Annotated in this window: 47 protein-coding genes and 1 tRNA gene; 28 read left to right on the top strand and 20 right to left on the bottom strand. The window is 71.7% G+C overall.

Features of this window, described 5'->3' with window-relative positions:
- The 15 genes from VGO20_RS01980 to VGO20_RS02050 all read left to right on the top strand — a co-directional run.
- A partial coding sequence (locus tag VGO20_RS01980; RefSeq protein ID WP_327500604.1) for a hypothetical protein occupies positions 1–641 on the top strand: 641 nt, incomplete at its 5' end.
- Positions 642–1,004: 363 nt separating this feature from the next.
- Entirely contained in the window at positions 1,005–1,640 is a 636-nt protein-coding gene (locus VGO20_RS01985) for an HAD family hydrolase (RefSeq protein WP_327500605.1), read from the top strand.
- Positions 1,641–1,795: 155 nt separating this feature from the next.
- Complete coding sequence (locus VGO20_RS01990; RefSeq protein ID WP_327500662.1) at positions 1,796–3,034, top strand: glutamate-5-semialdehyde dehydrogenase; 1,239 nt, start codon at positions 1,796–1,798, stop codon at positions 3,032–3,034.
- Between the two features lie 10 nt (positions 3,035–3,044).
- Entirely contained in the window at positions 3,045–3,692 is a 648-nt protein-coding gene (locus VGO20_RS01995; RefSeq protein WP_327500606.1) for a nicotinate-nucleotide adenylyltransferase, read from the top strand.
- Positions 3,693–3,790: 98 nt separating this feature from the next.
- Positions 3,791–4,123 carry a ribosome silencing factor gene (rsfS, locus tag VGO20_RS02000; RefSeq protein ID WP_327500607.1) on the top strand — a complete coding sequence of 111 codons (333 nt, stop codon included), beginning with the start codon at positions 3,791–3,793 and terminating at the stop codon, positions 4,121–4,123.
- Positions 4,124–4,168: 45 nt separating this feature from the next.
- Complete coding sequence (gene rlmH / locus VGO20_RS02005) at positions 4,169–4,627, top strand: 23S rRNA (pseudouridine(1915)-N(3))-methyltransferase RlmH (protein WP_327500608.1); 459 nt, start codon at positions 4,169–4,171, stop codon at positions 4,625–4,627.
- Positions 4,628–4,711: 84 nt separating this feature from the next.
- Positions 4,712–6,274 carry a 2,3-bisphosphoglycerate-independent phosphoglycerate mutase gene (gene gpmI / locus VGO20_RS02010; protein WP_327500663.1) on the top strand — a complete coding sequence of 521 codons (1,563 nt, stop codon included), beginning with the start codon at positions 4,712–4,714 and terminating at the stop codon, positions 6,272–6,274.
- A gap of 2 nt (positions 6,275–6,276) precedes the next feature.
- The gene (locus tag VGO20_RS02015) at positions 6,277–7,569 is read left to right on the top strand and encodes a murein hydrolase activator EnvC family protein (RefSeq protein ID WP_327500609.1); all 1,293 of its coding nucleotides are present in this window, start codon (positions 6,277–6,279) and stop codon (positions 7,567–7,569) included.
- Entirely contained in the window at positions 7,570–8,943 is a 1,374-nt protein-coding gene (locus VGO20_RS02020; protein ID WP_473964851.1) for a S41 family peptidase, read from the top strand.
- 126 nt (positions 8,944–9,069) lie between these two features.
- On the top strand, positions 9,070–10,215 hold the full coding sequence (locus VGO20_RS02025; protein ID WP_327500610.1) for a divergent polysaccharide deacetylase family protein: 1,146 nt from the start codon (positions 9,070–9,072) through the stop codon (positions 10,213–10,215).
- 10 nt (positions 10,216–10,225) lie between these two features.
- Positions 10,226–10,717: an RNA pyrophosphohydrolase gene (locus tag VGO20_RS02030; RefSeq protein ID WP_327500611.1), complete on the top strand. Its 492-nt coding sequence runs from the start codon at positions 10,226–10,228 to the stop codon at positions 10,715–10,717.
- Between the two features lie 262 nt (positions 10,718–10,979).
- A complete protein-coding gene (locus VGO20_RS02035; RefSeq protein ID WP_327500612.1) occupies positions 10,980–11,189 on the top strand; it encodes a cold-shock protein in 210 nt (69 codons plus the stop codon).
- Positions 11,190–11,326: 137 nt separating this feature from the next.
- Positions 11,327–11,599, top strand: a complete 273-nt coding sequence (gene infA, locus VGO20_RS02040) for a translation initiation factor IF-1 (protein WP_414639765.1) — start codon at positions 11,327–11,329, stop codon at positions 11,597–11,599.
- Positions 11,600–11,709: 110 nt separating this feature from the next.
- Complete coding sequence (locus VGO20_RS02045) at positions 11,710–13,296, top strand: DEAD/DEAH box helicase (protein ID WP_414639766.1); 1,587 nt, start codon at positions 11,710–11,712, stop codon at positions 13,294–13,296.
- A 24-nt stretch (positions 13,297–13,320) separates the two neighbouring features.
- The gene (locus VGO20_RS02050; protein ID WP_327500613.1) at positions 13,321–13,548 is read left to right on the top strand and encodes a hypothetical protein; all 228 of its coding nucleotides are present in this window, start codon (positions 13,321–13,323) and stop codon (positions 13,546–13,548) included.
- Between the two features lie 46 nt (positions 13,549–13,594).
- On the opposite strand, the gene mnmC1 is transcribed toward VGO20_RS02050, so the two are convergent.
- Positions 13,595–15,409: an FAD-dependent 5-carboxymethylaminomethyl-2-thiouridine(34) oxidoreductase MnmC1 gene (gene mnmC1, locus VGO20_RS02055; protein ID WP_327500614.1), complete on the bottom strand. Its 1,815-nt coding sequence runs from the start codon at positions 15,407–15,409 to the stop codon at positions 13,595–13,597.
- Positions 15,410–15,501: 92 nt separating this feature from the next.
- On the opposite strand from mnmC1, the gene VGO20_RS28590 reads away from it, so the two are divergent.
- The gene (locus VGO20_RS28590) at positions 15,502–15,900 is read left to right on the top strand and encodes a DUF2267 domain-containing protein (RefSeq protein ID WP_414639767.1); all 399 of its coding nucleotides are present in this window, start codon (positions 15,502–15,504) and stop codon (positions 15,898–15,900) included.
- On the opposite strand, the gene VGO20_RS02060 is transcribed toward VGO20_RS28590, so the two are convergent.
- A complete protein-coding gene (locus tag VGO20_RS02060; RefSeq protein WP_327500615.1) occupies positions 15,806–17,512 on the bottom strand; it encodes a methyl-accepting chemotaxis protein in 1,707 nt (568 codons plus the stop codon). The two genes, VGO20_RS28590 and VGO20_RS02060, sit on opposite strands and share 95 nt — an antisense overlap.
- Before the next feature lie 134 nt (positions 17,513–17,646).
- Positions 17,647–18,165, bottom strand: a complete 519-nt coding sequence (cobU, locus tag VGO20_RS02065) for a bifunctional adenosylcobinamide kinase/adenosylcobinamide-phosphate guanylyltransferase (RefSeq protein ID WP_327500616.1) — start codon at positions 18,163–18,165, stop codon at positions 17,647–17,649.
- A 162-nt stretch (positions 18,166–18,327) separates the two neighbouring features.
- Between cobU and VGO20_RS02070 the strand changes: the two genes are divergently transcribed.
- Positions 18,328–20,016 (top strand): methyl-accepting chemotaxis protein, encoded by a 1,689-nt coding sequence (locus tag VGO20_RS02070; protein ID WP_327500617.1) that lies wholly within the window; start codon positions 18,328–18,330, stop codon positions 20,014–20,016.
- A 9-nt stretch (positions 20,017–20,025) separates the two neighbouring features.
- Here VGO20_RS02070 and VGO20_RS02075 read toward each other — a convergent pair whose 3' ends face one another.
- Positions 20,026–20,208 carry a hypothetical protein gene (locus VGO20_RS02075; RefSeq protein WP_327500618.1) on the bottom strand — a complete coding sequence of 61 codons (183 nt, stop codon included), beginning with the start codon at positions 20,206–20,208 and terminating at the stop codon, positions 20,026–20,028.
- A gap of 170 nt (positions 20,209–20,378) precedes the next feature.
- Here VGO20_RS02075 and VGO20_RS02080 point away from each other — a divergent pair, with 170 nt between their 5' ends.
- From VGO20_RS02080 to VGO20_RS02090, 3 genes are all read left to right on the top strand, one after another.
- Entirely contained in the window at positions 20,379–21,485 is a 1,107-nt protein-coding gene (locus VGO20_RS02080; RefSeq protein ID WP_327500619.1) for an AI-2E family transporter, read from the top strand.
- 156 nt (positions 21,486–21,641) lie between these two features.
- Complete coding sequence (locus VGO20_RS02085; protein ID WP_327500620.1) at positions 21,642–24,389, top strand: PAS domain S-box protein; 2,748 nt, start codon at positions 21,642–21,644, stop codon at positions 24,387–24,389.
- A complete protein-coding gene (locus VGO20_RS02090) occupies positions 24,379–24,828 on the top strand; it encodes a response regulator (RefSeq protein ID WP_327500621.1) in 450 nt (149 codons plus the stop codon). Before VGO20_RS02085 ends, VGO20_RS02090 begins: the two co-directional genes overlap by 11 nt.
- A gap of 25 nt (positions 24,829–24,853) precedes the next feature.
- Here VGO20_RS02090 and VGO20_RS02095 read toward each other — a convergent pair whose 3' ends face one another.
- Together VGO20_RS02095 and egtB are read right to left on the bottom strand one after the other, a co-directional pair.
- Positions 24,854–25,249, bottom strand: coding sequence for a nuclear transport factor 2 family protein (locus VGO20_RS02095; protein ID WP_327500622.1), 396 nt, complete (start codon positions 25,247–25,249; stop codon positions 24,854–24,856).
- A gap of 93 nt (positions 25,250–25,342) precedes the next feature.
- Positions 25,343–26,641: an ergothioneine biosynthesis protein EgtB gene (gene egtB, locus VGO20_RS02100; RefSeq protein ID WP_327500623.1), complete on the bottom strand. Its 1,299-nt coding sequence runs from the start codon at positions 26,639–26,641 to the stop codon at positions 25,343–25,345.
- Between the two features lie 123 nt (positions 26,642–26,764).
- Between egtB and VGO20_RS02105 the strand changes: the two genes are divergently transcribed.
- On the top strand, positions 26,765–27,181 hold the full coding sequence (locus VGO20_RS02105; protein WP_327500624.1) for an HIT family protein: 417 nt from the start codon (positions 26,765–26,767) through the stop codon (positions 27,179–27,181).
- Between the two features lie 16 nt (positions 27,182–27,197).
- Here the strand turns inward: VGO20_RS02105 and VGO20_RS02110 are convergent, their stop codons facing one another.
- From VGO20_RS02110 to typA, 3 genes are all read right to left on the bottom strand, one after another.
- Positions 27,198–28,535 (bottom strand): NAD(P)/FAD-dependent oxidoreductase, encoded by a 1,338-nt coding sequence (locus VGO20_RS02110; RefSeq protein WP_327500625.1) that lies wholly within the window; start codon positions 28,533–28,535, stop codon positions 27,198–27,200.
- A gap of 89 nt (positions 28,536–28,624) precedes the next feature.
- Positions 28,625–30,070, bottom strand: a complete 1,446-nt coding sequence (locus VGO20_RS02115) for a M20/M25/M40 family metallo-hydrolase (protein WP_327500626.1) — start codon at positions 30,068–30,070, stop codon at positions 28,625–28,627.
- Between the two features lie 46 nt (positions 30,071–30,116).
- Positions 30,117–31,943, bottom strand: coding sequence for a translational GTPase TypA (typA, locus tag VGO20_RS02120; protein WP_327500627.1), 1,827 nt, complete (start codon positions 31,941–31,943; stop codon positions 30,117–30,119).
- A gap of 374 nt (positions 31,944–32,317) precedes the next feature.
- Here typA and VGO20_RS02125 point away from each other — a divergent pair, with 374 nt between their 5' ends.
- Positions 32,318–34,039, top strand: a complete 1,722-nt coding sequence (locus tag VGO20_RS02125) for an autotransporter assembly complex protein TamA (protein WP_327500628.1) — start codon at positions 32,318–32,320, stop codon at positions 34,037–34,039.
- Positions 34,040–34,142: 103 nt separating this feature from the next.
- Entirely contained in the window at positions 34,143–38,618 is a 4,476-nt protein-coding gene (locus VGO20_RS02130) for a translocation/assembly module TamB domain-containing protein (RefSeq protein WP_327500629.1), read from the top strand.
- Positions 38,619–38,630: 12 nt separating this feature from the next.
- Here the strand turns inward: VGO20_RS02130 and VGO20_RS02135 are convergent, their stop codons facing one another.
- Both VGO20_RS02135 and VGO20_RS02140 read right to left on the bottom strand, forming a co-directional pair.
- On the bottom strand, positions 38,631–39,686 hold the full coding sequence (locus tag VGO20_RS02135; RefSeq protein WP_327500630.1) for a hypothetical protein: 1,056 nt from the start codon (positions 39,684–39,686) through the stop codon (positions 38,631–38,633).
- A 412-nt stretch (positions 39,687–40,098) separates the two neighbouring features.
- Entirely contained in the window at positions 40,099–40,779 is a 681-nt protein-coding gene (locus VGO20_RS02140) for a hypothetical protein (protein WP_327500631.1), read from the bottom strand.
- Positions 40,780–40,912: 133 nt separating this feature from the next.
- Here VGO20_RS02140 and VGO20_RS02145 point away from each other — a divergent pair, with 133 nt between their 5' ends.
- Entirely contained in the window at positions 40,913–42,172 is a 1,260-nt protein-coding gene (locus tag VGO20_RS02145; protein ID WP_327500632.1) for an NAD(P)/FAD-dependent oxidoreductase, read from the top strand.
- Here VGO20_RS02145 and VGO20_RS02150 read toward each other — a convergent pair.
- The 3 genes from VGO20_RS02150 to VGO20_RS02160 all read right to left on the bottom strand — a co-directional run bounded on the left by VGO20_RS02150 (position 42,156) and on the right by VGO20_RS02160 (position 46,945).
- Positions 42,156–42,389: a hypothetical protein gene (locus VGO20_RS02150; RefSeq protein WP_327500633.1), complete on the bottom strand. Its 234-nt coding sequence runs from the start codon at positions 42,387–42,389 to the stop codon at positions 42,156–42,158. The two genes, VGO20_RS02145 and VGO20_RS02150, sit on opposite strands and share 17 nt — an antisense overlap.
- Positions 42,390–42,561: 172 nt before the next feature.
- The gene (locus VGO20_RS02155) at positions 42,562–42,975 is read right to left on the bottom strand and encodes a septal ring lytic transglycosylase RlpA family protein (protein WP_327500634.1); all 414 of its coding nucleotides are present in this window, start codon (positions 42,973–42,975) and stop codon (positions 42,562–42,564) included.
- A gap of 13 nt (positions 42,976–42,988) precedes the next feature.
- A complete protein-coding gene (locus VGO20_RS02160) occupies positions 42,989–46,945 on the bottom strand; it encodes a PAS domain S-box protein (RefSeq protein ID WP_327500635.1) in 3,957 nt (1,318 codons plus the stop codon).
- A 144-nt stretch (positions 46,946–47,089) separates the two neighbouring features.
- Between VGO20_RS02160 and VGO20_RS02165 the strand changes: the two genes are divergently transcribed.
- On the top strand, positions 47,090–47,521 hold the full coding sequence (locus VGO20_RS02165; RefSeq protein ID WP_327500636.1) for an OsmC family peroxiredoxin: 432 nt from the start codon (positions 47,090–47,092) through the stop codon (positions 47,519–47,521).
- A gap of 178 nt (positions 47,522–47,699) precedes the next feature.
- Here VGO20_RS02165 and VGO20_RS02170 read toward each other — a convergent pair whose 3' ends face one another.
- From VGO20_RS02170 to VGO20_RS02190, 5 genes are all read right to left on the bottom strand, one after another.
- The gene (locus VGO20_RS02170; RefSeq protein ID WP_327500637.1) at positions 47,700–48,488 is read right to left on the bottom strand and encodes an ABC transporter ATP-binding protein; all 789 of its coding nucleotides are present in this window, start codon (positions 48,486–48,488) and stop codon (positions 47,700–47,702) included.
- Complete coding sequence (locus tag VGO20_RS02175; protein WP_327500638.1) at positions 48,485–49,273, bottom strand: ABC transporter permease; 789 nt, start codon at positions 49,271–49,273, stop codon at positions 48,485–48,487. The genes VGO20_RS02170 and VGO20_RS02175 overlap by 4 nt, the downstream gene beginning before the upstream one ends.
- Positions 49,274–49,303: 30 nt before the next feature.
- Positions 49,304–50,692, bottom strand: a complete 1,389-nt coding sequence (locus VGO20_RS02180; RefSeq protein WP_327500639.1) for a dihydroorotase — start codon at positions 50,690–50,692, stop codon at positions 49,304–49,306.
- Positions 50,693–50,704: 12 nt separating this feature from the next.
- The gene (locus tag VGO20_RS02185; protein WP_327500640.1) at positions 50,705–51,781 is read right to left on the bottom strand and encodes a CobW family GTP-binding protein; all 1,077 of its coding nucleotides are present in this window, start codon (positions 51,779–51,781) and stop codon (positions 50,705–50,707) included.
- Between the two features lie 91 nt (positions 51,782–51,872).
- Entirely contained in the window at positions 51,873–52,862 is a 990-nt protein-coding gene (locus tag VGO20_RS02190) for an ABC transporter substrate-binding protein (RefSeq protein ID WP_327500641.1), read from the bottom strand.
- A 228-nt stretch (positions 52,863–53,090) separates the two neighbouring features.
- On the opposite strand from VGO20_RS02190, the gene VGO20_RS02195 reads away from it, so the two are divergent.
- Positions 53,091–53,864: an IclR family transcriptional regulator gene (locus VGO20_RS02195; protein WP_327500642.1), complete on the top strand. Its 774-nt coding sequence runs from the start codon at positions 53,091–53,093 to the stop codon at positions 53,862–53,864.
- A gap of 22 nt (positions 53,865–53,886) precedes the next feature.
- On the opposite strand, the gene polA is transcribed toward VGO20_RS02195, so the two are convergent.
- Complete coding sequence (gene polA / locus VGO20_RS02200) at positions 53,887–56,799, bottom strand: DNA polymerase I (RefSeq protein WP_327500643.1); 2,913 nt, start codon at positions 56,797–56,799, stop codon at positions 53,887–53,889.
- Positions 56,800–56,980: 181 nt separating this feature from the next.
- Here polA and VGO20_RS02205 point away from each other — a divergent pair.
- Both VGO20_RS02205 and VGO20_RS02210 read left to right on the top strand, forming a co-directional pair.
- Positions 56,981–57,067, top strand: a tRNA-Leu gene (locus VGO20_RS02205).
- Between the two features lie 139 nt (positions 57,068–57,206).
- Positions 57,207–57,671 carry a GFA family protein gene (locus VGO20_RS02210; protein ID WP_327500644.1) on the top strand — a complete coding sequence of 155 codons (465 nt, stop codon included), beginning with the start codon at positions 57,207–57,209 and terminating at the stop codon, positions 57,669–57,671.

The following is a 57,671-nucleotide window of genomic DNA, read 5'->3' on the forward strand; positions in this document are numbered from 1 at the left end:
TGTTCTGCCGCATCGCCGCGCGGGGCGCGCCCCTGGCCGAGGCCGCGCGCCGTGCCGGCTGCGCCCCCGGCTCGGCGCCGTGGTCGCGCGCGGACGTCCGGGCCCGCCTCGTCGAACTGTCCGCCCAGGAGGAGAACCGGCGCGAGGCTCTCGTCGAGCAGATGCGCCGGCAGCACGACGAGCTGTACGGCAAGCTGGTCGAGCAGGGGCACTTCCCCGCTGCCGCCCGTCTGCTGGCCCACCAGTGGCGCTTCGAGAAGGATGTCGGCGCCGTCCGAGCCGTGACCCGGGCCGAGCGCGAGCGCCTGCGCGAGGACCTGCACGAGGAGGTCCGGGGCGAACTGCGCGAGGAACTGCGCGGCAAGATCCAGGCGGAACTGGTTGAGGAGCTGCGCAAGGAGTTGGCCGGACTGCGCAAGGAAATGCGTGACGAGCTGCGCGCGGAAATGCGCGCCGGGCCGAAGACGAAAACCGGGACCGTGACGAAACATGACATTCCCGCACGTTTCGACGCCCCGGTGCCCTCCGGCCCGCTGGCCGGCCCGCTGGTGGCCGCTCCGCAGAGCGCCGGCAGCCTGAAGGCCCGCCTGCGGGACCAGCCCCTGCCGGTCCCCACCGGCAATCTCGCCCGGACCGCCTGAATATCCCCTCTCCCGTGCAACGGGAGAGGAAATACTCAACCGAATAGCGTCCGCAGAGGAATGCGGGGCGAGGTCCGGGCGGAACTGAGGGAGGAGCTGCGCCGCGAGCTGCGCACCGGGACCGTGACGAAACATGACATTCCCCCACGTTTCGACGCCCCGCTGCCCTCCGGTCCGCTGGCCGGCCCGCAGGCCGCCGCCGCTCCGCAAGGCGTCGGCGAACTGCGAAGTGTGCATTCCCGGCGCGGAGCTGGAAGCGCCGTCAACCCGAGTCCGGAGCCCTGACCGGCGAGTGGACGCCCCGGGGCCGGACATGCTATCGGCGAGCACCCTCGGGGATCCGGGGGAAGGCGGAGGAAAGACATGATCCGGGCCGTGCTCTGGGACATCGACGGCACGCTGCTGGACAGCGAACCCCATCATTTCGCCGCGATGGCGGCCGTCTGCGCACGTCACGGCCATGTCCTGTCGCAGGCCGACTACGACCGGCTGCTCGGCCGCTCCATGCCCGAGGTCTACGCCCTGCTGGACGCGGTCGAACCGATGCCCTTCGACGTCGCGGACTTCGCCCGCGCCTGTACCGGGCGCTACGTGGAGACGGTCGCCTCGGTGCGGCCGCGTCCCGGCGCGCTGGAGAGGGTCGACTGGCTGGCGGCCCGCGGCGTGCCGCAGGCCTGCGTTTCCAACAGCGGGCGCGCCGTCGTCGATGCGAACATGGGGCGCATGGCGCGCGCTTCGCTCGCCTTCGCGATCAGCCGCGACGACGTCGTGCACGGCAAGCCGCATCCCGAGCCCTACCTGGCCGCGGCGGCGCGCCTGGGGCTCGCCCCGTCGGCCTGCCTCGTCGTCGAGGACAGCCCGGTCGGTGCCCGCTCGGCGCGGGCGGCCGGCATGAGGACCGTTGCCTGGCCGCAGGTCCCGGGCCTGGACTTCGACGGCGCGGAGGTCGTGGGCGACCTGGGCACGCTCGACTGGGCGGGCCTGCTGGAGCTGGCGTAGGTTCCCGCCACCCGCTTCCCCGCCACGCAACGATCGGTTACGATCCGTTCCCCTTCGGCCCCCGGCAGGGGTTGAAGGGGAGCGGACGACGGAGACGACAGATGACTGCGCTTGCCCACGGCTCAGCGACGGGAGCGGACGCGCTCGATACCGGGATGGACGCGATCGGCCGCGCCGCGCGCGCGGCCTCGGCGATGCTGGCGGCCGTGCCGGCGGAGGCCAAGGCGCAGGCGCTGCGGGCTGCGGCGGCGCGCCTGCGGCAGGACTGCGGCCGGGTCCTCGCCGCCAACGCCGAGGACGTGGCGCAGGCCCGCGCCCGCGGGCTGACGGGCTCTCTGGTCGACCGGCTCGTCCTCGACCCGGCCCGCGTCGAGGCGATGGCGCGCGGGCTCGAGGACATCGCGGATCTGCCCGATCCCGTCGGCGGCATCATCGCCGAGTGGGAGCGGCCCAACGGGCTGCGGATCCGCCGCGTGCGCGTGCCGCTCGGGGTGATCGGCATCATCTATGAGAGCCGGCCGAACGTGACGGCCGATGCCGGCGGGCTGTGCCTGAAGTCCGGCAACGCCTGCATCCTGCGCGGCGGCTCGGAAAGCTTCGCGTCCTCCCGCGCGATCGCCGACGCGATGCGGGCCGGCATCGCGTCCGCCGGGCTGCCCGCCGACGCGATCCAGCTCGTCCCCACCACCGACCGCGCCGCCGTCGGCCGGATGCTGGCCATGGCCGAGCATATCGACGTGATCGTCCCGCGCGGCGGCCGCTCCCTGATCGAGCGCGTCGCCGCCGAGAGCCGCATCCCCGTCATCAAGCACCTGGACGGCATCTGCCACGTCTATGTCGACGCGGCGGCGGACGAGGCGAAGGCGCGTGCCGTGGTCATGAACTCCAAGATGCGCCGGACCTCGGTCTGCGGCGCGGCCGAGACGCTGCTGGTCGACCGGGCGGCGGCGGCGCGCCTGCTGGCGCCGCTGGTCCGCGACCTGCTGGAGGCCGGCTGCGAGGTCCGCGGCGACGAGGCGGTGCGCGCGGTCGACCCGCGCGTCCGCCCCGCCGCACCCGAGGACTGGGACACCGAATACCTGGACGCCGTGATCTCGGCCCGTGTCGTCGACGGAGTGGACGAGGCGGTCGCGCACGTCAACCGCCACGGCTCGCACCACACCGACGCCATCGTGACCGAGGATCGGGCCGCGGCCGCGCGCTTCACCGGCCGGGTCGACAGCGCGATCGTGCTCGTCAACGCCTCGACCCAGTTCGCGGACGGCGCCGAGTTCGGCATGGGCGCCGAGATCGGCATCTCGACCGGCAAGCTGCACGCCCGCGGCCCGGTCGGGGCCGAGCAGCTCACCAGCTACAAATACGTCGTCCTCGGCGACGGCCAGACCCGGCCGTGAGAGCCTTGCCTTGAACCATCCCAGGCCCGTCACGAGGTGGTCGGGCCCGCTCTGGGCGGGGTTGCGCATCGGGTTGCTGGGCGGCTCGTTCAACCCCGCGCACGAAGGGCACCGCCACATCAGCATGGTGGCGCTGGCGACGCTCCGGCTCGACGCGGTGTGGTGGCTGGTCAGCCCGCAGAACCCGCTGAAGCCCCGCGCCGGGATGGAGGCGCTGGCAGGGCGGCTGGCCGAGGCGCGCAGGGTGGCGGCACACCCCCGGATCGTGCCGACCGCGATCGAGCGCGAGCTCGGCACCGTCTATACGGCCGAGACGCTGGACCGGCTGCATCGCCGCTTCCCGGGCACCCGTTTCGTGTGGCTGATGGGGGCGGACAACCTCGCCCAGATCCCGCGCTGGCGCGATTGGCGGAAAATCTTCGAGCGTACCCCCGTTGCAGTGTTCAATCGGCCCCCATATTCTCTTAAGGCACTGGGCGGCAAGGCCGCGCGCCGCTTCCGCGACCGCCGGGTCGGCGCGGAGCGCGCAGGCGGCCTCGCCGCGCTCGATCCGCCGGCATGGGTGTATCTGGATAGTCCGATGCACCCGGCCTCCGCGACCGAGATCCGCCGCCGGCGCGCCGCCCCGGCGCGGCGCGCGGACCGGGGCCTGTCGTGACGGGGCCGTCAACCGGACACAGAGGTGGACCCATAGCTACGCTCAAAGAACGGGCTCCCGGACACGGGACGCAACCGAAGGATCTCAGCGACCTCGCCGTGAAGTCGCTGGACGACGACAAGGCCGAGGACATCTCCGTCATCGAGCTGGCCGGCAAGACCACGATCGCCGACTACATGATCATCGCGACCGGCCGCTCGACCCGCCAGGTCGGCGCCATGGCCGAGCATCTGCGCGAGAAGTTCAAGGACGCGGGGGTCGGCGGCGTGCAGATCGAAGGCATGCCCCAGGCGGACTGGGTGCTGATCGATGCCGGCGACGTCATCGTGCACCTGTTCCGGCCGGAAGTCCGCAGCTTCTACAATCTCGAGAAGATGTGGGGCATCGAGCCGCCGGCCTCGGCGGAGCGGGCGTTGACCCGCTACGCCTGAACGGACGCGCCGCACGCGGGCCCCGCTGCGGCGCGGGAGGATGGAATGAAGGTGTGGCTGGCCGCCGTCGGGCGGGCGCGGGCGGGCCCCGTGCGCGACTTGTTCGACGACTACGCCGGGCGCCTCGTCTGGCCTTTCGCGCTGCGTGAGGTCGAGCTGCGCCGGCGCGTCCCGCCGGAGGAACAGAAGCGCAGGGAGGCCGAGCTGCTGCTCGCAGCCATCCCGGCGGGGGCGGCGGTCGTCGCGCTTGACGAGCGGGGCCGGAACCTGACCAGCGAGTCCTTCGCCGGCCGCATCGGCGCCTGGCGCGACGGCGGCACCGGCGACCTCGCCTTCCTGATCGGCGGCGCGGACGGGCACGGAGAGGCGGCGGTCGGGCGCGCGGACCTGGTCCTGGCACTCGGCAGCATGACGTGGCCGCACATGATGGTGCGCGCGATGCTGATGGAGCAGATCTACAGGGCTCAGCAGATCCTCGCCGGTCACCCCTATCACCGGTCGTGACGTCTCCGGCAGCATGTCGCCGGGCGGCACCGCCGGCGCCGCATCAACCACAATTTAACCACGATGGGCACTAACATGGCCGCCATGACCGAGACGAACCGCCCCCGCCCCGTCGTTCTCTGCGTCCTCGACGGCTGGGGCTGGCGCGAGGAGCGCGAGGACAACGCCGCAGCGCTCGCCGATACGCCGAACTTCGACCGGCTGTGGTCGTCCTGTCCCCATGCCTTCCTGAACGCCAGCGCGCAGGACGTCGGGCTGCCCGACGGGCAGATCGGCAACTCCGAGGTGGGGCACATGAACCTCGGCGCCGGCCGCGTCGTGCTCCAGGACCTGGTGATGATCGACGCGGCGATCGGACAGGGCGAGCTCGACCGCAACCCGGCGCTCGGCGGCCTCGTCGATGCCCTGCGGCAGAGCAAGGGCACCTGCCACCTGATGGGCCTGCTGTCTCCCGGCGGCGTGCACAGCCACCAGGACCACATGCTGGCGCTTGCGCGCACGGTCGCCGCGGCAGGCGTGCCGGTCGTGGTCCATGCCTTCACCGACGGCCGCGACGTGCCCCCGCAGAGTGCCCGCGAGCAGGTCGGCAGGTTCGTTGCCGCGATCGACGGCGTGCCCGGCATCCGTTTCGGCACCGTGATCGGCCGCTACTACGCGATGGACCGCGACAAGCGCTGGGAGCGCGTCGAGAAGGCGTACGGCGCGATGACGGCGGCCAAGGGGCTGGAGGCTGCCGACCCGCTGTCCGCGATCGATGCGGCGTACGCCGCCGGGACGAGCGACGAATTCATCCTGCCGACCGTGATCGGCGGCTACACCGGCATGACCGACGGCGACGGCGTGCTGATGGCCAATTTCCGCGCCGACCGGGCGCGGGAGATCCTGGCGGCGCTGCTCGAGCCCTCGTTCAAGGGCTTTGACCGCAACAAGCCCCTGCGCTTCGCCGCCGCCGTCGGCCTGGTCGAGTACTCGGACGAGCTGAACCAGTACATGCAGGCGATCTTCCCGCCGAAGGAACTGACGCACACGCTGGGGGAGGTGGTGGCCGCGGCGGGGCTGAAGCAGCTCCGCATCGCCGAGACCGAGAAGTACCCCCACGTCACCTTCTTCTTCAACGGCGGCGAGGAGAAGCAGTACCCGGGCGAGGCCCGCATCATGGTGCCGTCCCCGAAGGTCGCGACCTACGACCTGCAGCCGGAAATGTCGGCCCCCGAGATGACGGACAAGCTGGTCGACGCGGTCGGGAGCGGCGAGTTCGACCTCGTGGTCGTCAACTACGCCAATCCCGACATGGTCGGGCATTCCGGGATCCTCGATGCCGCGATCCGGGCGGTCGAGGCGGTGGACCTTGGACTTGGCCGGCTCGAAGAGGCGGTCCGCCGCCGCGGCGGGGTGATGCTCGTGACCGCCGACCACGGCAACTGCGAGATGATGAAGGACCCGGAGACCGGCGGCCCCCACACCGCCCACACGCTGAACAGGGTGCCGGTGATCCTGGTCGGCGCGCCCTCGGGAGTGGCCCTGCGCGACGGCCGCCTCAGCGACGTCGCCCCGACGTTGCTGGAACTGATCGGCCTCGGCCAGCCGCACGAGATGACCGGCCGCTCCCTGATCGAGCGGGATTCGGCCCGCGCGGCGGCGGATTGAGCATGGCGGGCGCGCATTCCGACCTCGGCAGTGGCGGGGGGCGCGCCCCGGTTCCGGTCCTCCTGGCGTTATGCGCCGTGCTCGCGGCGGGAACGGCGTCGGCCGCCGACAACCCTGCGGGCACGCTCCAGCGGGTCGAGCGGGAGCTGACCGCCAGCGGCAAGCGCGAGGCGGAGCTGAAGCGCGAGGCCGGACGCATCGCCGCCGAGCTGGGCGACCTGCGCCGACGCCTCGTCGAGGGGGCCGCGCAGTCGCGCGCGGTCGAGCACGACCTCGCCGGCCTCGAGGAGAAGCTGCGCATCCTGCAGGAGCAGGAGGTGATACAGACCGCCCGGCTGGAGGTCGAGCGCGCGCGCGTCTCCTCCCTGCTCGGCGCGCTCCAGCGCCTGTCCCGCGTCCCGACGGAGGCGCTCGCCGTGCGTCCGGAAGCCCCGGTCGACACACTGCGCGGCGCGCTGCTGCTGCGCTCGGCCGTGCCCGAGCTGGACCGCCGGGCCGAGGCGCTGGCCGGTGCGATCCGGGAGTTGGGCGAGCTGCGCGCCGGCATCGCCGAGCGTCGCGCGCAGGCGGAGGGGGTGCGCGCCGATCTTGCCCGCCGCGCGACCGAGATCGAGGATCTGGTCCGCCGCCGCGAGCAGCTCGCCGCCCGCACCGACGAGGAGCGCCGCGAGATGGAGCGCCGTTCGGCCCGTCTCGCCGCCGAAGCGAAGGACCTGCGCTCGCTGCTCCAGCGGATCGAGGCCGAGCGTGTCGCGAAGGCCGAGGAAGCGCGGCGCCAAGCCGAGGCGGAGGCCCGGGTCGCCGCCATCATTCCTCCCCGTCCGCCGGAACAGGGCGGTTCGGAACGCCACGCGACCCTGGTCGTGCCGCCCGCGCCGCCGGCGCGCGAGCCCGGGCGGGACGATGGCGCCCTCCTGCCGGCGGCCGGGCGCATCACCGTGCGCTACGGCGAGCCGGACCGGTTCGGCAACACCAGCCGCGGTCTCACCATCTCGGCCCGCCCGGGAACCCAGGTCGTCGCGCCCTTCGACGGGTCGATCATGTTCGCCGGCCCCTTCAAGGGGTACGGGCAAATCTTGATCGTGGAACATGCCGGCGGATATCATAGTCTGATCGCGGGACTGGGACGCATCGACACACGAGTTGGCCAGCAGGTGCTGGCCGGTGAGCCCGTCGGCATCATGGCCGCGCCTGAAGACGGTAACCCCGACCTTTACTTCGAGCTGCGACGAAACGGTCAGCCCATCAATCCGCAGCGCGGCATGGCCGCACTTGGTGGGAAAGGACAAGGCTAGATGATGAAGACGATCAGCGCTTCCGCCCTTGCGGCGATCATGCTCCTGGTGCCGGCCGTCACGGCCTCGGCGGAGACGAACAGCTCCGAGACGTACCGGCAGCTGAACCTCTTCGGCGACGTGTTCGAGCGCGTGCGCTCCGAATACGTCGAGGAGGTGACCGACGAGCAGCTGATCGAAGCTGCGATCAACGGCATGCTGACCTCGCTCGACCCGCATTCGAGCTATCTCGACCAGAAGAACTTCCAGGACATGCAGGTGCAGACCCGCGGGGAGTTCGGCGGGCTCGGCATCGAGGTCACGATGGAGGAGGGGGTCATCAAGGTGGTCTCGCCCATCGACGAGACGCCGGCGTTCCGCGCCGGCCTGCAGCCGGGCGACCTCATCACCCATCTCGACGGCGAGGCGATCTCGGGCCTGACGCTGTCGCAGGCGGTCGAGCGGATGCGCGGGCCGGTGGGCAGCGACATCCAGGTCACGGTCCGCCGCGGCCTCACCGGCGAGCCGTTCGACGTGACGCTCACCCGCGACGTGATCCGCATCCAGTCGGTCCGCTACCGTCCCGAAGGCAATGTCGGCTACATCCGCGTCACCACCTTCAACGAGCAGACCCAGGCCGGCGTGGAGCGGGCCGTCGCCAGCCTGGGGGACGAGCTCGGCGACGACCTGATCGGCTACGTCGTCGACCTGCGCAACAATCCCGGCGGCCTGCTCGATCAGGCGATCTCGGTGTCCGACAGCTTCCTCGACAAGGGCGAGATCGTGTCGACCCGCAGCCGCCGCACCGAGGACGGCCAGCGCTACAACGCGAAGCCCGGCGACCTCGCCGGAGGCAAGCCGATCGTGGTGCTGATCAACGGCGGTTCCGCCTCGGCCTCGGAGATCGTCGCCGGCGCGCTCCAGGACCACCGGCGCGCGATCGTGCTCGGCACCCAGTCCTTCGGCAAGGGCTCGGTCCAGACCATCGTCCCGCTGCCCGGCCACGGCGCGATGCGGCTGACGACGGCGCGCTACTACACGCCGGCCGGCCGCTCTATCCAGCAGCTCGGCATCACCCCGGACATCGAGGTGCAGCCGGCCAAGGTCGAGGAACTGGCGGAGGCGCAACGCCGGAGCGAAGCCGACCTGCGCGGCGCCCTGACCAACGACACCAGCCGCCCGCCGGCCGAGGAGGCTCCCGCCGCGACGCCGGCGCCGGCCGAGCCCGAAGAGGACGCGGTCCCCGGCCCTGGCGCCGAGGCCGAGCCCCCGGTCGACGGCACCGCACCCGCGACGGCCGGCGCCGAGGTGCCCGAGGTCGACTATCAGCTCGCCCGCGCGATCGACCTGCTGAGGGGCGTCTCGCTCTTCAATACGCGCGCCGCTGTGAACTGACGGGCGGGCGGGGCGGTGGGCGATCCCGGTTCCGCATCCGGTCGGCTCGGCGGCCTCGGCCGCCGGCTGGCCTTTCCGCGCCTGGCTCTTGCGCGGTTGCCACTTCTCCGGTCGGGGTGGCCGGCGGTGCTGAGGCGCCTCGGCGCGCCGGTTCCCGGACTTCGCGGTGCGGCGGCCGGGGCGGCAGGCGAGCCGGAGGTCGATCTCGACGACGCGTCGGGCGAGGCCGCGGCCTCGCACTGGCGGCTGGCGATCCCGGCGGTTCCCCTCCTGCTGCTGGGCGGGCTCGTCCTGTGGCTCTCGCTCTCGGCCGAGCAGACGATGCGCGAGCGTCTGGCGCGCATTCCCAGCATCGTCGTCCCCGTGATCGACATGGCCGGCGGAGACGGCGTGTTGCCTGCGCCCACGGATGCCGCGTCCGCCGGCTCCGGGACATCCGATCCCAATCCGGTCGACTTCGCGGTCGAAATGGCTCCGGCTCCCGATCCGGCCCTGGTCGAGCAGACGCCGGACGGAGCGTTGCCGCGGGTCGGCGAGGACGGCCGCACGCCATGGCAGACCTATGCCCGGCCTTTCGTCCATGGCGACGTCCGGCCCCGCGTCGCGGTCGTCATGGCCGAACTCGGCATGTCCTCCGCGGCGACGCGCGACGCGCTCGCGCGCTTGCCGGGGGCGGTGACGCTTGCCTTCCCGTCGCATGCCCCGGACCTGCCGGCCTGGATCGAGGCGGCCCGGCGCGACGGCCACGAGGTGCTGCTGGACCTGCCGGCCGAGCCTGACGCCTACCCGAAGGACGATCCCGGACCGGGCGCCTTGATGACGATGCTGCCCTCCGACGAGAACCTGCGCCGCCTGCGGCTGCTGCTGGCGCGCGGAACGGGATATGTCGGTGTGACCACCCTGTCCGGTTCCGGATTCTCGGCCGCGCCGGAAGCGGTCGGCCCGGTAGCGCAGGAACTCGCCCGACGCGGGCTGGCGCTCCTGGACGCACGTGCTTCCAGCCGCAGCGCCCTGGCAGGCTCGGCGACCGCCGCCGCCGCCCCGCGCGCCATCGCGGACATCCGCGTCGACCGGTCGCCCTCGCCGGCAGCCATCGATGCGGAACTCGCGGCGCTGCTGGAGATCGCCCGGCGGGACGGGACGGCCGTCGGCGTCGTGTCGCCCTATCCCGTCACCCTGGAGAGACTCGGCCTGTGGCTGCCGAAGCTCGCCGCCGAAGGGGTGGCGCTCGCCCCCTTGACGGCGGTGGTGAACCGCCAGCCCGACCGCTGAACCGGACGCCATGACCGACCCGACGGAGCTGCCCTACCGCCCCTGCGTCGGCGTGACGCTGTTCAACCCCGACGGCCTGGTCTTCGTCGGCCGTCGCCGCGACACTCCCGACGCCTGGCAGATGCCGCAGGGCGGCATCGATCCCGGCGAGACCCCGGAACGGGCAGGCCTGCGCGAGTTGGAGGAGGAGATCGGCACCGCGCGCGCCGAGCTGGTAGCCCAGTCCTCGGGATGGCTGCGCTACGACCTGCCGCCGGCGCTGCTCGGCAAGGTCTGGGGCGGCCGTTTCCGTGGGCAGGAGCAGAAATGGCTGCTGTGCCGCTTCACCGGTACGGACGCCGACATCCGCCTCGACACCGCCCATCCCGAGTTCGACGCCTGGCGCTGGGTCCGCCCCGAGGAGGTCGCCGGTCTGATCGTTCCGTTCAAGCGCGCGATCTACGAGGCGGTCATGGCGGAGTTCGTTCCCGCGATCGGCCGCCTCGTGCGCCGGGGCCGCTAGATTGGCGGAGCAATCGGGCCCTTTACCTGTTTGCGTTTCAGCAGATATCGTGGGCTTCGCGAGCGTCTGCAGGGGAGGACCGTATGGCCGCAGGCACGCGCAGCCGCTTGCAAATGCGGGCGCGGTACCCATTTATGCCTGATCGAATGCACTATGGGTCACGGTCTTCGTGCAGACTGCTGCCTAACGGTCGTCCCCGACGTGATTTGATGCCCCGCCGCGATGTTGTGGTCGGGTGACGCCGATCGAGGGAGAAGATCAGATGGCGATAGGTACGGTGAAGTGGTTCAATGGCACCAAGGGTTACGGCTTCATCGAGCCGGAGCAGGGCGGTGCCGACGTCTTCGTCCACATTTCGGCGGTCGAGCGCTCGGGGCTGTCCGACCTCCGGGAAGGGCAGAAGGTGTCCTACGATCTCGAGAACGACCCCAGGAAGGGCAAGGTCTCCGCGACCAACCTGAAGGCGCTTTGAGGGACGGGCGGCGTTAGCCGCCCCCCAGCGGAACGGGCGGCTAGCGCCGCCCTTTGGCAAGGGACTGGGCGGCTTGTGCCGCCCTTTTCCGGTTGGTAAGGTAGTGCCCCGACCGTCGGTCCGGGCTAGGAGGGTGAATGGCCAAGGAAGACCTGGTCGAGATGGAAGGGGTCGTCACCGAAGCCCTGCCGGACGCACGGTTTCGCGTGCAGTTGGACGGCGGGCACGAGGTGATGGCCTATTCGTCCGGCCGCATGAAGAAGAACCGTATCCGCATCCTGGCGGGCGATCGCGTCACCGTCGAGATGACGCCCTACGACCTGACCAAGGCGCGCATCAACTACCGCCACAAGGCCGAAGGCGCCGGACCGGCCGCCGGCCCCAGGCGCCCGCCGCCGCGGCGGCGGTGAAGCCGGGACCGGCGGCTTCGGTCGCCGGCCGGACTTGACCGACCTCTCGTGCAGCATCATACCGGGTATACGGAAAGTTTCCGGCCCGGCCCGCGCGCCGGCTTCGCCACGTGTCGCGATTCGCGGGACCAATCCTCGAAACGACCACGATCGGCCTGGCCGGCATCCGCCCGGCGAGCATCCCGACGACGCGCGCCGGACCGTGGCGGGTGCGCACGACCCTCAAGGACCACATGATCACATTCTCCGCTCTTCCCCTGCGCGCCGAGATCCAGGCCGCGCTGGGCCGCCAGGGCTACGACCGGCCGACCCCGATCCAGCAGCAGGCGATCCCGCCGGCGCTCGACGGGCGTGACATCCTGGGCATCGCCCAGACCGGCACCGGCAAGACCGCCGCGTTCACCGTCCCGATCCTGCAGCGCCTGTCGGCCGTTCCCGGAGCGGCCCCGCGTCCCGGACGGACCCGGGCGCTGATCCTGACGCCCACCCGCGAACTCGCGATCCAGATCGGCGAGAGCATCGCGGCCTACGGCGCCGGTTTGCGGCTCACCCATTCCGTGATCTTCGGCGGCGTCGGGCAGCAGCCGCAGGTCGATGCGCTGAACCGCGGCCGCGACCTCATCGTCGCGACGCCGGGCCGCCTGCTCGACCTCTGCGGGCAGGGGCACCTCAAGCTGGACGGGCTGGAGGTCTTCGTGCTCGACGAGGCGGACCGCATGCTCGACATGGGGTTCATCCGCGACGTCCGGAAGGTCGTCGCGATGCTTCCGCGCAAGCGCCAGAGCCTGTTCTTCTCGGCGACCATGCCGGACGAGGTCGCGGATCTCGCCGCACGCCTGCTCACCGACCCGGTGCGCGTCGAGGTGACCCCGGTCGCCTCCACCGCCGAGCGGATCGACCAGCAGGTGATCTTCGTCCCGGCCGCGGCCAAGCGCCAGCTCCTGGTCGATCTCCTGCGCTCCGACCCGTCCATGGACCGCACCATCGTCTTCACGCGCACCAAGCACGGCGCGAACAAGGTGGCGCAGTTCCTGGAGAAGGCGGCGATCGGGGCGGCGGCGATCCATGGCAACAAGTCCCAGAGCGCGCGCCAAGCGGCCCTGGAGGGCTTCCGCACCGGGGCGGTGCGTGTCCTGGTCGCGACCGACATCGCGGCGCGCGGCATCGACATCGACGCGATCTCCCATGTCGTCAATTTCGACCTGCCGAACGTGCCCGAGAGCTATGTCCACCGCATCGGCCGCACAGCCCGCGCCGGCGCGTCGGGAATGGCGATCGCGTTCTGCGACGAGGGCGAGGAGCGGGTCTTTCTCCGCGACATCGAGAAGCTGATCGGAACCCGGATTCCGGTCGTGCCCGGCCCGGCCATCCGCACGCCGGTCGATCCGGCCGACGACGCGGACGCGCGCGACGCGGCACCCCGCCGGCCCGGCAACCGCAACGGGCATCGCGGCCCGCGTGCGGGCACGCCGCATTCCGGGCCGAAGGCGCAGTCGGGCCAGGGCCGGCCGACGCACAGGGATGGGCACAGGGACGTCCATAGGGAAAAGCCGGTGGAGAACGGCGCCCGCCCGCGGCAGCAGGGAGCCGGGCGCGCCAACCCGTCCTTCGGCGACCTCGTGGCCGCCATCGGCAAGGGCGAGCCCGAGGGCTCCGGCCCCGGCCGCAACCGGCCGCGCCGTACCGGCAGCCGCTGATCCAGATCCGAGGAGGGTGGGCCGATGGCTCGCAAGAAGCAGAAGGTCAGCACGGAGCACGTCCTGTTCGACGTCCTCTATGACGACGGCAGCCGCAGCTCGAACCGTCGGGTTCCGGCTTCCGAGCTCGAGGGGCCCGATGGCGACGATGCGGCGCGTCACGTGATCGAGGCGCAGGACCGGGAGATCGCCGCGATGTCCGGCCGCCCGCGCGGCGAGATCAAGTCCGTCAAGCGCTCGCCGATCCGCTGAGGGCCGGCCTCCCGGGCAGGGGCTGAACGCGGGACTGAACGCGGGGCTAAAGCCTGCGCGTGCGCAGTCCGCGTATGAGGAACCGCCCGGGGTGCAGCGCCGCTGCGACGCTGCGCGGCACCGGCCAGGGTTCGCCCGAAACCTGCGCCGCGATCAACTCGGCAGCGAGCGGCGCCGTCGTCAGGCCGCGGGCGCCGAGCCCGCTCAGCACCCAGGTCCGGGCGTGGAGCGGTGGTTCGGCGGGAATGCGGCGCCGGTCTCCCGTGCGCAGCCCGGCATAGGCATCGAGCCAGTCGCCGTGGTCCGGCAGCGGGCCGGCCAGCGGCAGATGGTCCGGTGTCATGGCCCGCAACGCCGCCCGGCCGACGGCGTGGCGCGGATCGGGGTCCACCAGGCCCGGGATCCAGGCCTCGGCGGCGGCGAGGTTGCGCCGGTCGTCCTCCGGCCGGGCCTCCTGGGGCCGTGCCGGCACCGAATCCTTGACCGGGTCGAAGGTGGCGCCCACGACGTGGCGCCCGCCGCCGGCGGGGATCACGTAGCCTTCGCCGCCGAGGACGCAGGCGAGTGCGGCTCCGGCCGGCGTCGCCGGTGCCGCCGTGACCTGGCCCCGCCGCGGGACGAGGGGCAGCCACGCGGCTGCAGCGAACCGGCGCGTGTCCAGCCCGCCTGCCAGGATGACGAGGTCGGCCTCGCCGCCACCCGGCACTCCGATATCGGCGCCGAGTTCGATCCGCGCACCCTCGGCCAAGCCCCGGCACGCCGCCTGCGGGGCGAGCCATCCCGCCCGCTCGAACCACAATGCCCCATGGGCGGCGGCGCCCGCGAGCGCGACCCGGGCATGGCGGGCCGCCTGCGCCGCATCGACGTGCCGCATCAGTTCCGGCGCCAGGACGCCGGCCCCGCAGGCTGCCTCCTGACGGGCCGCCGCTTCGGCTCCTCCCGCCAGTTCCAGCACCCCGGTCGCCTCGAGCCACGGCGCCAGCCGGTCGAGTGCGTGGCGGAACGCCTGCGCATGGAAATGCCGCTCCGGGCCGGAGCCGAGGACGAGACGGGGCATCACGATCCCCGCCGGATTGCCGGACCCCTCGGCGGCGAGACCGAGGTGCCGCTCGGCCAGGCGCACCCGCCATCCCCGATCGTGCAGCGCCGAGGCCATGGCCGCGCCGGCGATGCCGCCCCCGACGACGAGGGCCGTCCCCGGCACCAGCGGGGCAGGGGGCCGGTACCAGGGCTCGACCGCGGACGGCGGTCGCGGGCCGGCGAAGACGCCCTGCAGCATGTTGCTCCTGTGCTCGAAGCCCGGCGCGCGCTCCATGCGGAACCCCGCATCCTGGAGGGCGTGCCGGACCCGCCCCGTGGCGGCGAAGGCGGCGAGCCGGGCCCCCGGCCGGCTGAGCCGCGCCACGTCGGCGAACACCGCGGGCGACCACGTCTCGGGGCTATTCGACGGCGCGGACCCGTCGAGGATCCAGGCGTCCATCTCCGCTTCCAGCTCGGCCAGCATCGGCGCGACGGGGCCGACGAGCAGGGTCAGCGTCACGGCCCCGCCCTCGAAGCGCAGGCGGTGGAAGCCCGGCGACGGTTCCGGCCAGACCGTGGCCAGCCGCTCCGCCAGGGCACCGAATGCCGGCCACGTCCCAAGCGCGCGCCGCATCTGCGCCCGCGTCTGCGGGAAGCCCTCGACCGAGACATGGTGCAGGAAACGCGGACGGCGCGGGTCCCGGCGCCACAGATCCCAGACCGACAGGAAAGTAAGTCCCGCGCCGAAGCCGGTCTCGCCGATGGCGAAGGCGGGCTGTCCGGCCCAGGCCTCGGGCAGCCCCGTGCCGCCCTGCCACACGGTGTCCGCCGGTGCCGGCACGTGCGCTCCGGCAATGTCTCGACCCTGCGTCATGCCGCCTTTGTCGCCCGGTGTGCGGACCTGCCGCAAGCCCGTCCGGATGGGGAGCCCAGATGCCCGCCCTCGTCCGGGGCATCTACTACGAAGGCTGGAAGCCCGCCGCGGTCCCGAACAGGCTTCGCGAGGGCAAGGAGTTCATCGACGACGTGCGCGACCGGGCTCACGGGTGCGAGGAGCTCGACCCGGACATCGCGATCCGCGGCGTCTTCAAGCTGCTCGACCGCCACGTGGACGCCGGTCAGATCCGCAAAGTGAAGGACCAGCTTCCGGGCGGGATCCGCCAGTTCTGGCCCAACGCCGAGCCTGACGGAGAGGGGAGGGAGCCCCCCGGGGCCGTGACGGCCCCGGGGGCCCTCCTCAGGCGGCCCGGACCTCGGCCAGGAACGTCGCCACGGCCTGCTCGAGGTCGCGTGCCTGCCGGGCCAGACCGCCGGCCGCGTCGCGGACGCTGACCGCCGCCTGGCCCGTCTGCTCGGCGGCGCCCTGGACGCCCGTGATGCTGCCCGTCACCTCTTCCGTGCCCTGGGCGGCCTGCTGGGCGTTGCGGCTGATCTCCAGCGTCGCGGCCGACTGCTGTTCCACTGCCGAGGCCATGCCCGCGGCGGCCTGGTCGATGTCCTCGACCTGCGCGATGATGGCGGTCATGACGCCGACGGTGGAATCGGCGGCCGACTGGACGGCGTTCATCTGCTCGCGGATGCGTTCGGTCATCAGGCGCGTCTGGCCCGCCAGATTCTTGACCTCCGAGGCGACGACGGCGAAACCCTTGCCGGCCTCGCCGGCGCGCGCCGACTCGATCGTCGCGTTCAGCGCCAGCAGGTTCGTCTGCGCCGCGACCTCGCCGATGGCGTCCACGATCTCGGCGACCTGGGCGATCGCCGTGGCCAGGCGGTCCAGGTCCGCCTGGGCGGTGCGCGCCCGCGAAGCCGCTCCGCGCGATTGGCCTGCCGTCTCGGCGACTTGGCTCGATACCTGCTGGATCGTCGCCGACAGCTCCTCCGAGGCCGCCGCCACGGTCTGGACGTTGGCGCTCGCCTGGTTGGCGGCGGCGGCGACCGCCGTGCTCTGGCGCGAGGTCTCCTCGACCGCGGCCGCGAGCTGCTGGGCCGTCGCCTGCATCTCGCTCGCGGCGGTGCTCACCGTATCGACGATGCCGCCGACGCGGTCGTCGAAGCGGTCCGCGAGTTCCAGCATGGACCGGCGCCGTTCCTCGGCGGCGCGCGCCTCGTTTTCCGCGGCCTGCCGCTCCATCTCCCGGTTGCGCACGAGATTGTCGCGGAACACGGTCATGGTCTGGGCGATCTCACCGATCTCGTCGCGCCGCCCGGCGCCGAAGATCTCGGCGCCGACGTCGCCCTCGGCCAGACGGCGCAGCGCCGTGACCGAGCGGGTCATCGGCCTGGCCACTCCGTAGCTGGCGATCAGGTAGCCGACCGCGGCGCCGCCCAGCACGCCGAAGACGGCGACGGCGACCAGGATCGTCTGGTCGCGCCGTGCGAGCGCCGCAGCCTCCTGGTTGGTCTGCGTCGCCTTCTCGTCGGTGTAGACGGTCAGCGCACGCAGCCGCGCCTGAAGGTCGGTCGCGGCGTCCCGACTCGCGAGCGCGGCGTCGCGGATCGTCTGCTGCGCGACGTCGATCCGCACCTCGCCGCCGAGGCCTCGCGCGGTCTCGATCGTCTTGGCGAGGCTTGCCTCGTATTGCTGAAAGCCGTCGGCGACCGCCGCCGCGAGGTCGCGCGTCCGAGGGTCGGTGGTGTCGGAGAACTCCCGCAGTCGTTCCTCGAACAGGCGGCGCTGCTCCTCGATGACGCGCAGCGAGTCCTCGAGGTTGCTGCCGGTCGGGTCCGCGGCGATCCGGAACTCGGCCCGGTTCAGTTCGACGACGTCGCGGTTGGCACGGGCCGCGGTCAGGCTCTGGCTGCCGGCCCGGTCGATGCGGGCGGCCGCTTCCGTCATGTGCTGCAGGCTGACGATACCGACCGCACTTACGAGTGCGGTGACGACCGAAAGGAAGCCCACCAGCAGCAGAAGCTTGTGGACGATACGCAGATTCGCGAAAACCATGCCGTTCATACTCCCGTTTCCCGCACTGTCTCCCGGCCGGGCCTCGGATCCCGTCCCCGCCAAGGAGATAGGGCGCTGCAGTGCAGCGTCACTCGCGGTAATACGAAAGTATGGGTACCGAAAAGGTAATATGCCTATTTGGCGATGATGGGCAGGCCGGCCACCATGAACAGCACCCGGTCGACCGCCGCCGCGACCGCCTGGTGCAGCCGGCCCGCCTCGTCGCGGAACCGGCGCGCTAGCGCGTTGTCGGGCACGATGCCGAGGCCGACCTCGTTGGACACCAGGATGACGCGGCCGCCGAGCGCCGGCAGGGTCCGGGCCAGCCGGTCGCCTTCCGCGCGGACGTCGCGCCCGGCCTCCATCAGGTTGCTGAGCCACAAGGTGAGGCAGTCTACGAGCACGGTCGTGCCTGGCACCGCCTGCGCGGCGAGCGTTCCGGCAAGGTCGAGCGGTTCCTCGATCGTGCTCCAGCGAGGGCCCCGGTCGGCGCGGTGGCGCTCGATCCGCGATTGCATTTCTCCGTCCCGGGCTTCGGCGGTCGCGACATAGAGCAGGTGTCCCGGCTCCGCTTCGGCCAGATTCTGGGCGTGCCGGGTCTTGCCCGACCGGGCACCGCCCAGCACCAGCACCGTCCTCGCTTCCTGTGGCACGCGCCCCTCCAGCATCGCCTCCCGGACGGCAGTCTAGCCGGTCCGGCGGCTCCGGGCGAGCGGTGCCGTGATAACAATATGTCTCGCGGCCGTTAACGAAATTTTGATGTGCGGCGTGTATCAATCCGCGTCAACTAACTCGTGGGTTGAGGGAATCGCGTCATGAAACTCAAACGCATGACCATCGGGGTGCGGGTCGCCGGCATCGTGGCGCTTGCCCTGGCCGGTCTGGTGGTATTCGCGACTGCTGGAATTCTGGAGCTGCGGCGGCAGATCCTCGACGGGCGCGAAAGCACCCTGCGCAGCATCATCGACGCCTCGGAAACCATCGTCCTGCACTACGAGGCGAAGGCGCGCGAAGGAAAGCTGCCCGAGGCCGATGCCAAGGCCGCGGCGCTCGAGGCGATCGCGGCGCTGCGCTACGACGGGGTCGAATACGTGTGGGTCAACGACCTGGACCATCGGTTCGTGATGCACCCCATCTCGCCCCAGCTCGTCGGCCGGGACATGCGCGACCTTCAGGACGCCAACGGCAAATACCTTCTCCGCGAGATCGTGCGCATCGCCCGGACGCCGGAGAAGGAAGGCTTCATGACCTATGTGTGGCCGAGGCCGGGCAGCGAGGTCCCCGTCGACAAGCGCTCCTTCTTCCGCCTCTTCGAGCCCTGGGGCTGGATCTTCGCCACCGGGATGTACGTCGACGACGTCGGCACCCTGGTCATGGAGCGCGCCCTGCGCGTCGCCGGCATCCTAGCGCTGATCGCGGCGGTCGTACTGGCGGCGTCGGCGCTCGTCGCCCGCACGATCGTGGTGCCGGTGCGCCGCATGACGGAGGCCATGCACCGGCTCGCCGGCGGCGACACCGGGGCCGAGATTCCGGTGACCGCGCGGCAGGACGAGATCGGCGACATGGCCCGGGCCGTTCTCGTCTTCCGCGACAACGCCCTCGAACGTGCCCGGCTGGAGGACGAGCGGGAGGCCGAGCGGACCGCGCGCGAGCGCCGGGTCGTCGCGATGGCCGAACTCGTCTCCTCCTTCGAAGCGGACGTCGCCGCTTCGCTCGGCGCGGTGGGACAGGCGGCCGGTACGATGCAGGGCGTGGCGCGGCGGATGGCGGAGGTCGCGGACCATACCAGCGGTCAGGCGGCGGGGGCCGCGACCGCCGTCGAGCAGACGTCCTCGAACGTGCAGATGGTTGCCGCCGCCGCCGAGGAGGTCGCCGCCTCGACGGAGGAGATCGCGCGTCAGGTCGGGATGTCGTCGCGCATCTCGGGAGAGGCGGTCGAGGCGGTGTCCCGCTCCTCCGCGGCCGTCGAAGGGCTGTCCGCGGCGGCGGAGAAGATCGATCAGGTGGTCCGCATGATCTCGGAGATCGCGGGCCAGACCAACCTGCTGGCTCTGAACGCCACGATCGAGGCGGCGCGCGCCGGCGAGGCCGGCAAGGGCTTCGCCGTCGTGGCAAGCGAAGTCAAGGCGCTGGCCAACCAGACCGCGCGCGCGACGGGCGACATCGCCGCCCACATCGTCACGATGCAGCAGGCGACAGCCGGGACGGTCGACGCGATCACCGGGATCGGCGGCGTGATCGCCCGCATAACTCAGGGCACGGATCAGATCGCGGCTGCGGCCGACCAGCAGAAGGCCGCCGCGGCGGAGATCGCCCGCAACGCCTCGGAGGCGGCGACCGGCACCCAGCAGGCATCCCGGAGCGCCGGGGCCGTGTCGTCCGCGGCCGAGGACGCGAGGGTGTCGGCGGCGGACGTTCTGTCGGCGTCCTCGGCGCTGTCGGTCGAGGCGGACGGCCTGCGCAAGCGGGTCGAAGGCTTCCTCGTCGCTATCCGCGCCGCCTGAGCATGGCGGTCAGGCCGGCTCCGGCAGGCCTTGGCCGCCGGAGCCGATCTCGGCTGCGATCCGGCTCAACCGGCTGTCGATGTCGCGGCGTTCGTCTTCGGAGAGGAAGTCGATTTCCTTGGTCCGGTGCAACAGGTACGCCGCCTCGTCCAGGAACTCCAGAGCGATCTTCACCATGTCGTGGCCGGGCATGGAACCTCCTTGTTTGCTTCCTTGACATTGCCAGACGGCCTGCCTTTGGCCAGATCGGAAGAGGGAATAATCCGAAATAGCCTCCTGTCGCCGCGTTAGCGGTGATGCGGAACTCCGGGCCGTTCCGGCACGTTACTTGCGTGCCCGTTATGCGCCCGCCTGGAGGAGGCTTGAACCCGAGCATCGAGAGACGGCAGGCGGGCACCGAAGGCGGCGCTCCGCGGATGAACGTCCTCCTCGGCTGGCTGCGTCGCACCTTCGCCGACCCGCAGGCGACGATGCTCGTGATGCTCCTGCTTGGGGGCTTCGTCGTGCTGAGCCTGCTGGGCGGCGTGCTGGCGCCGGTGATCGCCAGCGTGGTTGTCGCCTACCTGCTCGAAGGGCCGGTCGGCTTCCTGGAGCGTCGGCGCGTTCCGCGGCTCGCGGCCGTGACCGTCGTCTTCCTGGTGTTCCTCGGCGTCCTGCTCGGGCTGTTCCTGTTCCTGGTGCCGCTGCTGCTGACCCAGATCGCCCAGTTGGCCCAGCAGATCCCCTCGATCTATGTTCAAGCCCAGGAACTGCTGCTCGGCCTGCCGGACCGCTATCCGGAGCTGATCAGCCGCCGCCAGATCGCCGACGTCGCCGACCGGCTGCGCGAGGAGGTCGTCGGCTACGCCCAGATGCTGCTGGTCTATTCGGTCGCCTGGCTGCCGACGCTGGTCCAGCTCGGCATCTATCTCGTCCTGATGCCGATGCTGGTGTTCTTCTTCCTCAAGGACAAGCACCGCATCCTCTCCTGGTTCCTGGGATTCCTGCCGCCTGAACGGCCCTTGGTCGAGCGCGTCTGGCGCGAGGCCAACGTCAAGGTCGGCGGCTACGTCCGCGGCAAGGTCTACGAGATCGCGATCGTCGGCGCCGTCAGCTATCTTGCCTTCCTGGTGCTCGGCCTCGATTTCAGTGCCCTGCTCGCGGTCGCGACCGGGCTGTCCGTCCTGATCCCCTATGTCGGCGCGCTGCTCGCGGCGATCCCGGTCGTCCTCGCCGCCTATGGACAGTGGGGCCTCGCCGAGGGCCTGATCTGGGCCACGGTCGCCTATGCCGTGATCCAGTTCCTCGATGGCTTCGTCCTGGCGCCGCTGCTGCTCGCCGAGACGGCGGACCTGCATCCGAACGCGGTGATCGTCGCGATCCTGGTGTTCGGCGGCGTGTGGGGGTTCTGGGGTCTGTTCTTCGCCGTGCCGCTGGCGGCCCTGGTCCAGGCGGTGCTGTCCGCCTGGCCGCGCTCGCGCCCAGCCTGAGCAGCCGTCCGCCGCGACCATCCCGCCGCCCGCGATCGTGACACGGCGGCCCGCTTTCCTGTTTGTCCGGCGGTACCTAACGGAAGGACATTACCCAATGCCCGAACGGTCGCGTCGGCGCGTCGCCGGCACGCAAGCATCGAGCGGCGCCGGGCGGTGAACCCCTGGTTTTTCAAGGGGCGGGCGGCGGGAACGGCCGCGTGGCTGCCCCTGGCGGCCGCCGCGTTCGGGATCCTGATCTCGGTGCTGACCTGGCGTGCGCTGCTGGAGGAGCAACGGGACGCGGCGCGCCGCACGGCCTCGGCCGAACTGGCGACCGCGGTCCAGATCGTGGGCGGGCGGCTCGACGAGATTCTGGAGGCGCTGCGCCGTGTGGCGCGGCGGTGGGAGCGGCTCGGCGGCAGGGAAAAACCCGAATTCGACCTCGAGGCGGAGGTGCTGCTCGAAAGCTATCCCAGCTTCCGTGCCGTGGGATGGGTCGGGCCGGACATGCGGATACGGTGGATCTTCCCCGAGGCGGGCAACGAGGCGGCGGCCGGGCTCAAGGTCGATGCCGAGCCGATGCGCGCCGCCGCCTTCTCCCGGGCCCGGTCGCAGGGCGCGGCCTTCACCCCGCCGGTCCGCTTCGTGCAGGGCGGGATAGGCGTGGTTGGCGTCGTCTCGATAGGGAACGGCGACGCCTGGAGGGGGTTCACCCACGCCGCCGTCGATTTGGGCGTACTGTTCCGGCGCGTGCTCCGTGGCGTCGTGAAGGAGAACGCCCTGACGATCACTGCGGACGGCGTGCCCGCCCTCGCCTTGGGCGAGCCCGGCGGCGCCACGGTCCACGAGACCTTCGATCTCGGCGGCGTGGTTTGGCGGGTCAGCCTCGGCGTGCCGACCCCCGATCCCTTCCTGCAGCACCTCGTGCTCGCCCTGGGCGTGGCGCTCTCCACGATGCTCGGGCTGGCGCTGCGGGGGCGCCTGGTCGCCGGTGCCTCCGCCGTCGAGGCGCGCGCCGCCGCCGGGGCGCTGGCGAGCAGCGAGGCGCAGCACCGGGCGATCATCGGCACCGCGGCGGAAGCGATCGTCGTCATCGACGGCGGTGGTAGGATCCGGTCCTTCAATCCCGCGGCCGAGCGCCTGTTCGGCTACCCCGAGGCCGAGGCCGTCGGGCGCGACGTCTCCCTGCTGATACCGGACGGCCGTGCCCGCTCCCCCGGCGAATACCTGGAGCAGTATGTGCGAAAGGCCGGGCGGCGCGTTTCCGGCATCGGCCCGGAGTTCGAAGGCCGCCGGAAGGACGGCAGCATCTTTCCCTTCGAGCTGTCGATCGCGCAGTGGAGCGCCGCCGGCGAGCGCCATTATACCGCGCTGATGCGCGACGTGACGGAGAGAAAGCGGGCCGAGGCCGCCCTGCGCGAGAGCGAGCGCCGGTTTCGCGTTCTTGCCGAGACCATACCGCAGATCGTCTGGACGGCGGGGCCGGACGGGGCGCTCGACTACCTGAACCCGCGCTGGTCCGAGTTTACCGGGCAGCCGATGCCGGCCGGCCGCGGCTGGTCGTGGGGGCCCTTCGTCCATCCCGACGACCGCGAGGCCACGACATCCGCCTGGCGTGCCGTCCTGGACAGCGTTTCCGAATACCGCATGGAGCATCGGCTGAGGGCCGCGGACGGCAGCTATCGCTGGGTACGGACGCGCGCCGCGCCGCTGCTGGACGCGGACGGCCGGGTGCGGATGTGGGTCGGCACCGCGCTCGACGTCCATGACGAGTATGAGGCGTCGAGGCGGCTGCGCGAACGGACCGAGGCCCTGGAGGAGCTGGGCCGAACGCTCGACCTGGCGCCGGTCCTGGTCCGGGGGCTGGACGACCGGGTGGTCTACTGGAACCGCGGTACCGCCACGCTCTACGGCTGGTCGCCGGACGAAGCGGTCGGCCGGACGTCCCATGAGCTGCTCGCGACGCGCTTTCCCGACGGCCTGGAGACGGCACGCGAAGCCGTGTTGGCTTCCGGCTCATGGCGGGGCAAGCTGCGGCATCGGTGCAAGAACGGCAGCGAGGTGGTCGTGGAGAGCCTGTGGGCGCTGCATCGCGGCCCCGACGGGACGCCCCGCTCCATAATCGAGGTGAACACCGACGTCACGGACCGGGAGCGGGCCGAGGAGGAGGTGCGGGAACTCAACCGCACCCTGGAGGCCCGGGTCGAACGCAGGACGCAGCAGCTGGCCGACGCCAACACCGAACTCCAGTCCTTCGCCCACACCGTGGCGCACGATCTCCGTGCCCCGCTCAGGAGCATGACCGGATTCAGCCAAGCGCTCCTGGAGGATTACGGGGAGGCGCTGGACGAGACGGCGCAGGACTACCTGCAGCGGATCGCCGGCGGCGCCGGGCGCATGGACCAGTTGATCCAGGACCTGCTCTCCTACGCGAAGATCAGCCGGGAGGAGATCATGCTGTCCGCGGTGCCGCTGGAGAGGGTGGTGGCCGACGCGCTGGGCCATCTCGAGGCGGTCATCCGCGACGGCGGTGCGGAGCTGTCGGTCGAAAGCCCGCTGCCGTCGGTCGTCGCCCATCGCGGCGTGCTGGTCCACGTAGTGGTGAACCTGCTCTCGAACGCCGTGAAGTTCGTGCCGGCGGGCCGGCGGCCACGGATCGTCGTGCGGGCGGACCGGCAGGGCGGCCGCGTACGCCTGTGGGTCGAGGACAACGGGATCGGCGTCGCGGCCGAGCACCAGGGCCGGATCTTCCAGGTATTCCAGCGCCTGCACGGAGCGTCGGAATACCCGGGCACCGGCATCGGCCTCGCCATCGTGCGGCGCGGCACCGAGCGCATGGGCGGGGAGGCGGGCATCGAGTCCGCGCCGGGCCGGGGCAGCCGGTTCTGGATCGAGCTGATGGAGGCGGACGATGGCGGATGAGCCGAAACCCATTCTTCTGGTCGAGGACGATCCCGACGATCAGCTGCTGATCCGTCGGGCCTTCACCAAGGCGAGGCTGCTGAACCCGTTGCGCGTCGTCGGGGACGGCGACGCGGCGGTCGACTATCTTTCCGGGGCGGAAGGCTATGCCGACCGCCATGCCAACCCGCTGCCGGCGCTGCTGCTGCTGGACCTCAAGCTGCCCCGGCGCTCCGGGCTGGAGGTGCTGGAATGGCTCAGGTCCAGGCCGGCGCCGATGGGCAGGACCCCCGTGGTCGTGCTGACCTCGTCCAAGGAGAGCGCGGACGTGGACCGCGCCTACGAGCTGGGCGCCAACAGCTATCTCGTGAAGCCGGTGGACTTCGACGGCCTGCTCGACATGATCAAGACGGCGGGCCTGTACTGGACCGTCCTGAACGAAGGGCCGTCGCGCGGCTGACCGGCCGCCGCGGCCCTGCTCCGCCTCAGTGCAGCGTCGGGCCCGGGCCGGGCGGCGGCGCATCGGCCGCGACCGGGCCGGCCTGGTGATGGGCCAGCCGCCACTCGCCGTCCTCGACCACGAACAGGTTGCTCGCCGCCAGCACGCCCTTTCCCAGCACTTCCTCGCACAGGACGAGGGCGGCGGCGCCCAGCAGCAGGGTGCGCTCGCCGCGCGTCTCGATCCGCGGGCCGCCGCCGGCGGCCAGGATGTCGCGCCAGCTCGCCATCACCTCCCGTCGGCCCAGAATCGGCTTGGCGCCGGGATGGATGCAGGCGACCTCCGCCCGTCTGGCCCAGATCCGGTCCATGGCGTCGAGGTCGCGGGTCGCGAAGGCCCGATAGAAGGCGCGGTTGGCGGACAGGACGGCGTCGATGGTCATGGGTGCGGGCTTCAACCGGATCCGAGGAGGGGGCAGTCTAGCACCACTTCCGCGGTCGTGCGCACGGGTCCGTGCGCCGGGCCGGTGTCGCCGTCACGCGTCCCGCGCCAGGCGGATGCCGGTGAAGGCGAGGCGCGCGTGCGGGGCCAGCGACTGGCGCCGGGTGGGCCCGGCATACTCGGCGGGCGTGACGCAGGATCCGCCGCGTACGGTCATGTGGCCGCCGCCGGGCCGGAACCGCTCCACGGCGGCGGCAGGCGGCGCCGAGCGCGGATAGAGGACGGCCGGGCTCGCCGTCCATTCCCAGCAGTCGCCGAACATCTGCCACGGCCCGTCGCCCAGGCACACCGCGGGCTGGGGATGCAGGCGGCCGGACTGCAGCAGGTTGCCCTCGACCGGGCGCTCGGCCGCCGCCGCCTCCCACTCGGCCTCGGTCGGCAGCCGCCTACCGGCCCAGCGGGCGAAGGCGTCGGCCTCGTAGTAGCTGACGTGGCAGACCGGCTCCGCCTCGTCGAGCGGCCTCGGCCCGGCCAGGGTCATGAGCTGCCATTCGCCGTGCAGACGGTGCCAGTAGAGCGGTGCGCGCCAGCCTCCGGCCTCGACGGCCGCCCGGCCGTCCGGCAGCCACAACGACGGTTCCCCGTAGCCGCCGTCCTCCATGAACTCCAGGTATTCCCCGCAGGTCGTCATCCGCCCGGCGATCGCGCAGGGTTCGAGCCAGTGCCGGTGCGGCGGCTGCTCGTGGTCGAGGGCGAAGGGGTCGCCCTCGGCCCCGATCCGGATGAAGCCGCCCTCGCGAGCGAACCATCCCGGCGCGGTGGCGGTGCGGGTGGCCGGCGGCGGCGGCGCGTGGTAGCCGGGCCGCCCGGGCAGCGACCACAGCAGGTGCTTGACGTCGCGGAGCATCGTCTCCTGGTGCTCGAGCTCGTGCATCACGCCGAGGCGGACCAGCCGTCCGAGTTCGTCCGGCACCTCCGCCTCCGAGCGCAGCAGGCGCAGGACTGCCGCGTTGACGTGCTCGCGGTAGCGCGTCACCTCGGCCTGTCCCGGTCGGGACAGCATGCCGCGCCGGCAGGCCGGGAACTGGTGCGCCACCGTCGGATCCACCTGGTCGAACAGGTAGCGGTAGGCGTCGTCGAACGGCGTGTAGCCCTGGACGTGCCGGGCCAGGACCAGCGCCTCGAAGAACCAGGTCGTATGGGCGAGATGCCACTTCGCCGGATCGGTCTCCGGCGCGCTCTGGGCCATCTGGTCCTCGGCGCTGAGGCTGGCGGTCAGCATGCTGGTCCGGGCGCGGACCCGCTGGAACAGCCGGCCGAGCCGCTCGCCGGCGGGCAGGGCGGGCGGGGCGGCGCCGTCAGGCGGCGCGGACGGATCGGCGTCGGGGTCCATGTCCTCGGTCGGGCCGGATCGGGAGACCGGTCCAGCCTATTCCGGCCCGCCGCGCCCCGCAGGCTCTCCCAATGAATACGCCTTTAGTCCAGTATGTCGGGCGGTCGTGTGGGGAGAGGCGGGATGTTCGTCCTGAACGAGAGGCTGGCGGCGGATACGGTGACGATCGGCGCGCTCGCGTTGTGCCGCGTCCTGATGATGGCGAACCGGGCCTGGCCCTGGCTCGTCCTGGTGCCGCAGCGGCCCGGGATCCGCGAGATCCACGAGCTTGGCCGGGAGGACAGGGCCCTGCTGGTCGAGGAGGTCGCGCAGGCCTCGCTGGCGATGGAGCGGCTCCACGCCCCCGACAAGCTGAACGTCGGTGCGCTCGGCAACGTCGTGCCGCAGCTGCACCTGCACGTCGTCGCCCGCCGGGTCGGCGACCCGGCCTGGCCCGGCCCCGTGTGGGGCAGCGGCGTGCACGAGCCTTTTCCGCCCGAGGCGCTGGCCGCCGAGGCGGCGCGTTTCGCCGCGGCGCTGGGGCTGGCACCGCCGGCGTGACCGGCGGCCCGCGCGCTCAGCCGGCGCGGCCGGCCTCCCGCCGCTGCGCCTGGTTGGCCTCGCTCGCGGAGACCGGCGCCTTGGTCTCGCCCGTGATGAGGCGGGCGCCGCGCTGGAAGGTGAGGTAGCGCCACAGCCATTGCAGGGTGACCCGCGCCCGCTTCTCGAATCCGACCAGAAGCCAGACATGGACGATCGCCCACAGCACCCAGGCGACGAATCCCTTCAGGCGCATCCTGCCGAAATCCGCGACCGCGGCGTTGCGGCCGATCGTGGCCATGTTGCCGCGGTCCTTGAACCGGAACGGCTCCATCGGCCGGCCGTGGGGGATCGCCGCGGCGAGCTGGCGGCCGAGATGCTCGCCCTGCTGCTTGGCGACCTGGGCCAGGCCGGGCAGGGGGCGCTGGTCGTCGTCCAGGGCCAGCGCGGTGTCGCCCAGCGCGTAGACGCCCTCGAAGCCCGGCACGCCGAGGTCCGGCCCGACCCGGACCCGCCCGGCGCGGTCGGTCTCGACGCCCAGCCAGCGGCCGGCGGGCGAGGCGCGGACGCCGGCCCCCCAGATCACCGTGCCGGCCGGGATGAAGCGGCCGCCGGCCGTGACGCCCTCGGCGGTCACCGCTTCGACCGGGGTCTCGGTCAGCACGCTCACCCCGAGGCGGCGCAGCGCGTCCTCCGTATAGGCAGATAGCGGCTCCGGGAAGGTGGAAAGCAGCCGTGGTCCGGCCTCGATCAGGACGATCTCCGCATTGGCGGGGCGGATGCGGCGGAAGTCGCGGGCGAGCGTCCACTTCGCCAGCTCGGCGACCGCACCGGCCATCTCGACGCCGGTGGGGCCGCCGCCGACGACGACCACGGTCGTCAGCCGCTTCTGCTCATCCGGGTCCGGGGACATCTCCGCCTGCTCGAAAGCCAGAAGGAGGCGGGTGCGGATCTGGCGGGCGTCCTCGATCGTCTTGAGCCCGGGCGCCAGCGGCTCCCACTCGTCATGGCCGAAATAGCTGTGGGTCGACCCGGTCGCGAGGACGAGGTGGTCGTAGGGAACGTAGCCGTCGTCGGCCAGCAGGACGTGCCTGGCCGTGGCGTCGATCCCGGTCACTTCGCCCAGCAGGACGTCGACGTTCGGGTACCGGCTGACGATCCTGCGGATCGGCTCGGCGATGTCCGCGGGCGACAGGGCGGCGGTCGCCACTTGGTACAGCAGTGGCACGAACAGGTGGTAGTTGCGCCGGTCGATCACCGTGACGCGGATATTGGTGTCCCCAAGCTCGCTCGCGCAGGCAAGCCCGGCGAATCCGGCCCCGACGACGACGACGTGCGGCCGATCGTCGACGGGCGCGGGCGTGCGGTCGATCATGGCTGGTGTCCGGGGTTTCGGTCGCTTGCGCAGGGTTCAACCGACCGGTCCCGGCATCGTTCCTGTCCGTTACCCTCGGCCAGCCGCCCTCAGCCCGCCGGCATCGCGCGTCGCGCCAGCGTCAGCACCCCGTGGGCGGCGGCGTCGGCCATGCGGTCGAGGAGGGCCGCGTCGACGTTGCCGGTGTCGTCGCAGGCCTCATGGTAGCAGGGGTCGAGCGGCTGGCCGGCGGTACCGCCCCAGCGCTCCGCGCTCTCGGCGCTCTTGACCTCCATGGACCCGGTGTAGAGGCCGCCGACGGGGATGCCGCGCGCGGCGAAGGACGCATGGTCCGACGAGCCGCCATAGGAGATCTCCTTCACCTCCTCCCCGGCGGCGGCGAAGTAGTCCCGGAACATGCGCTCGATCCCGGCCGAGCCGTCGGGTGCGGCGGGCCCCTCCGACGAACCGTCGCCGTCGTAGACGAGCGGCACTCCGTTGACCGAGCCCAGCATGTCGAAGTTCAGCACGGCCTCGATGCGCGCCAGCTCTTCGGCCGGAAGGGTGTCCACGTAGTGGCGCGAGCCGAGCAGGCCCAGTTCCTCGGCGCCCCAGAACGCGAAACGGACCGTTCGCCGGGGCGGCGCGTCGAGCTGGGCGAGCCGGACCGCGGCCTCCAGCACCGCGGCCGTTCCGCTGGCGTTGTCGTTGATGCCCGGCCCCTCGGGCACGCCGTCCAGATGGGCGCCCGCCAGGACGACCCGGCCACCGTCGGTGCCCGGCAGATCGGCGATCACGTTGCGCGTCGCGATCGTCCGGGCCTCGGCGGATACCGAGAGGCGTACCCGGATCGGCCCGGCGTCGGCGAGCGCCGCCCCGGCATCGAACGGGATCGCGACCGCCGGGATCGCGGCAGGCTTCGCGAGCTGCCCGCCGAAGGGCCCGGTCGCGTCCCCGGTCCCGGCATTCATGACGACGACGCCCGCAGCACCCGCCGCGGCCGCGTTCTCGACTTTGGTCGTGAAGGAGCAGGTCCCGCGCCGCAGCAGGGCAATGGAGCCGGTCTCGAAGCCGGCGAAGTCGGACGGCGCGCAGCCGCTGGCCGAGGTGGACGGGGACGAGCCGTCCAGCCCGAGGGCGACGGGCACCAGCGGCGCCTCGACGGTGCCGGAGCCGGAATTGCGCATCGTGCGCGTCCGCGCGACATGCGAGAGCGCGTCCCCCTCGCCGACGCGGGCGAGCACGGGCGGCGCCGTTTCGGCGAAATGGGGGAAGGTGAATTCCTGCTCGGTGACGGCGTAGCCGGCCGCCCGGAGCGTTCGCGCGACGTAGTCGGCCGACCGGTCGTAGCCTTCGGTTCCAGCGGCGCGGTTGCCGCCGGACCGGTCGGCGATGGCCTGGAGCGCCTCGACGTGGCGCATCAGGCCTTGCTGAGCGACCGAGTCGCGCAGCAAGGCCGAGGCGGTGAAATCGGACGGGGCGGCACGGACGGGACCGTTCGCGATGAGTGCCAGCGCGAGGACGGTCCCGGCCAAGCCGATGCGGTCGAGGGGCATGACGGCCCTCCTTCTTTCACGGCGAGAAGGGCGGGCGGCGGCCGGTTCAGCCGGCCTCGGCCTGCCTTTGCGCCTTCTTGCGCTCGTGGGGATCCAACAGTTTCTTGCGCAGGCGGATGGTCTTCGGCGTCACCTCGACCAGCTCGTCGTCGTTGATGTAGCTGAGCGCCCGCTCGAGCGTCATCTGGATCGGCGGCGTCAGCTTGACCGCCTCGTCCTTGCCGGCCGCGCGGAAGTTGGTGAGCTGCTTGCCCTTCAGGACGTTGACCTCGAGGTCGTTGCCCCTCGTGTGCTCGCCGATGATCATCCCCTGGTAGACCTTGGCGCCGGGATCGATCAGCATCGGCCCGCGGTCCTCGAGGTTGAACAGCGCGTAGGTGACCGCCTCGCCATCGCCGTTGCTGATCAGCACGCCGGTGTGGCGCGAGGAGATCGGCCCCTTGTAGGGGGCGTAGCCGTGGAACAGACGGTTCATGACGCCGGTGCCGCGGGTGTCGGTGAGGAACTCGGACAGGTAGCCGATCAGGCCCCGGGACGGCGCGTGGAACACCAGACGCTGCTTGCCGCCGCCGGAAGGACGCATCTCAACCAGGTCGGCCTTCCGCTCGCTCAGCTTCTGGACGACGGCGCCCGAGTACTCCTCGTCGACGTCGATCACCGCCTCCTCGATCGGCTCCAGCCGCTGGCCGCTGACGGGATCGCTCCTGAACAGCACGCGGGGACGCGAGATCGACAGCTCGAAGCCTTCGCGCCGCATCGTCTCGATCAGGATGCCGAGCTGCAGTTCGCCGCGCCCGGCCACCTCGTAGGCGTCGCCGTCCTCGGTTTCCCGGATGCGCAGCGCGACGTTGCCTTCCGCCTCGCGGAAAAGGCGGTCGCGGATCATGCGGCTCGTGACCTTGTCGCCCTCGCGCCCGGCCAGCGGGCTGTCGTTGACCGAGAAGGTCATCGCCAGGGTCGGAGGGTCGATCGGCTGCGCGGGCAGCGCCTCGGTCACCTGCGGGTCGCAGATCGTGTCGGCCACGGTGGCGGTCGAAAGCCCGGCGATCGCGACGATGTCGCCCGCCTCGGCCTCCTCGACGCCGACGCGCTCCAGCCCGCGGAAGGCCAGCACCTTGCTGATGCGTCCGACCTCGATCTGCTTGCCGTCGCGCGACAGCGCCTTGATCGCCATGTTCGGGCGCACCTTGCCGCCCTCGATCCGCCCGGTCAGCAGCCGGCCGAGATAGGGGTTCGCCTCGAGCGTCGTCGCCAGCATGCGGAATGGCGCGTCCGGCTCCACCGTCGGGGCGGGGACGTGGCGGCGGACCAGCTCGAACAGGGGCGCCAGGTCCTTGCGGTCGCCGTTCTCGAGGTCGTCCGTGGCCCAGCCGTTGCGGCCCGACGCGAACAGGGTTGGGAAATCGAGCTGCTCGTCCGTGGCGTCGAGGCCGGCGAACAGGTCGAACACCTCGTCGTGCACCTCGTGGGCGCGGGCGTCGGGGCGGTCGACCTTGTTGACGACGACGATCGGCCGCAGGCCGAGCTTCAGGGCCTTGCCGACCACGAACTTGGTCTGGGGCAGCGGGCCCTCGGCCGCATCGACCAGGACGACGACACCGTCGACCATGCTCAGGATACGTTCGACTTCGCCGCCGAAATCGGCGTGGCCGGGGGTGTCGACGATGTTGATTCGCATGCCGTCCCAAGGCACGGACGTGCATTTCGCGAGGATGGTGATCCCGCGCTCGCGTTCCAGGTCGTTGCTGTCGAGCGCGCGCTCGGCAACCTGCTGGTTCTCGCGAAAGGCGCCCGACTGGCGCAGCAGCGCGTCGACCAGGGTCGTCTTTCCGTGGTCGACATGGGCGATGATGGCGATGTTCCGCAGATCCATCGGAGCTTCTCGGTCGTTGAGCCGGACGCGCGCAAGAAAAAAACCCGGACACGCGACGTGCCGGGGCGGAGGTCCTGTTGCGGTGCAGTATAGGAATGCCGAGCGCAAAGGCAAGACCGGGCGGCGAGGCAGGGGTCGTCCGGATGTCCCCTGGCACGTCGCCGATTGCGACAATAGGGTGGGGATCGGATGCCGCGACCGCAAGGGGCGAAAGCGGCATCCCTTCGACTTCCGGCCCGCGAACCGAAAGGAGACGTCGCCTGACCGCCCGCTTCATCCCCACCGTGGCAGCCCGAATCGCCCTCGTCCTGCCGCTCCTGGGAACTCCGCTATCCCTGCCGGCCCCGGTCTTTGCGCAGGAGGCGGCCTACCGCGTGGATCTGACCGGGATCGACGACTCGGAGCTGCGCGAGCTGATCGAGGAGGCCTCCTCCCTGTTCAGCCTCGCCGACGATCCGCCTCCCAGCCTCGTCGGGCTGCAGCGCCGGATCGAGGCCGACCGCGGCCGCGTCGAGGCGGCGCTCCGCTCGGTCGGCTACTATGCCGGCACCGTCGACGTGGCGGTCGACTCGGCCGCCGATCCCATCGAGGTCCGAATCGCCGTCGAGCCCGGCCCGCGCTACACCTTCGGCGAGGTCGCGGTCGTCGGGCCGGAAGGGCGGCCCCTGGAGGAGGTCACGGTCGAGCGCGACGCGCTCGCGCTGCCGCAGGGCGCGCCGGCGCTCGCGCGCGACGTGGTCGCGGCGCAGTCCCGCCTGGAGGAGCTGGTGGTCGCCCGGGGCTACGCCTTCGCCGAGGTCCCCGACCGCGAGATCGTGGTCGACCATTCGGATCGGACCATGGACGTGACCTTCGTCGTCGCCCCGGGCGACGCCGTCCTGCTCGGGCCCGTGACGATCCGAGGGCTGGAGCGGGTCGACGAGGACCTGGTGCGCGGCCGCATCCCCTGGGATCCCGGCGCCCGCTTCCGCCCGGAGCTGCTGGCGCGAGCGCGCGAGCGCATTTCGGATCTCGGCCCCTTCGCGTCGGTCAGGGTGGACCTGGCCGAGGAGACCGGCGCCGACGGGCTGACGCCGGTCGTGGTGGAGGTCGTCGAGCGGCCGCGCAGGGTGATCGGCGCGGCGGTCGCCTTTTCGACGACGGAGGGGCTGGGCGTCGAGGCGTTCTGGGGCCATCGCAACCTGTTCGGCGGCGGCGAGCAGTTCGACATCTCGGGTTTCGCCAGCGGCATCGGCGTCGATTCCGTCAGCGCGGACGTCGTCGAGGAGACGGATTTCGGGATCGACGTCGAGTTCCGCAAACCCGACGTCTTCGCGGTCGACCAGACCCTGATCGCCAGCCTGGAACTGCTTACCGAGCGGCCGGAGGCCTATGACCGCGAGGCCGTGACCGCGTCCGTCCGGCTGTCGCGGGTGCTGTCCGGAGGGCTGACCGCAGGTTACGGCGTCACCGTCGAGCGGTCCCGCATCCAGGAGGCGGAGCGGTCCACCACGAGCACCCTGTTCGGCGTGCCGCTGTCGGTCGCGTGGGACGTGACGGACGACCTCCTCGACCCGTCCGAAGGCGTGCGCACCGAGCTGCTGACGACCCCGTGGGTCCAGTCCGGCGCCGCCGACGCGCGGTTCCTCGCCAGCCGCTGGACCACGTCCGCCTACCAGAGCTTCCTGGAGGACGATTTGACCCTCGCCGGCCGGGTCTCCTTCGGCAGCATCGCCGGAGCCGAGGTCGAGGAGATCCCCGCCGACAAGCGCTTCTACGCCGGCGGCGGCGGTTCGATCCGGGGCTTCGGCTTCCAGAGGGTCGGGCCGGCCGACGCCTTCGGCGACCCGCGGGGCGGACGCTCGCTGTTCGAGATCGGCGCCGAACTGCGCTACCGCCTGACCGACACCATCGGGATCGTTCCGTTCGTGGACGGCGGCAACGTCTTCGACACGACGCTGCCCAGTTTCGACGAGGAGCTGAAATGGGGGGCCGGCCTGGGTCTGCGCTACTTCACGGGTTTCGGGCCGTTGCGCGCCGACGTCGCCGTTCCGCTCAACCCCGAACCCGGGGACGACCGGTGGGCGCTCTATCTCAGCATCGGGCAGGCGTTCTGAGGGCCGACTCGGGCGATCGCCTCTGGCCTTTTGCACATTCGCGCACGACATGTGTCCCGTCCGCCACCGGCGGAACGGATCCCGGAAGGCGGTGTCGCGCGTAGTGAAGGTACTCAAGGTCATCGTATTCGCCCTGCTCGGGCTGGTGGCGCTGTTCGTCCTGGCCGGTGCGGCGGCGGTGTTCTGGCTCGGCACCGAACCGGGGCGGGGCTGGCTTGCCGCCACGATCGAGGAAGCGGCGAGCGGACCCGGCCAGCGGGTCGAGATCGGCTCGACGCAAGGCTCGCCGTTCGGGACGCTGGTCGTCCGCGACGTCGCGGTCGCGGACGACGAGGGCGTCTGGCTCGCCGTCGACGAAGCCCGGCTTGCCTGGGAGCCGCTGGCGCTGCTTCGCCGGCGCCTCCAGGTCGATGCGATCGAGGTCGGCAGCCTCGATCTGCGCCGCCTGCCGTCCGGACCGGAAGACGAGACCGAGGAGGGCGGGCCTCCCGGCCTGCCGGACCTGCCGGTGACGGTGGCGCTCGACCGGCTCGCCGTCGAGCGCCTGCATCTCGGCAAGGCGGTGCTGGGGACCGAGGACGCGGCGGTCCAGGTCGCCGGGTCGGCGCTGCTCGGCGAGGCGGGGCGCAGCCTCTCGGTCAAGCTGGGGGTCGACCGGATCGACGGCCGCGCCGGGTCGGTGGCGCTCGACGTCCTGCTGGTGCCCGACGAGGATCGCCTCGACCTCGCGCTCTCGGTCGCCGAGCCCGAGGGCGGCATCATCGCGCGGCTGGCCGGACTCCCGGGCCAGCCGCCGGTGACGGCGAGCCTCGACGGCACCGGCACGCTCGCGGACTGGCAGGGCCGCCTGGAGGCGGCCGCCGGCCCCGGCCTCGCGCTCGCCGCCGACCTTTCCGTGGAGCGGGCCGGGGAGCTGGACGGGGAGCAGGGCGGTCACCGCGTCGCCGTTTCGGCGTCGGGCACCGTCGATGCGCTGCTGGCGTCGCTGCCGGACGACGTCCGCGCGGCGGTGGGAGACCGGCCCCGGCTGGACCTGCTCGTCGTGGTGCCCGGGTCGGGACCTCTCGGCATAGAGCGGGCCGAGGTCGAGCTTGCCGCCCTCACGGCTTCCGCCAGCGGTTCCTATGCGGCCGGGAACGCCGCCCTGGACCTGGCCTATGCCGTCGACGTCCGGCCGGAGCCGGCGCTCCAGCGTCTGGCGGGCGACGCTTCCTGGCGGTCGCTCTCGCTCGAAGGCACGCTGACGGGGCCGGTAGACGCGCCGCAGGTGACGGCGACCTTGCGGGCGGAGCAGCCAGCGGTCGCCGGGTTCGCCGCGCGGGAGGCCGTCGCGACGGTACGGGCGGACCCTGTGGATGAGCCCGCGGGATCGGCGGCCTTCGCCGTCCGGACCGACGGCGAGGTGGCCGGGCTCGCCCTTCCCGACCCGGCCCTGGCGCAGGCCTTGGGCGAGACGCTGACCTGGGAGGGATCGGCCGTCGTCGCCCCCGAGGCCGGCACGCTGCGCCTCGAACGCCTGATCGCCGGCACGGCGTCCGGCGATCTCTCGGTGTCGGGCACCGCCGCGCTTTCCGGCGAGAGCGCGGATCTGCGCGTCGTGCTGGATGTGCCGGCGCTCGCCGCGTTCGCACCGCTCCTCGGCGTTCCCCTGGAGGGCGGGGCCGGCCTGACGGCCGAGGTGGCGCTGGCCGGCGGGGCGGTGGAAGCGACGCTCGCGGGTGCTGCGCGCGATCTCGTGACCGGGATACCCCCGGCGGACGCGCTGCTCGGCGGCGCGGTCGATCTCGCGGCCACCGTGGGCGTTTCGCCCGGCGGGGACGTCGCGGTCGAGGGGCTGCGCCTCTCCGCGGACCGCCTGGGCGTGACGGGGCAGGCGACGCTGGCCGGAGGGGATCTGGCGGCGTCCTGGCGGGCCGAGGCCGGCGACCTCGCGGCGCTGGGAGACGCGGTCGGCCAGCCGCTCTCGGGCGGGCTGGTCGTCGAAGGCAGCGCCACCGGCAGCCCCGAGGCGCCGGTCGTGAGCGTGCGGGCGGCGGGCCGCGACCTCGTCGTCGCGGGCACGGCGCTCGGCGCCCCGGTCCTCGACCTGGACGTCCGGGACCTGGCCGCCGGGCCGCGCGGGCGCGCGGAACTGACCGCGGTGGTCGAGGGGCTGCCCCTCCAACTGGCAACCACCTATGCGCTGCGTGACGGCACGCTGGCGCTCGACGGGCTCGAACTGGCGGCCGGGTCGGCCCGGGCGGCCGGCGATCTTGCCGTGGACCTCGCCACCGCGACCGTCGCCGGCCGGCTGGACGGGCAGGTGCCCGATCTCGCGCCGTTCGCGGCGCTGGCGGGGACGGACCTGCGCGGCAGCACCGGGTTCGAGGTCCGGCTCACGGCCCCGCAGGGGCGCCAGTCCGTCGGGATCGTCGCCGGCGTGGACGGGCTGCGGGTGCTCGACGGCGGCGAGCCCAGCTTCCTGGCCGGGCGCCTCGACCTGCGCGCCGAGGTCGCGGACCTGCTCGGCACGCCGGCCGGCAGCGTCGAGGTGGAGGGGACCGATGCGCTCGCCGGAGGGGCCAGCCTCGCGGTCTTCGGCGCCGAGGCCGAGGGCAGCCTGGAGCGTGCGGATTTCCGCGCCTCGGCCGAAGGCGGGGCCGGACAGCCTTTCCAGATCGAGACGGCCGGGACCTTCGCCGCCGGCGGGGAGGCCAGCCGCGTGGCACTCGACCGTTTCCGGGGCATCTACGGCGACGAGCCCTTCGAGCTCGCGCAGCCGGCCGCCCTGGTCTTCGGCGACGGCATCGCGGTGGAGGACCTGCGTCTGCGCAGCGGCGCCGCCGCCCTCGCGGCGGATGCCCGCATCGGTGCCGACGCGCTGGAGGGGCAGATCCGCCTCGACCGGATACCGCTGGATCTCGCGAGGCTCTTCGACCCGACGCTCGGGTTGGACGGGACGCTGGACGGCACGGCGGTCCTCTCCGGCTCTCCGGCCGATCCCAGGGCCGAGGTGGAGGTGCGCCTGTCCGGCGCCGGGGCTGCGGCCGTGCGCGACGCGGGGGTCGAAGGGGTCGACGCCAGGGCGACGGCCCTCTGGCGCGGCGGGGAACTGGCGGTCGAGGGCACGGCGACCACCGAGCGCGAGGGGGTCGACCTGAGTTTCTCGGCGACGGTGCCGCTGGTGATGGACCCGGTGACGCTGGTGCCGGCGGTACCCGACCCGGCGCCGCTGCGCGCCGGGGTCCAGGGACGGGTCGATCTCGCGCGGTTCGACGACCTGCTCGCGGCCACCGGCGACCGCGTCGAGGGGACCCTCGACGTCGACCTGAGCGTGACCGGCACGCTCGGCGAGCCGCAGGTCGGCGGCACCGCTGTCCTCGCCGGCGGCCGTTACGAGAACCAGGCCACCGGGGCGGTCGTCACCGACCTGACGGCGCGTCTGGTCGGCGAGGGCACCCGCCTCGTCCTGTCGGAGTTCTCGGGCCGGACGCCGGGAGGCGGCAACCTGCGCGCCAAGGGCACGATCGACCTCGACCCGGCGGCGGCGCGCCAGATCTCGGTGGAGGTCGTGGCCAATGACGCCCGGCTGTTGCGCACCGACCTCGCGACCGCGTCGGTCAGCGCCGACCTGCTGCTTTCCGGCACCTTCGAGCGCTCGGACCTCGCCGGGAAGATCCGCATCCGGCGCGCGGAGATCCGGGTGCCCGACCGCCTGCCGCCGGGAATCGTCGAGCTGGACGTGGTCGAGGTGAACGGCGAGCGGCCCACGGTGCGGGTGGACGGCCGGCCCCCGATTCCCCGCCGCAAGCCGGGCGGGCCCAACGCCGCCGTCGCCGGCACCGGGGGCGTCGCGCCCGCGCCCGCGGCGGCCGAACCGGGCATGGTGGTCGGCCTGGACGTCGTCGTGTCGGCCGAGAACCAGGTCTTCGTGCGCGGCCGCGGGCTCGACGCCGAACTCGGGGGAGAGCTCCTGCTCGACGGGACGGTCTCCAACCCGAGGATCACCGGCGATCTGGAGATGATCCAGGGCGAGCTCGACCTCCTGGCGCAACGGTTCGAGTTCACCCGCGGCAACATTTCCTTCGTCGGCGACGGCCAGCTGATCCCCCGCCTCGACCTCGCGGCCGAGACGTCGGCGGGCGACGTCAAGGCGATCGTCGCCGTCACGGGGCCGGTGACGGAACCCAACATCGAGCTGTCCTCGCAACCCGCCCTGCCGCAGGACGAGGTCCTGTCGCGCATCCTGTTCGGCAGGGCGACCGGCCAGCTCACGGCCTTCCAGGCGGTCCAGCTCGCCCAGAGCGCGGCGCAGCTCGCCGGGTACGGCGGCGGCCCCGGCATCCTCGACCGGGTCCGCCGTTCGATCGGGGTCGATCGCCTGGAGATCACCAGCGGCGAGGAGGGGGGCGGGCCGACCGGCTTCGGGGCGGGACGCTACCTGTCGGAGGACGTCTATGTCGGCGTCGAGCAGGACGTCCGCGAGGGCGGCACGCGGGCCAAGGTCGAACTGGACGTCACCGACAACGTCCAGGTGGAGGCCGACGTCGGCGGGCGCAAAGGCGGCCGCGTCGGCCTGCGGTTCGAGTGGGAGTACTGACCGCGCGGCGGGTCAGCCGGGTCCCTGCTGACCGGTCGCCTCCCGCTCCGCCAGTTCCCGGATCGCCCTCGCGAGGCCGTCGCGCGCCTCGACCGCCCGCTGGCGGGCGCTGTCGTCGGCCTCGTTGAAGAACACCGTGAAGATGCCGTTGCCGGTCAGGTAGAGCAGCATGGAGACGTTGATCTTGCGGTCGGTGGCCGTGCACGTCGCCTCCGCGGTGCGGATGCCGACCTGCCCGACCTGCGTCGGCTCGGCGGGGACCGCCTCGAACGTCCCCGGGCAGGCCTGCTTCATGGAAGCGAGATACTGCTCCGACAGTTCCGCGATGGTGGCGCCCGGTTCCGTGTCGAACTCGCGCACGCCGCCGAAGACGCCGTCGAACCGCCAGGCATAGTCCGCCGGCCGCTTGTCCTGCGGCATCGCGTCCAGGTTCAGTACCTGCACCTCCGTGAGGCCCGAGCGGGCGAGCACGGCGGCAAGCGACGGAGGCAGCGGCGGGCGGGCCTGTCCTTGTCCAGGTCCCTGTGCCTGCCCCTGTGCCTGCCCGGGCCCCTGTGCGGGGGCGCCGGAGGCGATCCGCTCGGCGCAGGTCTGCAGGTCGGCGAGCGCCTGCGAGGTTCCCTTCAGCGCGAAGATGGCGTCGTCATCGGGGCCGCGCACCGTAAGCCGGCTGCCTCGGCGGAGCTGTTCGTACAGCTCGCCGTCGCGGCCGGTCTGGATCAGGATCATCGACCCGTCGGCGGCGACCGCGTCGAACTGGCGCTCGGTCCCGCCGTCGACCGAGACCTGAACCGGGAACCGGGTGCCCTGGGCGAATTCGGCTCCCGGGACCGAGATGCCGATGTTGGTCTCGCCCTGCGGGTTGCGCGCGAGCACCAGCGCCAGGCCGCTGTCGTACTGGTTCTGGGTCGCGCAATAGGCCGGGCCGCCCGCACCCGGAGGCGTCACCGGCCCGCCGGCCCATTGTCCGACCGGGGCCGGGGGAGCCGAAGTCTGGGCGGCGGCGGCGCCGGCGGCGAGGAGGGCCGTGGTGGCGAGCGCCAGGGCGCGAAGGGAGGTATGGGGCACGGCTCGGGATCCGGCAGAGGTGTCGGGGATGGAGAGTTGGGCGCAGGCTATCGATCGGCCCGCCCCGAGGCAAGGGTTCGAACGAGGCGCCAGGGCTCCGAACGCGGGTCGACGAGAGGGGATATTCGCGGTCAGGCGGGCCTTCAGGCTGCCGGCGCCTTGCGGAGCGGCGGTCGGCCAGCGGGTCGGCCAGCGGGTCGGCCAGCGGACCGGAGGGCAGCGGGGCGCCGAAACGTGCGGGAACGTCATGTTTCGTCACGGTCCCGGCGCGCATCTCCTCCACCGGTTCCGCCCGGACCTCGCCGCGCATTCTTCTGCCGCACCGACCACGGCCGTCCCATCCGACGGACGCGGACGGTATCCGGTTGAGTATTTCCTCTCCCGTTGCACGGGAGAGGGGAATTTCGCGCGATTAGGCGGTCCGGGCGAACTTGCCGGTGGGGACCGGCAGGGGCTGGTCGCGCAGGCGGGTCTTCAGGCTGCCGGAGCCCTGCGGAGCGACGGCGGCCAGCGGGCCGGCCAGCGGGCCGGCCAGCGGACCAGACGGCGCCGGGGCGTCGAGACGTGCGGGAATGTCATGTTTCGTCACGGTCCCGGCGCGCATCTCGCGGCGCAGCTCGTCGCGCATCTCCTCGTGCAGTCCCGCCAGCTCCTTGCGCAGCTCCTTCAACAGTTCCGCCTGGACCTTGCCGCGCAGTTCCTCGCGCAGCTCGTCCCGGACGTCCTCGCGCAGGTCCTCGCGCAGGCGCTCGCGCTCGGCCCGGGTCACGGCGCGGACGGCGCCGACGTCCTTCTCGAAGCGCCACCGGTGGGCCAGCAGGCGGGCGGCGGCGGGGAACCGCCCCTGCTCGACCAGCTTGCCGTACAGCTCGTCGTGCTGCCGGCGCATCTGCTCGACGAGGGCCTCGTGCCGGTTCTCCTCCTCGGCGGACAGCTCGACGAGGCGGGCCCGGACGTCCGCGCGCGCCCACGGCGCCGAACCGGGCGCGCAGCCGGCGCGGCGCGCGGCCTCGGCCAGGGGCGCGCCGCGCGCGGCGATGCGGCAGAACAGTTCGATGCTCGATGCCAGCGGCTGGGCGGCGGTAGCGGCCATGGGGCGTCCTCCTCGTTCCGGTAGAAAGAACAATATGAGAACATATGCCGGCGACAGTCAAGAGGCCGGCATCGGCGATTGCCTGGCGGCGTGCCCCGGCGTATGCAGGGCCGAACGGGCAGGGGAGGGGGAAGTGGCGCAGCCTTCGGTAATCGTCGTCGGGGCCGGAATCGTCGGGATGTCGGCCGCGCTGGCGTTGCGCATGCGCGGCCTGCCGGTCACGGTGGTGGACCGCCAGGCGCCGGGCCATGGGACGTCCTTCGGCAATGCCGGCACCTTCGCGACCTACGAGGTGCAGCCGATCGCGACGCCCGGCATCCTGCGCAACGTCCCGCGCATGCTGCTCGACCCGTCGGGGCCGCTCGCGATCCGGTGGCAGTACCTGCCGAGGCTGCTGCCCTGGCTCGCCCGCTTCGTCGCAGCCTCGGCTCCCTCGACCGTCGAGCGCATCACGCGCGAGCTCGCCTCGCTGACCTCGCGCGCGGACGAGGGCTACCGCCCGCTGTTCGAGGTGGCCGGGGCGACGGACCTGATCCGGCGGGAGGGCGCGCTCTACGTCTACACCCGCACCGGCGCGCAGGACGTCCGGCGCCGGGCCGAGGAGTATCGCAGCCGCGGCGTGTGCGCGGTGCCGCTCGAGCGCGGGGAGCTTGAGGAACTCGAGCCCAACCTGTCGCCGGACTGCATCCGCGGGCTGCTCTACCCGGACGCCTTCCACACCGTGAGCCCGCTGGCGCTGACCGAGCGCTTCGTGCAGGCCTTCCTGGGCCTCGGCGGCACGATCGAGCAGGCGGAGGTCGCGGCGATCGACGCCGCGCCGGACGGCGAACGCGTCGTGCTGCGGGACGGGCGCGTCCTCACGGCCGAGCGCGTCGTCCTCGCGGCCGGCGTCTGGTCCCGGGCACTTGCCGCCGGGGCCGGCGCCCGCGTGCCGCTCGACACCGAGCGCGGCTACCATCTCGTCTTCCCCGGGGCCGGGAACCTGCTGCGGCGCCCGGTCTGCTGGTACGAGCGCGGCTTCTACGTGACGCCGATGGCGGACGGGCTCAGGGTCGCGGGCACGGTCGAGCTGGGCGGGACCGAGGCGCCGGCGCGTGCGGTGCGCCTGCGCGCGCTGGAGCGCGGCGTGCGGGCACTGCTGCCGGTCCAGGGTGCGCCCGCGTCCGAGTGGATGGGCTTCCGCCCCTCGATGCCCGACAGCAAGCCGGTGATCGGGGCGATGCCCGGCCGGCCGTCGGTCATCCACGCCTTCGGCCACGGGCATCTCGGCCTGACGCTCGCCGGGATCACCGGCCGGATCGTCGCCGACCTGGTGACCGGGGCGCCGCCGCCGCTCGACGTCGGCGCCTTCTCCCCGACCCGCTTCGCGCGGCGGGTCAGCGCTGCTGGGTGAGCGGAGCCTGAACCGGGGCCTGCGCCGCGGACTGCACCGGGTCCTGCAGCGCGGACTGCTGCGCCGCCGGTGCCGCGCGATGCGCCTCCAGCCAGCCGGTTATGCCGCTGGCGACCAGGAGCACCACCGTGACGACGAAGAGGCCGTGGATGATGAGCGAGTCGGACGTGACATGCCGGGAAGGCGCTTCGGCCTTTCTTGCGGCCATCATGGTCATGGTACCGGAAACTCCAGGGCGGGTATTTGCGGCTGATAGTAAAACTCTACGACTGATTGCCTAAAGATGGGTTAACGACATGCAAAACTTTGCCGTCGCAAAGAAATGCCGCTGAACTTCCGAAAATTCGATTGAATTTGCAGGGATCTCGGCAGGCGCCCCGGACGCGGCCTCAGCCGTCCTCGTCCGCAGCCGGTTCCGCCTCCACCCGGACGGGCGCCGTCCCGTCCTCGGTCATGTCCAGCCGCTCGGCGGCCGCGCGCGACAGGTCGATGACGCGCCCTTCGACGAAGGGACCGCGGTCGTTGATCTTGACCTCGACCGACTGGCCGTTCTCCAGGTTGGTCACCTTGGCCGTCGTGTCGAGCGGCAGCGACGGATGGGCGGCCGTCAGCCGGTTCTGGCGCATCGGCTCGCCGCTCGCGGTCGGCCGGCCTTCGAACCCCGGCCCGTACCAGGAGGCGGTTCCGGTCTCGACATGGGGCTCTTCCTCCGCCTGCGCCGGGGAGGCGGCCAGGAGGGCGAAGGCGGCGAGAAGGGCGGCTTGGACGGGGGCTTGGATGGAGGGCGTGCGTTTGCGCGGCATCGTCGTCGGGCTCCTAGTCGGTTTCGGCGACGGATGCCAACAATCCTCCCGCCACTTCGTCCCGCCGCGTCGGCGCCGTGCCGTCCCGCACCCGGGCGATCACCGCCCGCAGGTCGGTGGCCGTGAACGGCTTCTCCAGGACCGGGAGCGCCGCCCCGCTGAGGAAGCCCTTGACCGACACGCTGAGCGTGTCGCCGGTGATGAAGACGAAGCGGCCGGCGAGATCCGGCCATTTCGCCTCGACCCGGCGGTGCAGGTTCGGTCCGTCGAGCTCCGGCATGCGCAGGTCGCTGACGATCACGTCGTAGCGGCTGCCGGCCTCGATCCTTTCCAGCGCGTCCATGCCGTTCTCGGCGATGTCGATCCGGTGCCCGTCCGGCTCCAGCGCCTCGGCCAGCATCAGGGCGATCTCGGGCTCGTCGTCCACGATCATGATGCGCAGCGCCGCCGCCGCCGCCGCGCCGGTGGGGATGCTCGCCGGCACCGGGAGGGGCAGGGGCTGCGGCGCCTCGCGCGCGATCACCGGCAGGCGGACGACCAGCGTGGCGCCCCCGCCCGGCGTGTCCGCGACGGCGATGGTGCCGCCATGGGCATCGACGATGTTGTGGCAGATGCTGAGCCCGACCCCGGTGCCGATCCCGGCCGGCTTGGTGGTGAAGAAGGGCTCGAAGATCCGGTTGCGGATATCGGCCGGCACGCCGGGGCCGTTGTCCGCGACCTCGAGCACGGCGGTCGACGTCGCCGGCTCGTACCGGGTCGCGACGAGCAGCCTTCGCCCCGAGCGCCGTTCCGACAGCGCCTGGCGCGCGTTGACCACGAGGTTGGTGACGACCTGGTTCAACTGGTCGCCGTCGGCCCACAGGGTCGGCAGGTCCGTCGCCAGGTCGAGCGCGACCTCGACGCCGTCGGCCCGGAGCGCGTAGGCCACCAGTTCGAGCGAGGCGTCGACGATGTCGTTGAAGTTCACGTCGGTACGCTCGGGCGGCCGCCGCCGCGCGAGCGCCAGGAAGGTCTTGACGATGCGCGCGCAACGGTCCGCGGCCTTGTGGATCTTGGTCGCGCGGTTCCTGGTCCGCTCGTCGGGCGCCATGTCCTCCATCAGCACGGACTGGCCGACCACGACCGACAGCGGGTTGTTCAGCTCGTGCGCGACGCCGGCGAGCAGGGAACCCAGGGCCGCCAGCTTCTCGGACTGGAGCAGGGCTTCGCGCTGGCGCGCGATCTCGCGTTCCGCCTCCTCCCGGAAGGTCAGGTCGTAGAGGCCGCTGACCGCCGCCGCATAGCCTTCGTACTCGATGATGCGGGCGGAGACGGCGGCGGGGAACGTCGTGCCGTCCCAGCGCCGCAGCGTGATCTCCATCATCTCGACGCCGCCGTTGGCGCGCAGCCGGTCGATGAAGCGGTGGCGCTGGTCTTGGTCCGGGTAGAAGTCGGCGGCGCGGCACTGCAGCAGGACGGGGAGCGGCGCGCCGAGCAGGTCCGCCGTGCGCGGGCTCGCATAGAGGATGCGGCTGCCGTCCAGCGTCGTGATCACGACCGGGACGGGATGCGCCTCGGTGATGCCGCGGAAGCGGGCCTCGCTCGCGCGCAGCGCCTCCTCCGAGCGTTTGCGCTCGGTGATGTCGCTGAACAGCGTCACCGTGCCGCCGCCGCGCATCGGGCGGCGCCACAGCTCGATCACCCGCCCGTCGGGCCGCACCTCCTCGCGGCGCATCTCGTCGCGCGCCCGGTACTGGGCGAGCTGCTCGGCCAGCAGCGCCTCGCGGTCGCTGCCCGGGAAGTCCCCCCGGTCGAGGCGCCGGCGCAGCAGCGTCTCGACCGGCGTCCCGGGCTGGGTGACCTCGCGCGGCAGGCCGTACATCTCCAGGAAACGGTCGTTGGCGAGGCGCAGGTTGAGGTCGGCGTCGACGACGCTGATGCCCTGGGCGATGCTGGAGAGCACCGTCTCGAGGAAGCGCGTCTTCTCGGCCAGTTCCCGCTGGCTCTCGTGCAAGGCCTCCTCCGCGCGCCGGCGCTCGGTGATGTCGCGCACGAAGGCCGAGAACACGGTGTCGCCGGCGCTCGTCACCTCGATGATCGCGAGCTCCACCGGGAACACCGTGCCGTCGCGCCGCACCGCCTCGATCTCGAACCGCCGGCCGATCAGGCGCGGCCCGCCGCTGGAGCGGTAGCGGCGCATGCCCTCGCGGTGGCGTTCGCGCAGGTGGCGGGGAATGATGACGTCGGCGAGCGAGCGGCCGAGCACCTCGCCCCGCGAATAGCCGAAGGTCCGTTCGGCGGCTGGGTTGAACTCGATGATGCGCCCTTCGGCGTCGGACGAGATGATGCAGTCCAGCGAGGAGTTGAGGATCGCGGACTTCAGGTTCTCCGAGGTGCGCAGGGACGATTCCGCGCGCTTGGCCTCCGTGATGTCGCCGGTCGACCCGGCAAGCCGGACGACGCCGTTGCTGGCCCGGTCGCGCACCGCGGCGCCGGTCGTGCGCACCCAGCGCAGCACCCCGTCCGGGCAGATGATCCGGTAGTCGAGCGCGATCGTCCGCGACTGGCCGGCGAGGAAGGCGCGGAACTCCGCGGCGACCCGTTCCGTGTCGCCGGGGTGCAGCAGGCCGGACCAGAAGGGCTGTTCCGAGGAGGTCGCGCGCGGCGGCGGGCCGAACAGCTCCGCCATCCGGGGCGAGAAGTACAGCGTCCCGCGCGTCAGGTCCCAGTCGTAGAGGCCGGCGCTCGTCCCGTCGGCGGCGAGGGAGAACCGCTCGTTCGACAGCCGCAGCGCGCGCTCCTTCTCCTCCTGGCGGCTCTTGAACTGGCCGGCGATGCCGACCGCGAACACGATCGCGGACAGCCCGGCGCCGATGTGGAACAGGTTCGTGGTGACCGGCGTCGCCTCCAGCAGGCCCGCCTCGACCAGGCTGCCCAGCAGGGCGCCGGCCATCAGCGCCAGCAGCGCCGCCAGATAGACCACCGCGCCGTCGACGCGGGCCCGCAGCGCCCCGACCGCGGCGGCGAGGAACAGCGTCGCGACCAGGGCCGAGGCATAGGGCATCACCGCGGCGATCGCGCCGACGTCCACCGCCGCCAGCAGCGGCAGCGCGCCGAAGCCAACGGTCATCAGGCGCAGCACGAAGCCCAGTTCGGGCAGATGGTCCTCGACCTTGAGGAAGTCCCGGGTGAAGGAGATGCCGCAGACGATCGCGGCCAGGATCGCGACCTGCCCGGAATAGACGTTCCACCACGGGATGTCGGGCCATACCAGCTCGGCCAGGAAGCCGGTCTGGGAGCCGATGTACCAGGCGACCGACAGCTCGGTCAGGATCAGCCAGCCCTGGCTGCTCTCGCGCATCACCCGCCAGATGAAGAACAGGTAGATGCAGACCGTGAGCAGGATGCCGAACAGCATCCCGAACAGGAGCTGCTCGATCCGGTCCGTCCGGTAGAGCGATTCCACCGACTGCAGCGCCAGCGGCAGGGCGATGGCGTCGCGGTTCTCGATCCGCACGTAGACCGGGACCTCGGGGCCGGGCGGCAGGACCACCGGGAAGACCCAGTAGCGGTGGTCGAGGCGCGAGGAGTTGCCGGCCGAGAGCAGGCCGCCATGGCTGCTGGTCCAGCCGCCGCCGGGGCGGGGAACGTAGACCGAGATGCGGTCGACGACCGCCTGGCGGTAGACCAGGTACCAGGTCCGGGCGGGGCCGGTGACGTTGTCGAATTCAAGCCTGACCCACACCGCGGCGCCCTCGGGCCCGGGGCTGCGCGCCCCGGTGCCGGCCGGCTCGAAGCGCGAGGCCCAGGGCTCGCCGGTCACTTCGGACAGGTCGAGGCTCCCCGCCGGGTCGTCGAGCACCTGCAGGGCCCGGCCGAGCGGGTAGCTGTCCGCCTCGTGGTCGAGGACGACCGGATGGGCGAAGCCGCCGCCCGCCGGCAGGAGGGCGAGGACCGCCGCCACGATCATCGATCGAATGATTGCCGCCACGTTCCCATCCCGAACGGTTGCGGTGGTCTCGTATTGCCGCCGCGCAGTCCGACTTTGGCACAGGCCGCAATCGAAACGCGAGGGCAACGCTCGGGCGTCCCGGCTGTTTGCCGTTCCGTGGCAATCGTGATGCGGGAGGGTGGCATGCCAGCAAGAACGGCACAGGCGGAATGGCGGGGCGACCTGCGCGGCGGCAACGGCCGGGTGCGGACCGGCAGCGGCGCGATCGACCGGGACTATTCCTTCGTCTCGCGCTTCGAGGACGGGAGCGGCACCAACCCCGAGGAACTGCTCGCCGCCGCCCATGCGGCCTGCTTCTCGATGGCGCTGTCGCACGGCCTCGCCCAGGCGGGCCACGCGCCGACCCGGGTCGCGACCACGGCCAGGGCCTATCTCGACAAGGTCGCCGACGGCTTCGCCGTGACCCGCATCGAGCTGGAATGCGAGGCCGAGGTGCCGGGCATCGCCGAGGACGAATTCCGCAGCCAGGCCGACGCCGCCAAGACCGGGTGTCCGATCTCGAAGGCGCTCGCCGCGACCGAGATCAGGCTGACCGCGCGCCTCGTCGGGGGGTGATCGGAGGGACCGGCCGCCGCCCGCCCGTGCGGAGCCAGAGCGTTTCCGGATGAACCGGAAACGCTCTGGGATTTCGTGTTCCTCAAGCACCGGCGCCGCTCCGCGGCTCGGCTTGCGCCCCTGGCGGGGCGGGGGCGCGGTCGCGCCCCTTGGCGTTTCCGGATGAACCGGAAACGCTCTAGGTGCGGGCGGAGGCCCGGACCTCCTGCTCGATCAGCTTCCAGATCTCGTCGACCAGCCCGACGAATTGCGGAGCGCGCTTCAGGTCCAGGTCGCGCGGACGGGGCAGGGGGATGGGCAGCCGCCGGCGGACGGTGCCCGGCCGCGCGCTGAACACGATCACTTCGTCCGACAGGAAGACCGCCTCGTCGATCTGGTGGGTGATCAGGAGCACGGTCTTGCCGCTTTCCTGCCAGATGCGCAGCAGCTCCGTCTGCATGATCTCGCGCGTCTGCGCGTCGAGTGCCGCGAACGGCTCGTCGAGCAGCAGGATGTCGGGGTCGACGGCGAGGCCGCGGGCGACGTTCACGCGCTGGCGCATGCCTCCCGAAAGCTGGTGCGGGTAGTGGTTCTCGAAGCCGGCCAATCCCGCGAGTTCGATAAAGCGCCGTCCGGTCCGCGAGGCCTCCTTCCACTTCACGCCGGCGAGCGTCAGGCCGTAGGCGACGTTCTCGATGACGGTCTTCCAGGGCAGCAGCGAGTCGTTCTGGAAGACGACGGCGCGGTCCGGGCCGGGGCGGGTGACGACCTTGCCGTTGACGCAGACGGTGCCGCCGGTGGGAGGCAGGAGGCCGTCGATGATGCGCAGGAGCGTCGACTTGCCGCTGCCGCTGGCGCCCACGATCGAGATGAAGGCGCCGCGCGGGACCTTGATGTCGATGTCGCGCAGGGCGACGAGCTCCGCCTGCCCGGCACGCTTGAAGGTCTTGCTTACGCCCGCGACCTCCAGGATGTAGTCGGTCGTCATTCCTTCCTCCAGGGCGCGAGCCGCTCTTCGACGGATTGGAAGACCATGGAGCCGAAGAGGCCCATGGCGCCGAGAACGATCACGTAGGCGAGCAGCGTCGCGGTGTCGAAGGTCTGCCCGGCCGCCATGACGGCGAAGCCGAAGCCCGCGAAGGAGCCGAAGAATTCGGCCACCACGATGCCGACCAGCGCCCGCGCCCAAGCCACGCGGACGCCGCTCACGATGAAGGGCAGGGCGTAGGGGAAGGTCACCGTCGTGAAGATCTGCCAGGATGTGGCGTTGAACGAGCGGGCCGCCTCGATCAGGTTCTTGTCGGCGGCGCGCAGGCCCGCCTCGGTCGTGACGACCACGGGAAAGACCGCGACCAGTAGCACCAGCACGAATTTCGACGAGAAGCCGAGCCCGAGCCAGGCGACGAACAGCGGCGCCAGCGCGATGATCGGGACGGAGTTGAGGGCGGACAGCAGCGGCCCGCCCATCAGGGAGAGGACGCGGCTCGAGGCCAGCGCCAAGCCGATCGCCACGCCGATCGCCACCGCCGCCGGAAACGACGTGCCCACCGCCGTGACCGTCGCGACGGCGTTGGTCCACATCGCGCCGGTCCTCACCTCCTCGAGGAAGGCCTCGGCGACGTCCAGCGGCGGCACCAGCAGCATGCGGTTGGTGACGAAGGTCGCCGTCAGCAATTGCCAGACCAGGAGGATGAAGGCGGTGGACAGGAGGACGCGGGACAGTCCCGCGCCCCGCGTGTCGCGATTGAGGTAGTCGTAGAACCGCTGCCACATGGCGCTCACCTTCCCGACCGGCCGGCCCGATCAACCGGCATAGGCGGCGACGGCCTGGCGCCCGTAGCCCCGCTCGCCGACCACCTTGCCGTCCACGTAGACGGTCCTGCCGCGCACGATCGTGCGCATGACCTGGCCCTTGAGCCTGCGGCCGGCATAGGGGCTCCACCCGCACAGGCTGAGGACGTCCTCGTTGCGGATTTCGAATTCCCGGTCGAGGTCGGCCAGGACCAGGTCGGCATGGCAGCCCGGCGCGATGCGCCCCTTCCCCTGGACGCCGAAGATCCGTGCCGGTCCGGTCGAGCACGCCTCGACCACGCGCGAGAGCGGGATCCGGCCCTCCGACGCGGCGTTCAGCAGCATGGAGAGATAGAACTGCGTGGACGGGGTTCCGGTATGGGCCTTCCAGCCGTCGGTCCAGCCGATCTCCTTCTCCTCCGCGAGATGCGGGGCGTGGTCGGTGGCCACGATGTCGATCGTACCGTTGTTCAGGCCTTCCCACAGCCCGGGAACGTTCTTCTCGGGGACCCAGTAGGACAGCGCGTAGGAGCCGAGGCGCTGGATCGCGGACCAGTCGCATCCCAGGAACAGGGCCCATGGATTGATCTCGCAGGTCACCTTCTGCCCGCGCGCCTTCGCCTCGCGGATGAGCTGGACGCTGCCCGCGGTCTGGGTATGGAGGATGTGCAGATGGCATCCCGCGGCCTGCTGGAGCCGCAGCAGCGTCGCGATGGCGGTCTCCCAGATCATCCCGTCATGGGCCGCGTAGGCCTTGGCGTAGGCCAGCGCGTCCCGCTCGCCGCGGGCCCAGAACTCCTGCTCGATGATGTCCATCAGCGCCTGGTCGTGCGGATGCACCATCAGCGGGACGTTGGCCTTGGCGCAGGCCTGCATGATCGCGAAGATCCTGCCGTGGTCATGCACGCCGATCCCCGGCATGTGCGGATAGTTGCGCCCGGTGTCGACGACCATGAAGAACTTGAAGGCCGCGATGCCCTGCTGCGCCAGGGCCGGCACTTCCTCCAGGATCGTGGGCGCCGGATTGAAGTTCCAGTCCACGACCGCGTCGCGCTCGTAGATGGCGAACTGCTTGCGCAGGAGGTCGAGCGTGTTGGGCGGGGGGGTCACGTTGGGCATCGCGACGCTGGTCGTCACGCCGCCCGCCGCGCATTGCAGGGTGGAGGTGTGGATCGTGTCCTTGTACTCGAAGCCCGGCTGCGTGCCTTCGCGATGATGGGAATGCATGTCGATGGCGCCCGGCAGGACGGCCAGCCCCGACGCGTCGATGATCGTGCCGGCACCGGCGGGCTCGTCGCCCGGCTCGTAGATGGCCGCGATCAGCCCGTCCTCGATGCCGATGGAACCGCGGAACCGGCCCTCGGCGGTGACGATGGTGCCGTTCTTGATCAGCGTGTCCAAGACTGTAGCTCCTCAGATGGCAAGCGATGCGGAGGGCGCGCGGCTGCGCGCGCTCCTGATGACGTCGAACACTTCGCGCACGAACGGTTCCGGAATGCCGCGCGTGATGAAGACGATGCGGCTCCGGCGCCATCCGCGCGGCCATGCGTCGAGAGCGAAGGGCGGATGGAAGAGTTTCTGGACCGCCTGGACCACGATCGGCTCGCCGCGCCCCTCGACGTCCAGGATGCCCTTGATGCGGAGCATGTCCTCGCCGTGGGCGATGACCAGGGCGTCCAGCCACGCCGCCACTTCCTGCCAGACCAGCGGTTCGTCGAAGGTCAGGCAGAAGCTGGAGATCGCGGCGTCGTGGCGGGCATGGTGGTCGTGCGCGTCGGGGCCGTCCCCGTCCCCGGGCCCGTCCCCGGGCCCGTGCCGTGGGAAGGCGTCGGCCCGCAGCCAGGCCTGCGCGGCCTGCGCGCCGGCGGCGCCGTCATGCACGCCGCCATGGACCAGCGCGGCGGGGTCAGGCGGTGCGCCGGGTGCCGCTTCGAGCAGGGAGGCGCCGGGGTTCAGGGAGCGCAGGCGGGCGGCGAGGTCGGCGAACCCCCCGGGCGCAAGGTCGGTCTTGGTGACGACGATCGCGTCGGCGACCGCGGCCTGCTTGACGGCTTCGGCGTGCCGATCGAGCGTGGCGAGGCCCTGGGGCGCCTCGACGGCCGTGACGATGCAGTCCAGCCGGTAGTCCCGGGCCACCGGCATGGTCATCAGGGCCTGGATGACGGGCGCCGGGTCGGCGAGGCCCGTGGTTTCGATGACGACCCGCGAAAGGGTCCGGATGTCGCCCCGCCGCTGCCTCAGGACCAGATCCTGGAGGGTTTCGACGAGGTCGCCCCGCACCGTGCAGCACAGGCATCCGGTCGTCAGCTCTATCGTGCTCTCGTCGCTCGCCGCTATGAGGTCGCCGTCGATGCCGATGTCGCCGAACTCGTTGACGATCACCGCGGCGTCGGCGAGGCTCGGCGTCCTGAGCCATTGATTGAGCAAGGTCGTCTTGCCGCTGCCCAGGAACCCGGTCAGCAGCAGGATCGGCGTGCGGGAGCCAGTCATCGCCAGATTTCCCGGATGGGTTGTTCGTTCATGATGGGCGGGCGTGATGGGGGGAAGCGTGGCGCGGGACCCTCGTCCCGCGCGCTTCGCCTCACCGGCCGGCGAGATAGCCGGGGTCGTAGTACTTGGAGACGTCCAGCGTCGGGGCGGGCTCGCCCGTGAGCGCGGCGTCGATGTCGACGATGTTCTGCAGCGCGGCGTCCGGCATTTCCAGGTTGCGGCCGATCGCCTGCTGTTCCTCGATGATGAACCGGTACGAGGCTTCCGCCACGTCGGGTTCCACGCCCGTATAGTCGGCGAGGATCGCGACGGCCTTCTCCCGGTTGGCGGGCTCGTAGATCCAGTTGGACGCTTCCTGGAGCGCCTGGGTCAGGTCCGCGGCCGTGTCCGGATTTTGGGCGGCCCAGTCCTTGTTGAGGATCAGTGGGGTCTGCACGTAGGGCTCGGTGTAGACGTCGAGCACCGCCATGCCGTCGTTCATGGCGATGGTGTCGAAGGGGGCGATCAGCAGCGCCCCTGACACCTGGCCGTTGCCGAGCGCGACCACGCGGTCCCGGGAGTTGGTCAGCGCCACCATCTGCACGTCGCCCGCCTTCACCCCGGCCTTCTGCAGCTGGTAGAGCAGCAGGTTCGCCGTGCCGCCGGTGACGCCGCCCGCGGTGACGACCTTGCCCGACAGGTCCGCCGCACTGTCGATGCCCGGCCCGCCGACGAGCCGGAGAATGGTCTTCTCCAGGATGGCGCCGCTGATGACGATCGGCGCGCCCTGATCGACGGCGCGGACGACGAGATCGCCGAGGGAGACGCCGGCTTCCACGCTGCCCGAGGCCACCGCCTGGAGGAGGGCCGGGCTGCTGGCGGCGCGCAGTTCCTCGATCTCGAGCCCGCGCTCGGCGTAGAAGCCCTGGTCCTCGGCGATCGCGTGCAGCCAGAGCAGCGCGCTGGGCGCCAGCATGGCGACCCGGACGGTCTCCGTCTTGGTGGGTTGGGCCTGGGCGGGCTGGGCCGTGGCGGCAAAAGCTCCTGCCGTGATCGCGGTGGCGAGGCTCAGCCGCGCGGCGACGGTGCGGAAAGTCTTCATGGCGCATTCCCCGATGGTTTTCGCTGCGTCCAAGAGCGCCCACCACGGGGCATGGCCCTCCGTCCGACGCAGGGGAAAAGCTACAGCCCCCTGCCGCTCTGTCAACATAAATTCCCAAATAATGCGAAAAGCGCATATGCGCGACATATTGGAAATGGTGTGAATTCGTGATGCTTGCCAATGCGGGTGCAATTGGCTACACGATCCGGACGGATCGGGAGGTGATCGATGACGGTACCCAGCCGGGTAATCGCCATTCTGCAGCTGTATCTCGGGGAGCGGCGGGTATGGACCGCCGAAGCCATGGGGCGGGCGCTGGACGTGTCGACGAGCACGGCGTACCGCTACGTCAAGGAGCTGTGCGCCGCGGGCTTCCTGGACCCGGTCACCGGCGCCGGCTATGCGCTCGGTCCCGCCATCATCCAGTACGACTATTTCCTGCGGACGGCGGATCCCGTGATCCAGCATGCGATCCCCGGCATGCGCAAGCTCATCACCCTGTCCGATCCCAGGGTCGACGTCATCCTGTGCCGCCGCTTCAAGGACCGCGTCCTATGCGTCCATCAGGAGAACGGCCCCGAACCGCATCCGCCCACGACCTATGCGCGCGGCGTCGCCATGCCCCTGTTCCTGGGCGCCACGTCGAAGGTGATCCTGGCCAACCTGCCGGAGCGCGGGTTGAAGCGGTTCTACCTCGACAACGAGGAGCAGATCCGCGCGTCGGGCCGCGTCCGGACCTGGAAGGAGTTCAAGGAAGAGCTCAAGAAGGTCCGGCGTACCGGATACTGCCTGACGGTCTCCGAGGTCGCCCCGGAGAGGGCGGGGCTGGCGGCGCCGATCTTCCGGGACGACCAGGTGATCGCCTCGATCAGCATCGTCACGCAGAGCCACGTCTTCGAGGAGATCAGGAAGAGCGCCGACATAATCCCGGAAATCCTGGGCGTGGCTCGCGAGATCAGCGAGAGCCTGGACGACACCGTGGCGGAGGTGGCGCGAAGCTGACCGCCGCGGCGTCGGTCCCGGCCTAATGCGCCTCGGCCCAGCTCCGGCCGATGCCGGCATCGGCCACCAGCGGGACCGAGAGGCGGGCCGCGCCTTCCATCACGGTGCGCACGACCTCGGCCGTCTCCTGGGCCTCGCCCTCGGGTACCTCGAACAGCAGCTCGTCGTGGACCTGCAGCAGCATGCGGCCGCTCAGCCCGGCCGCGGCCAGGGCCGGGGGCACGCGGACCATGGCGCGTTTGATGATGTCGGCGGCCGTGCCCTGGATCGGCGCGTTGATCGCCTGGCGCTCGGCGAAGCTGCGCCGGGCGGCGTTGCGCTCGGCGATGCCCTGGATGTTCAGGCGGCGGCCGAACAGCGTCGTCACGTAGCCGTGCTCGCGGCAGAAGCGCTTGGTGCGGTCCATGTAGTCGGCCAGCTCCGAGAAGCGCTCCAGGTACTGCTTGATGAAGGTGTTGGCCTCGCCGGCGGGGATGCCGAGCTGGCGGCCGAGCCCGAAGCCGGAGATGCCGTAGATGATGCCGAAGTTGATCGCCTTGGCCTTGCGCCGGATATCCGAGGTCATGGCGTCCAGCGGCACGCCGAACACCTGGCTGGCGGTCATCGCGTGGATGTCGATGCCGTCGCGGAACGCGTCCTGCAGCGCCGCGATCCCGGCCATCTCCGCGACCAGGCGCAGCTCGATCTGGCTGTAGTCCACCGAGAGCAGGCGGAAGCCCTCGGGAGCGACGAAGGCCCCGCGGATGCGCCGGCCCTCCTCGGTGCGGATCGGGATGTTCTGGAGGTTCGGGTCGGTCGAGCTGAGCCGGCCGGTCGCCGTTGCCGCCAGCGAGAAGGAGGTGTGGACGCGCCCCGTGCCGTCGACCTGCTCCTGCAGGGCGTCGGTGTAGGTGCCCTTGAGCTTGGACAGCTGGCGCCAGTCCAGGACCTTCTGGACCATCGGGTGCAGGTCGACGAGCTGCTCCAGGACCGAGCTGTCGGTCGAATAGGCGCCGGTCTTGCCCTTCTTGCCGCCGGGCATGCCGAGCTGCTCGAACAGCACCTCGCCGAGCTGCTTGGGCGAGCCGACGTTGAAGGTGGCGCCGGACAGGCGGTGGACCTCCGCCTCCAGCTCGGCGAGCCGTCCCGAGAAGTCGCGCGACAGGCGCGCCAGCTCGTCGCGGTCGACCAGGACCCCCGCACTCTCCATGTCGGCCACCACCGGCGCCAGCGGCCGGTCCATCCCCTCGTAGACGGTGGTCATGCGCTCGAACACGAGGCGCGGCTTCAGCACGTGCCACAGGCGCAGCGTCACGTCCGCGTCCTCGGCCGCGTAGTCGCATGCCCGGTCGAGCGGGACGCGGTCGAAGGTGACCCGCGACTTGCCGGTCCCGGTCACCTCGTCGTAGCTGATCGTCGTGTAGCCGAAATGGATCTGGGCCAGCTCGTCCATGCCGTGGCCGTGGCGGCCGGTGTCCAGAACGTAGCTGAGCAGCATGGTGTCGTCGAACGGTGCCAGCCGGATGCCGTGCTGCCCGAACACCTGCATGTCGAACTTCAGGTTGTGCCCGACCTTGAGCACGCAGGGGTCCTCCAGCAGCGGCTTCAGCCGCGCGATCGCCTCATGCAGCGCGATCTGGCGCGGCGTGGCGTCGCCGGACAGGTCGAGGCCGCCCACCGTCGCATCCGGCGCCACGTGGCCGAGCGGGACGTAGCAGGCTTCCCCCGGCTCGACCGCGAGGCTGACGCCGACGAGCTTGCAGCTTCCAGGCGAGAGGCTGTCGGTCTCGGTGTCGACCGCGACGATGCCGGCCTGGGCCGCCCGTTCGATCCAGCGCTCCAGGTCCTCCACCGTCTGCACCAGGACGCAGCGTCCCCGTCCCTCGGGCAGGTTCGGGCGCGGTGCTGCGCCGAGGCCCGCCACCTGCGCCGCCGTAGCGCCGGGCGCGTCCCCGGCCACCGCGTCCCCGGGCGCCGCTTCGCCGCTCCGCGCGGCGGCCGTGCCGTCCACCAGCCGGCCGTCCTTGCGCAGTTCCGCCTCCAGGCGCGCCACGGCCGAGCGGAAGCCCTGCTCGCGCAGGAAGGCGATCAGCTTGTCGTGGTCGGGCTCGCGAACGCGCAGGTCCCCGACCGGCACCGGCACTGGCACCTGGTCCTCCAGCCTGACGAGGCGCTTGGAGATGCGCGCCTGCTCGGCATAGGTCTGCAGGGCCTCGCGGCGCTTGGGCTGCTTGATCTCACCCGCGCGCTCCAGCAGGGCTTCCAGGCTGCCGTACTCGCCGATCAGCTGGGCCGCGGTCTTGACGCCGATCCCGGGGACGCCCGGCACGTTGTCGACGCTGTCGCCGGCCAGCGCCTGGACGTCGACGACCTTCTCCGGGGCCACCCCGAACTTCTCCATCACCTCCTCGGCGCCGATGGCCTTGTTCTTGATGGGGTCCATCATGCGCACGCCGTCGCGCACGAGCTGCATCAGGTCCTTGTCGGAGGAGACGATCGTGACCTCGCGCCCCTGCTCGCGGGCGAGGCGGGCGTACGTCGCGATCAGGTCGTCGGCCTCGAAGCCCTCCAGCTCCAGGCAGGGCAGGCAGAACGCCTCGACCGCCTCGCGGATGATCGCGAACTGGGGGCGCAGCTCTTCCGGCGGGTCGCTGCGGTTGGCCTTGTACTCGGGGTAGATGTCGTTGCGGAAGTTCGCGCGCTTGGCGTCGAAGACGACCGCCACCGCCTCGGCGCCCAGGTCGGCCAGCAGCTTCATGATCATGTTGGTGAAGCCGAGGACGGCGTTCACCGGCGTGCCGTCGGGCCGGTTCAGGACGGGCAGGGCGTGGAAGGCGCGGAAGATGAACCCCGAGCCGTCGACGAGGTAGAGCGGCCCCATGCCCCGGGCATCGTCGGCTGCGGCCTCGGCGGCGGTGGCTGCGGCGGTCGGCGCGGGGGCGGCGAGGTCGGACATGGCGGCTCTCTCGGACGGGGCGGTTCGGACTGGGGCGGTTCGGGTGGGGCAGTGCCAGAACATGGGCCAAGCCCGCGCGCGTGTCGAGTGTCCGTGCAGGCCGCGCCGATGCAGAAAGTGGATGCGGACGGGCCGGCGATGCGGTAGGGATGAGGGCTGCCGGCCCGCGCGGGACGGCGACGCGGGCGTGGCGGAATTGGCAGACGCGCCGGACTCAAAATCCGGTTCTGGTGACAGAGTGTCGGTTCGACCCCGACCGCCCGCACCAATCAACGGCCTCGGCCCCAGGGCCTCGATGCAGGCCCCCGCGTGACGCGTGTCCGGCGACGCAGGCCGTTGCGGTCTCCCGCCTTGCGGCCCGTCAGGCTGGGACGAGTTCCACCCCGACGAGAGAAGGTGGAGACTACATGAAGGAAGATCATCCAGGCCAGGCGGGCGGCTGCCGGTGCGGCCAGGTGAGGTTCGAGGTCGGCTCCAGGCCGCTTCTGACGATGGCCTGCCACTGCACGGGGTGCCAGCGCATGACCGCAAGCGCCTACTCCCTGAGCACGCTTCATCTCAGCGCCTCTTTCAAGGTGACCCAGGGCGAGCCCGTCATCGGCGGGCTGCGCGGGCCGACCCGCCACTTCTTCTGCCCGCATTGCATGAGCTGGCTCTTCACGCGTCCGGAAGGCTTGGACGATTACGTCAACGTGCGTTCGACGATGCTGGACGATGCCCGGTCCTTCCGGCCCTTCATCGAAACCTATACCAGCGAGGCGCTGCCCTGGGCGCGGACGCCGGCCGTCCACAGCTTCGAGAAGTTCCCGCCGCCGGAGCTCTTCCCCGCCCTGGGCGCGGAGTTCGCCGAGAAGGTCGACCAAGGCTTCTGA

The sequence above is a fragment of the Arenibaculum sp. genome (assembly GCF_035998295.1).
Taxonomy (GTDB): domain Bacteria; phylum Pseudomonadota; class Alphaproteobacteria; order Azospirillales; family Azospirillaceae; genus DASYHS01.

Coding starts and splice junctions, on each gene's coding strand:
- VGO20_RS01985 (WP_327500605.1), top strand. CDS start 1,005: ATGATCCGGGCCGTGCTCTGGGACATCGACGGCACGCTGCTGGACAGC.
- VGO20_RS01990 (WP_327500662.1), top strand. CDS start 1,796: ATGGACGCGATCGGCCGCGCCGCGCGCGCGGCCTCGGCGATGCTGGCG.
- rlmH (WP_327500608.1), top strand. CDS start 4,169: ATGAAGGTGTGGCTGGCCGCCGTCGGGCGGGCGCGGGCGGGCCCCGTG.
- gpmI (WP_327500663.1), top strand. CDS start 4,712: ATGACCGAGACGAACCGCCCCCGCCCCGTCGTTCTCTGCGTCCTCGAC.
- VGO20_RS02015 (WP_327500609.1), top strand. CDS start 6,277: ATGGCGGGCGCGCATTCCGACCTCGGCAGTGGCGGGGGGCGCGCCCCG.
- VGO20_RS02020 (WP_473964851.1), top strand. CDS start 7,570: ATGATGAAGACGATCAGCGCTTCCGCCCTTGCGGCGATCATGCTCCTG.
- VGO20_RS02030 (WP_327500611.1), top strand. CDS start 10,226: ATGACCGACCCGACGGAGCTGCCCTACCGCCCCTGCGTCGGCGTGACG.
- VGO20_RS02035 (WP_327500612.1), top strand. CDS start 10,980: ATGGCGATAGGTACGGTGAAGTGGTTCAATGGCACCAAGGGTTACGGC.
- infA (WP_414639765.1), top strand. CDS start 11,327: ATGGCCAAGGAAGACCTGGTCGAGATGGAAGGGGTCGTCACCGAAGCC.
- VGO20_RS02050 (WP_327500613.1), top strand. CDS start 13,321: ATGGCTCGCAAGAAGCAGAAGGTCAGCACGGAGCACGTCCTGTTCGAC.
- VGO20_RS28590 (WP_414639767.1), top strand. CDS start 15,502: ATGCCCGCCCTCGTCCGGGGCATCTACTACGAAGGCTGGAAGCCCGCC.
- VGO20_RS02060 (WP_327500615.1), bottom strand. CDS start 17,512: ATGGTTTTCGCGAATCTGCGTATCGTCCACAAGCTTCTGCTGCTGGTG.
- VGO20_RS02070 (WP_327500617.1), top strand. CDS start 18,328: ATGAAACTCAAACGCATGACCATCGGGGTGCGGGTCGCCGGCATCGTG.
- VGO20_RS02075 (WP_327500618.1), bottom strand. CDS start 20,208: ATGCCCGGCCACGACATGGTGAAGATCGCTCTGGAGTTCCTGGACGAG.
- VGO20_RS02090 (WP_327500621.1), top strand. CDS start 24,379: ATGGCGGATGAGCCGAAACCCATTCTTCTGGTCGAGGACGATCCCGAC.
- VGO20_RS02095 (WP_327500622.1), bottom strand. CDS start 25,249: ATGACCATCGACGCCGTCCTGTCCGCCAACCGCGCCTTCTATCGGGCC.
- egtB (WP_327500623.1), bottom strand. CDS start 26,641: ATGGACCCCGACGCCGATCCGTCCGCGCCGCCTGACGGCGCCGCCCCG.
- VGO20_RS02105 (WP_327500624.1), top strand. CDS start 26,765: ATGTTCGTCCTGAACGAGAGGCTGGCGGCGGATACGGTGACGATCGGC.
- VGO20_RS02110 (WP_327500625.1), bottom strand. CDS start 28,535: ATGATCGACCGCACGCCCGCGCCCGTCGACGATCGGCCGCACGTCGTC.
- VGO20_RS02115 (WP_327500626.1), bottom strand. CDS start 30,070: ATGCCCCTCGACCGCATCGGCTTGGCCGGGACCGTCCTCGCGCTGGCA.
- typA (WP_327500627.1), bottom strand. CDS start 31,943: ATGGATCTGCGGAACATCGCCATCATCGCCCATGTCGACCACGGAAAG.
- VGO20_RS02140 (WP_327500631.1), bottom strand. CDS start 40,779: ATGGCCGCTACCGCCGCCCAGCCGCTGGCATCGAGCATCGAACTGTTC.
- VGO20_RS02150 (WP_327500633.1), bottom strand. CDS start 42,389: ATGACCATGATGGCCGCAAGAAAGGCCGAAGCGCCTTCCCGGCATGTC.
- VGO20_RS02155 (WP_327500634.1), bottom strand. CDS start 42,975: ATGCCGCGCAAACGCACGCCCTCCATCCAAGCCCCCGTCCAAGCCGCC.
- VGO20_RS02165 (WP_327500636.1), top strand. CDS start 47,090: ATGCCAGCAAGAACGGCACAGGCGGAATGGCGGGGCGACCTGCGCGGC.
- VGO20_RS02170 (WP_327500637.1), bottom strand. CDS start 48,488: ATGACGACCGACTACATCCTGGAGGTCGCGGGCGTAAGCAAGACCTTC.
- VGO20_RS02175 (WP_327500638.1), bottom strand. CDS start 49,273: ATGTGGCAGCGGTTCTACGACTACCTCAATCGCGACACGCGGGGCGCG.
- VGO20_RS02185 (WP_327500640.1), bottom strand. CDS start 51,781: ATGACTGGCTCCCGCACGCCGATCCTGCTGCTGACCGGGTTCCTGGGC.
- VGO20_RS02190 (WP_327500641.1), bottom strand. CDS start 52,862: ATGAAGACTTTCCGCACCGTCGCCGCGCGGCTGAGCCTCGCCACCGCG.
- VGO20_RS02195 (WP_327500642.1), top strand. CDS start 53,091: ATGACGGTACCCAGCCGGGTAATCGCCATTCTGCAGCTGTATCTCGGG.
- polA (WP_327500643.1), bottom strand. CDS start 56,799: ATGTCCGACCTCGCCGCCCCCGCGCCGACCGCCGCAGCCACCGCCGCC.
- VGO20_RS02210 (WP_327500644.1), top strand. CDS start 57,207: ATGAAGGAAGATCATCCAGGCCAGGCGGGCGGCTGCCGGTGCGGCCAG.